Source organism: Helicobacter sp. MIT 99-5507 (assembly GCF_003364295.1).
In the GTDB taxonomy this organism is placed as follows: Bacteria; Campylobacterota; Campylobacteria; order Campylobacterales; family Helicobacteraceae; genus NHYM01.
In genome coordinates this window covers 115,344-173,014 of record NZ_NXLO01000003.1, presented here as the reverse complement: position 1 = coordinate 173,014, position 57,671 = coordinate 115,344, and the positions used below count along the sequence as shown (strand labels likewise).

50 protein-coding genes (2 of these 50 cut by a window edge) are annotated in these 57,671 nt (G+C 29.8%); 39 read left to right on the top strand and 11 right to left on the bottom strand.

Annotated elements, in window-relative coordinates:
• From CQA42_RS05590 to polA, 6 genes are all read left to right on the top strand, one after another.
• A protein-coding gene (locus tag CQA42_RS05590) for a DNA-directed RNA polymerase subunit beta/beta' (RefSeq protein WP_115583704.1) crosses the window boundary here: on the top strand, positions 1-7,264 show its 3' portion. It extends 1,397 nt beyond the left edge of the window; 7,264 of the gene's 8,661 nt are visible here — the last part of the coding sequence; its start codon lies beyond the left edge, outside the window; the stop codon is at positions 7,262-7,264.
• A gap of 87 nt (positions 7,265-7,351) precedes the next feature.
• On the top strand, positions 7,352-7,738 hold the full coding sequence (gene rpsL / locus CQA42_RS05585; RefSeq protein ID WP_115583703.1) for a 30S ribosomal protein S12: 387 nt from the start codon (positions 7,352-7,354) through the stop codon (positions 7,736-7,738).
• 20 nt (positions 7,739-7,758) lie between these two features.
• A complete protein-coding gene (rpsG, locus tag CQA42_RS05580) occupies positions 7,759-8,226 on the top strand; it encodes a 30S ribosomal protein S7 (protein WP_115583702.1) in 468 nt (155 codons plus the stop codon).
• Between the two features lie 12 nt (positions 8,227-8,238).
• Positions 8,239-10,317 carry an elongation factor G gene (gene fusA / locus CQA42_RS05575; protein WP_115583701.1) on the top strand — a complete coding sequence of 693 codons (2,079 nt, stop codon included), beginning with the start codon at positions 8,239-8,241 and terminating at the stop codon, positions 10,315-10,317.
• Between the two features lie 3 nt (positions 10,318-10,320).
• Complete coding sequence (locus CQA42_RS05570; RefSeq protein WP_115583700.1) at positions 10,321-11,070, top strand: exodeoxyribonuclease III; 750 nt, start codon at positions 10,321-10,323, stop codon at positions 11,068-11,070.
• 176 nt (positions 11,071-11,246) lie between these two features.
• The gene (gene polA, locus CQA42_RS05565; RefSeq protein ID WP_115583699.1) at positions 11,247-13,880 is read left to right on the top strand and encodes a DNA polymerase I; all 2,634 of its coding nucleotides are present in this window, start codon (positions 11,247-11,249) and stop codon (positions 13,878-13,880) included.
• Here the strand turns inward: polA and CQA42_RS05560 are convergent, their stop codons facing one another.
• The 6 genes from CQA42_RS05560 to CQA42_RS05535 form a co-directional block, all read right to left on the bottom strand.
• Positions 13,881-14,411: a hypothetical protein gene (locus tag CQA42_RS05560; protein WP_115583698.1), complete on the bottom strand. Its 531-nt coding sequence runs from the start codon at positions 14,409-14,411 to the stop codon at positions 13,881-13,883.
• Complete coding sequence (locus CQA42_RS05555; protein ID WP_115583697.1) at positions 14,408-14,926, bottom strand: hypothetical protein; 519 nt, start codon at positions 14,924-14,926, stop codon at positions 14,408-14,410. Before CQA42_RS05555 ends, CQA42_RS05560 begins: the two co-directional genes overlap by 4 nt.
• Positions 14,927-14,935: 9 nt before the next feature.
• On the bottom strand, positions 14,936-15,847 hold the full coding sequence (locus tag CQA42_RS05550; protein WP_115583696.1) for a hypothetical protein: 912 nt from the start codon (positions 15,845-15,847) through the stop codon (positions 14,936-14,938).
• Between the two features lie 76 nt (positions 15,848-15,923).
• Positions 15,924-16,592 carry a lysophospholipid acyltransferase family protein gene (locus CQA42_RS05545; RefSeq protein WP_115583695.1) on the bottom strand — a complete coding sequence of 223 codons (669 nt, stop codon included), beginning with the start codon at positions 16,590-16,592 and terminating at the stop codon, positions 15,924-15,926.
• Positions 16,592-17,884: a tRNA (N6-isopentenyl adenosine(37)-C2)-methylthiotransferase MiaB gene (miaB, locus tag CQA42_RS05540; protein WP_115583694.1), complete on the bottom strand. Its 1,293-nt coding sequence runs from the start codon at positions 17,882-17,884 to the stop codon at positions 16,592-16,594. Before miaB ends, CQA42_RS05545 begins: the two co-directional genes overlap by 1 nt.
• 15 nt (positions 17,885-17,899) lie before the next feature.
• A complete protein-coding gene (locus CQA42_RS05535) occupies positions 17,900-18,148 on the bottom strand; it encodes an HP0268 family nuclease (RefSeq protein WP_115583693.1) in 249 nt (82 codons plus the stop codon).
• Between the two features lie 129 nt (positions 18,149-18,277).
• Between CQA42_RS05535 and nusA the strand changes: the two genes are divergently transcribed.
• Positions 18,278-19,426 carry a transcription termination factor NusA gene (gene nusA / locus CQA42_RS05530; RefSeq protein ID WP_115583692.1) on the top strand — a complete coding sequence of 383 codons (1,149 nt, stop codon included), beginning with the start codon at positions 18,278-18,280 and terminating at the stop codon, positions 19,424-19,426.
• On the opposite strand, the gene CQA42_RS05525 is transcribed toward nusA, so the two are convergent.
• A complete protein-coding gene (locus CQA42_RS05525) occupies positions 19,421-19,978 on the bottom strand; it encodes a DJ-1 family glyoxalase III (RefSeq protein WP_115583691.1) in 558 nt (185 codons plus the stop codon). The genes nusA and CQA42_RS05525 overlap by 6 nt on opposite strands.
• Positions 19,975-20,637, bottom strand: a complete 663-nt coding sequence (locus CQA42_RS05520) for a metallophosphoesterase family protein (RefSeq protein WP_115583690.1) — start codon at positions 20,635-20,637, stop codon at positions 19,975-19,977. Before CQA42_RS05520 ends, CQA42_RS05525 begins: the two co-directional genes overlap by 4 nt.
• Before the next feature lie 264 nt (positions 20,638-20,901).
• On the opposite strand from CQA42_RS05520, the gene CQA42_RS05515 reads away from it, so the two are divergent.
• On the top strand, positions 20,902-22,470 hold the full coding sequence (locus CQA42_RS05515; RefSeq protein ID WP_115583689.1) for an inorganic phosphate transporter: 1,569 nt from the start codon (positions 20,902-20,904) through the stop codon (positions 22,468-22,470).
• A 27-nt stretch (positions 22,471-22,497) separates the two neighbouring features.
• Here CQA42_RS05515 and CQA42_RS05510 read toward each other — a convergent pair whose 3' ends face one another.
• Positions 22,498-23,274, bottom strand: a complete 777-nt coding sequence (locus tag CQA42_RS05510) for an ABC transporter substrate-binding protein (protein ID WP_115583688.1) — start codon at positions 23,272-23,274, stop codon at positions 22,498-22,500.
• 118 nt (positions 23,275-23,392) lie between these two features.
• Between CQA42_RS05510 and ftnA the strand changes: the two genes are divergently transcribed.
• The 19 genes from ftnA (at position 23,393) to CQA42_RS05415 (ending at position 42,799) form a co-directional block, all read left to right on the top strand.
• Complete coding sequence (gene ftnA / locus CQA42_RS05505; protein WP_115583687.1) at positions 23,393-23,887, top strand: non-heme ferritin; 495 nt, start codon at positions 23,393-23,395, stop codon at positions 23,885-23,887.
• 131 nt (positions 23,888-24,018) lie between these two features.
• Positions 24,019-24,720 (top strand): amino acid ABC transporter permease, encoded by a 702-nt coding sequence (locus CQA42_RS05500; protein WP_115583686.1) that lies wholly within the window; start codon positions 24,019-24,021, stop codon positions 24,718-24,720.
• The gene (locus CQA42_RS05495) at positions 24,707-25,513 is read left to right on the top strand and encodes an amino acid ABC transporter ATP-binding protein (RefSeq protein ID WP_115583913.1); all 807 of its coding nucleotides are present in this window, start codon (positions 24,707-24,709) and stop codon (positions 25,511-25,513) included. Before CQA42_RS05500 ends, CQA42_RS05495 begins: the two co-directional genes overlap by 14 nt.
• 25 nt (positions 25,514-25,538) lie before the next feature.
• Positions 25,539-26,819 carry a DUF2130 domain-containing protein gene (locus CQA42_RS05490; RefSeq protein ID WP_115583685.1) on the top strand — a complete coding sequence of 427 codons (1,281 nt, stop codon included), beginning with the start codon at positions 25,539-25,541 and terminating at the stop codon, positions 26,817-26,819.
• A 115-nt stretch (positions 26,820-26,934) separates the two neighbouring features.
• Positions 26,935-27,324, top strand: coding sequence for an NAD(P)H-quinone oxidoreductase subunit 3 (locus tag CQA42_RS05485; protein ID WP_115583684.1), 390 nt, complete (start codon positions 26,935-26,937; stop codon positions 27,322-27,324).
• Positions 27,306-27,815 carry an NADH-quinone oxidoreductase subunit B family protein gene (locus CQA42_RS05480; protein ID WP_115583683.1) on the top strand — a complete coding sequence of 170 codons (510 nt, stop codon included), beginning with the start codon at positions 27,306-27,308 and terminating at the stop codon, positions 27,813-27,815. The genes CQA42_RS05485 and CQA42_RS05480 overlap by 19 nt, the downstream gene beginning before the upstream one ends.
• A gap of 10 nt (positions 27,816-27,825) precedes the next feature.
• On the top strand, positions 27,826-28,581 hold the full coding sequence (locus CQA42_RS05475; protein ID WP_115583682.1) for an NADH-quinone oxidoreductase subunit C: 756 nt from the start codon (positions 27,826-27,828) through the stop codon (positions 28,579-28,581).
• A gap of 9 nt (positions 28,582-28,590) precedes the next feature.
• Positions 28,591-29,820, top strand: a complete 1,230-nt coding sequence (gene nuoD / locus CQA42_RS05470) for an NADH dehydrogenase (quinone) subunit D (RefSeq protein WP_115583681.1) — start codon at positions 28,591-28,593, stop codon at positions 29,818-29,820.
• Positions 29,821-29,833: 13 nt separating this feature from the next.
• The gene (locus CQA42_RS05465; protein WP_115583680.1) at positions 29,834-30,103 is read left to right on the top strand and encodes an NADH-ubiquinone oxidoreductase subunit E family protein; all 270 of its coding nucleotides are present in this window, start codon (positions 29,834-29,836) and stop codon (positions 30,101-30,103) included.
• Complete coding sequence (locus tag CQA42_RS05460; protein WP_115583679.1) at positions 30,100-30,855, top strand: hypothetical protein; 756 nt, start codon at positions 30,100-30,102, stop codon at positions 30,853-30,855. Before CQA42_RS05465 ends, CQA42_RS05460 begins: the two co-directional genes overlap by 4 nt.
• Before the next feature lie 8 nt (positions 30,856-30,863).
• Positions 30,864-33,122: an NADH-quinone oxidoreductase subunit G gene (locus tag CQA42_RS05455; RefSeq protein WP_115583678.1), complete on the top strand. Its 2,259-nt coding sequence runs from the start codon at positions 30,864-30,866 to the stop codon at positions 33,120-33,122.
• Positions 33,119-34,099, top strand: a complete 981-nt coding sequence (gene nuoH, locus CQA42_RS05450) for an NADH-quinone oxidoreductase subunit NuoH (RefSeq protein WP_408941438.1) — start codon at positions 33,119-33,121, stop codon at positions 34,097-34,099. Before CQA42_RS05455 ends, nuoH begins: the two co-directional genes overlap by 4 nt.
• A 7-nt stretch (positions 34,100-34,106) precedes the next feature.
• Complete coding sequence (gene nuoI / locus CQA42_RS05445; RefSeq protein ID WP_408941441.1) at positions 34,107-34,721, top strand: NADH-quinone oxidoreductase subunit NuoI; 615 nt, start codon at positions 34,107-34,109, stop codon at positions 34,719-34,721.
• A 3-nt stretch (positions 34,722-34,724) separates the two neighbouring features.
• Complete coding sequence (locus CQA42_RS05440; RefSeq protein ID WP_115583675.1) at positions 34,725-35,300, top strand: NADH-quinone oxidoreductase subunit J; 576 nt, start codon at positions 34,725-34,727, stop codon at positions 35,298-35,300.
• Positions 35,300-35,602 carry an NADH-quinone oxidoreductase subunit NuoK gene (nuoK, locus tag CQA42_RS05435; protein WP_115583912.1) on the top strand — a complete coding sequence of 101 codons (303 nt, stop codon included), beginning with the start codon at positions 35,300-35,302 and terminating at the stop codon, positions 35,600-35,602. The genes CQA42_RS05440 and nuoK overlap by 1 nt, the downstream gene beginning before the upstream one ends.
• 12 nt (positions 35,603-35,614) lie before the next feature.
• Positions 35,615-37,444, top strand: coding sequence for an NADH-quinone oxidoreductase subunit L (gene nuoL, locus CQA42_RS05430; RefSeq protein WP_115583674.1), 1,830 nt, complete (start codon positions 35,615-35,617; stop codon positions 37,442-37,444).
• A gap of 10 nt (positions 37,445-37,454) precedes the next feature.
• Positions 37,455-38,987 carry an NADH-quinone oxidoreductase subunit M gene (locus CQA42_RS05425; protein ID WP_115583673.1) on the top strand — a complete coding sequence of 511 codons (1,533 nt, stop codon included), beginning with the start codon at positions 37,455-37,457 and terminating at the stop codon, positions 38,985-38,987.
• Between the two features lies 1 nt (position 38,988).
• Positions 38,989-40,488 (top strand): NADH-quinone oxidoreductase subunit NuoN, encoded by a 1,500-nt coding sequence (nuoN, locus tag CQA42_RS05420; RefSeq protein WP_115583672.1) that lies wholly within the window; start codon positions 38,989-38,991, stop codon positions 40,486-40,488.
• Positions 40,475-42,799, top strand: a complete 2,325-nt coding sequence (locus CQA42_RS05415; RefSeq protein WP_115583671.1) for a tetratricopeptide repeat protein — start codon at positions 40,475-40,477, stop codon at positions 42,797-42,799. Before nuoN ends, CQA42_RS05415 begins: the two co-directional genes overlap by 14 nt.
• Positions 42,800-42,811: 12 nt before the next feature.
• Here CQA42_RS05415 and uvrA read toward each other — a convergent pair whose 3' ends face one another.
• Both uvrA and CQA42_RS05405 read right to left on the bottom strand, forming a co-directional pair.
• A complete protein-coding gene (uvrA, locus tag CQA42_RS05410; RefSeq protein ID WP_115583670.1) occupies positions 42,812-45,625 on the bottom strand; it encodes an excinuclease ABC subunit UvrA in 2,814 nt (937 codons plus the stop codon).
• A gap of 36 nt (positions 45,626-45,661) precedes the next feature.
• Positions 45,662-46,405 (bottom strand): sulfite exporter TauE/SafE family protein, encoded by a 744-nt coding sequence (locus tag CQA42_RS05405; protein ID WP_115583669.1) that lies wholly within the window; start codon positions 46,403-46,405, stop codon positions 45,662-45,664.
• A 152-nt stretch (positions 46,406-46,557) separates the two neighbouring features.
• Between CQA42_RS05405 and CQA42_RS05400 the strand changes: the two genes are divergently transcribed.
• The 12 genes from CQA42_RS05400 to asnB all read left to right on the top strand — a co-directional run.
• The gene (locus tag CQA42_RS05400) at positions 46,558-47,856 is read left to right on the top strand and encodes an O-acetylhomoserine aminocarboxypropyltransferase/cysteine synthase family protein (RefSeq protein WP_115583668.1); all 1,299 of its coding nucleotides are present in this window, start codon (positions 46,558-46,560) and stop codon (positions 47,854-47,856) included.
• Between the two features lie 101 nt (positions 47,857-47,957).
• The gene (gene metA / locus CQA42_RS05395) at positions 47,958-48,845 is read left to right on the top strand and encodes a homoserine O-succinyltransferase (RefSeq protein ID WP_115583667.1); all 888 of its coding nucleotides are present in this window, start codon (positions 47,958-47,960) and stop codon (positions 48,843-48,845) included.
• Between the two features lie 105 nt (positions 48,846-48,950).
• Complete coding sequence (locus CQA42_RS05390) at positions 48,951-49,754, top strand: DnaJ family molecular chaperone (protein WP_115583666.1); 804 nt, start codon at positions 48,951-48,953, stop codon at positions 49,752-49,754.
• 43 nt (positions 49,755-49,797) lie between these two features.
• Entirely contained in the window at positions 49,798-50,511 is a 714-nt protein-coding gene (locus tag CQA42_RS05385) for a hypothetical protein (protein ID WP_115583665.1), read from the top strand.
• Positions 50,512-50,533: 22 nt separating this feature from the next.
• Entirely contained in the window at positions 50,534-51,370 is an 837-nt protein-coding gene (locus tag CQA42_RS05380) for an NAD(+)/NADH kinase (protein WP_115583664.1), read from the top strand.
• Position 51,371: 1 nt separating this feature from the next.
• Positions 51,372-52,895 carry an AAA family ATPase gene (locus tag CQA42_RS05375; protein WP_181881506.1) on the top strand — a complete coding sequence of 508 codons (1,524 nt, stop codon included), beginning with the start codon at positions 51,372-51,374 and terminating at the stop codon, positions 52,893-52,895.
• A gap of 29 nt (positions 52,896-52,924) precedes the next feature.
• On the top strand, positions 52,925-54,214 hold the full coding sequence (locus CQA42_RS05370; protein ID WP_181881505.1) for an NFACT family protein: 1,290 nt from the start codon (positions 52,925-52,927) through the stop codon (positions 54,212-54,214).
• 14 nt (positions 54,215-54,228) lie between these two features.
• Positions 54,229-54,534 (top strand): hypothetical protein, encoded by a 306-nt coding sequence (locus CQA42_RS05365; protein WP_115583661.1) that lies wholly within the window; start codon positions 54,229-54,231, stop codon positions 54,532-54,534.
• Positions 54,535-54,580: 46 nt separating this feature from the next.
• On the top strand, positions 54,581-54,826 hold the full coding sequence (locus tag CQA42_RS05360; RefSeq protein WP_115583660.1) for a NifU family protein: 246 nt from the start codon (positions 54,581-54,583) through the stop codon (positions 54,824-54,826).
• 8 nt (positions 54,827-54,834) lie between these two features.
• On the top strand, positions 54,835-55,413 hold the full coding sequence (locus CQA42_RS05355; RefSeq protein WP_115583659.1) for a tetratricopeptide repeat protein: 579 nt from the start codon (positions 54,835-54,837) through the stop codon (positions 55,411-55,413).
• Positions 55,403-56,710: a UDP-N-acetylmuramoyl-L-alanyl-D-glutamate--2,6-diaminopimelate ligase gene (locus CQA42_RS05350; RefSeq protein ID WP_115583658.1), complete on the top strand. Its 1,308-nt coding sequence runs from the start codon at positions 55,403-55,405 to the stop codon at positions 56,708-56,710. The genes CQA42_RS05355 and CQA42_RS05350 overlap by 11 nt, the downstream gene beginning before the upstream one ends.
• Positions 56,711-56,872: 162 nt before the next feature.
• Positions 56,873-57,671, top strand: the 5' end (the start) of a protein-coding gene (asnB, locus tag CQA42_RS05345; protein ID WP_115583657.1) for an asparagine synthase (glutamine-hydrolyzing). It continues 1,136 nt past the right edge of the window; 799 of the gene's 1,935 nt are visible here — the first part of the coding sequence; the start codon lies at positions 56,873-56,875; its stop codon lies beyond the right edge, outside the window.

Sequence of the window (57,671 nt, the reverse complement as noted above, 5' to 3'; positions counted from 1 at the left end):
AAGGATTAGGGCTATTGGTGAGTTGTTAGCAAATGAATTGCATACAGGTTTATTGAAAATGCAAAAAGTTATTAGAGATAAGCTTGCTAGCACAAATACAGATATAGAAACTATTATGCCACATGAATTAATCAATTCAAAGACCATAACAAGCACTATTTTAGAATTTTTTACAGGTGGGCAATTATCTCAATTTATGGATCAGACAAATCCATTATCAGAAATAACACACAAAAGAAGGCTGTCAGCCCTTGGTGAAGGTGGATTGGTAAAAGAAAGAGTTGGTTTTGAAGCTCGTGATGTTCATCCAACTCATTATGGTAGAATCTGCCCTATCGAAACACCGGAAGGTCAAAATATTGGTCTTATAAATACATTATCTACATTTACTAAAGTTAATGATTTAGGATTTATTGAAGCACCTTATAAAAAAGTAGTTAATGGAAAAGTAACAAATGAAGTCTTGTATATTACAGCATCTCAAGAGGAAGGTTTAGTTATTGCCCCAGCAAGCACTAAATTAAATAAAGATGGTGTTATTGAAGAAGATTTGATTGAAGTCAGAAAAGATGGAGAGATATTATTAAGTGAAAAAGGTAAAGTAGATTTAATAGATCTTAATCCAAGAATGCTTGTTGGTGTTGCTGCTTCTCTTATTCCATTTTTAGAGCATGATGATGCAAATAGAGCACTTATGGGTTCAAATATGCAACGTCAATCTGTGCCATTACTAAAACCTGATGCTCCTGTTGTTGGCACTGGAATTGAAAGTATTGTAGCAAGAGATTCTTATGAGGCTATAAAGGCTACAAGAGATGGTATAGTAGAGCTTGTAGATAGTAGAAATATATATATTATGGGTGAAGATGACAATGGTGCTTATATAAATCATTATTCATTACAAAAAAATCTTCGCACAAATCAAAATACATCTTTTTCACAAGTGCCAATCGTAAAAAAAGGTGATATGGTAAAAGCTGGTCAAGTTATCGCTGATGGTGCTAGTATGGATAGTGGCGAGCTTGCACTTGGAAAAAATATCAAAGTGGCATTTATGCCTTGGAATGGATATAACTTCGAAGATGCTATTGTTGTTAGTGATAAATTGATTAGAGAAGATGCTTTTACGTCTATACATATTTATGAAAAAGAAATTGAAGCAAGGGAATTAAAGCATGGCACTGAAGAAATTACTGCTGATATTCCACAAGTAAAAGAAGAAGAAATAGAACATCTTGATATTAGCGGTATTGTAAAAATTGGGACATATGTAAAAGGTGGGATGATATTAGTTGGAAAAGTTTCACCAAAAAGTGAAGCAAAGCCAACCCCAGAAGAAAGATTGCTTAGAGCTATTTTTGGTGAAAAAGCAGGACATGTTGTAAATAAGTCTTTATATTGTCCGCCATCATTAGAAGGTGTCGTTGTTGATGTAAAAATATTTACAAAAAAAGGATATGCAAAAGATAGTAGAGCAATCAAGTCTTATGAAGATGACAAAAATCGACTTGAGAGTGAGCATAGAGATAAAATGGCTATGCTTGATAAAGAAGAGACACTAAGAGTTGTATCATTGTTAGGCAAAGAAAAGCTTTCATCTGCTGCAAATGTAAATGATAAAAAATACAAAAAAGGTGATATTGTAGATAAAGATAATATCGCTATTGTTGGTAGATTTGGACTAAATACTCTTATAAAAAGTTATTCAAAAGAAGTAAGGGATAAATATGAGCAAATCAAGAACAACTTTGCAGAACAAAAGAGAATCTTAGGTGAAGAGTATCAAGAAAAAATATCTATTTTAGAAAAAGATGATATTTTACCAAGCGGTGTTGTAAAAAAAGTAAAAGTATATATTGCTACTAAACGAAAGCTGAAAGTCGGCGATAAGATGGCAGGGCGACACGGAAATAAAGGTATTGTATCTACAATAGTTCCTGAAGTTGATATGCCTTATACTTCTGATGGTCAAAGTGTTGAGATTGTATTAAACCCTCTTGGTGTTCCTTCTCGTATGAATATAGGACAGATTTTAGAGACACATTTAGGGCTTGTAGGTAAAAAGTTAGGAAATGATATACAAGAGATATTTAATGCAAATAAAGCTACATTTATAGCTGATTTGAGATCTAAAATGCTTCAAATTGTAGATGTTGTAAATAAGCCAGAAATTAGTAGTTTTATTAAATCATTAAGTGATGATGAACTTACTAATTATGCTAGAGATTGGAGCAAGGGTGTTAGATTTGCAACTCCTGTATTTGATGGTGTAGATGAAAATACATTTAAAAAATTATTTGAATTAGCAAAAATCGATATGGATGGCAAAACTGAGCTTTACGATGGAAAAACTGGTGAGAAGATGAAAGAACGTGTAAATGTTGGATATATGTATATCTTAAAACTTCATCACCTTGTTGATGAAAAGGTTCATGCAAGAAGCACAGGACCTTATAGCCTTGTTACACAGCAACCAGTTGGTGGTAAAGCACTATTTGGAGGACAAAGATTTGGTGAGATGGAAGTATGGGCATTAGAAGCATATGGCGCATCTCATACATTAAAAGAAATGCTAACTATCAAATCAGATGATATTGATGGTAGATACAATGCATATAAAGCTATTACTAGTAATAAACCAGTTGGAGAATCTGAGATTCCGCAAACTTTTTATGTTCTTACAAAAGAGCTTCAATCGCTTGCTCTTGATGTAGTGGTGTATGATAAAGAGAATAATCAGATTCCATTACTAGAAGAAAATTTAAATAAAGATTCTAAAACAAGAAAGGATTTTTCATCTCTTCAGTTAGTTTTAGCAAGTCCAGAGACAATAAGAAGCTGGAGTTATGGTGAGGTTAAAAAACCAGAAACAATTAATTATAGGACTCTAAAACCAGAGCGAGATGGCTTATTTTGTGCAAAAATCTTTGGACCAGTTAGAGATTATGAATGTATTTGTGGAAAATACAAAAAGAAAAGATTCAAAGATACAGTTATGGTGTGTGAGAAATGTGGTGTTGAAATCACTAGCTCAAAAGTTCGAAGAAGTCGTATGGGGCATATTGAACTAGTTACACCAGTTGCACATATTTGGTATGTAAATTCACTTCCAAGTAGAATCGGGACATTACTTGGTGTTAAAATGAAAGACTTAGAGCGAGTTCTTTATTATGAAGCATATATTGTTAAGAATCCAGGTGATGCTTACTACGATAATGAGGGGACAAAACCTGTATTAAAATATGATATTTTAAATCAAGAGCAATATGATAGCTTGTATAAGAGATTTGAATACACTAATTTTATTGCAGAAATGGGCGGTAGTGCTGTAAAAGAATTGTTAGAAGAACTTGATATTGTTGATCTTAGAGTGGCATTAAAAGAAGAATATGAAAATACAAAATCTGAAGCAAAAAGAAAGAGTATTGCTAAGAGGTTAAAAGTAGTTGAAAGCTTTATTAATTCCAAATCAAAACCAGAGCATATGATGCTTACAATGCTACCTGTATTACCACCTGATTTGCGACCGCTTGTTACTTTAGATGGTGGAAAATTTGCAGTTAGTGATGTAAATGATTTGTATAGAAGAGTTATAAATAGAAATCAAAGATTAAAAAGACTTATGGAGTTAGATTCTCCAGAGATTATTGTTAGAAATGAAAAAAGAATGTTACAAGAAGCAGTAGATGCTCTATTTGATAATGGTAGAAATGCAAATGCTGTAAAAGGTGTAAATAAACGACCTCTAAAATCTCTATCTGAAATAATAAAAGGTAAGCAAGGTAGATTTAGACAGAATCTTCTTGGCAAGAGAGTGGATTTCTCTGGAAGAAGTGTTATTGTTGTAGGTCCAAATCTAAGGATGGATCAATGTGGATTGCCAAAAAATATGGCTTTAGAGTTGTTTAAACCACACTTATTGGCAAAACTTGAAGAAAAAGGCTATGCAACAACTCTAAAACAAGCAAATCAAATGATAGAGCATAAAAAAGATGAAGTTTGGGAATGTTTATCGGATATTGTAAAAGGCTATCCTGTTCTTTTAAATAGAGCACCAACGCTTCACAAGCAAAGTATTCAGGCTTTTCATCCTAAATTAATCGAAGGAAAAGCAATACAATTGCATCCACTTGTTTGTTCGGCATTTAATGCTGACTTTGATGGTGACCAAATGGCTGTTCATGTTCCATTGTCTCAAGAAGCAATCACAGAATGTAAGATTTTAATGCTAAGCTCAATTAATATTTTACTTCCTGCAAGCGGTAAAGCAATCGTTGCACCAAGTCAAGATATGGTTTTGGGTCTTTATTATATATCATTAATGAAAAATGATGTTAAAGGGCAGCATAAATTATTTGGCAATATTAATGAAATAATGATTGCAATTGATAGTGATGAATTAGATATTAATGCAAAAATTAGAACATATTTAGATGGAAGAATGATTTATACAACAGCAGGTAGAATGATACTTCACTCTATACTTCCTGATGGAGTTCCAATTGATTTGTGGAATAGAATCATGAAGAAAAAAGATATAGGTAATCTAATAGATTATGTAAATAAAGAGAGTGGATTATCTACAATGGCAAGATTCTTAGATGATTTAAAAGATTTAGGTTTTAGATATGCTACAAAAGCTGGTATTTCTATTTCTGCTTATGATGTTTTAGTGCCTAGTGATAAGCAAAATATTATTGATGAAGCTAAGAAAAAAGTAAAAAATATTCAATCACAATTTGATAGTGGTTTATTGACAGAGCAAGAAAGATACAATAAAATCATTGATATTTGGACTGATACAAGTAATTCTATGAGTAAAGATATGATGAAGCTTATAGAATCTAATAAAGATGGATTTAATTCAATTTATATGATGGCAGATTCTGGTGCTAGAGGCAGTGTTGCGCAAATTAGACAGCTTTCTGCTATGAGAGGCTTGATGGCAAAACCGGATGGAACTATTATTGAAACGCCAATTATTTCAAACTTTAAAGAAGGATTGAATGTTTTAGAGTATTTCACATCAACTCATGGAGCTAGAAAAGGGCTAGCAGATACTGCGCTTAAAACTGCAAATGCTGGTTATCTAACAAGAAAGTTAATCGATGTTAGCCAAAATGTTAAGATTGTAATGGAAGATTGTGGAACACATGAGGGTGTAGAGATATCAGATATTACCGTTGGAAGCGAGTTAATCGAACCATTAGAAGAGAGAATTATAGGTAGAGTATTGGCTGAAAATGTTGTAGATTCTATTACAAATGAGATTCTGCTTATTGAGGGCACTTTAATTGATGAAAATATGGCAAAAAAGATCAAAGAAGCAGAGGTAAAATCTGTAATCATTAGAACTCCTGTTACTTGTAAGGCAGAAAAAGGTGTTTGTGCTAAATGTTATGGATTAAATCTTGGTAGCGGTAAAATGGTAAATATTGGTGAGGCTGTTGGTGTTATCGCAGCCCAATCAATTGGTGAGCCAGGGACACAGCTTACACTTAGGACATTCCATGTCGGTGGAACAGCATCAAGATCACAAGAAGAAAGACAGGTTGTTGCAGAGAAAGAAGGATTTATTAGATTCCACAATATACAAACTTACACCAATAAGCAAGGCAAAACAATTGTTGTAAATAGAAGAAATGCAGCAATTCTTGTTGTTGAGCCAAAAGTAAAAGCTCCATTTGATGGTGTAGTAAAAGTGGAAAATATTCACGATGAAACTGTAGTAAGCATTATTGGCAAAAAAGAGACTGCAAGATTCATGGTTAGAAAAAATGATGTTGCAAAACAAAATGAATTAGCAGGTGTTAGCGGTAATATAGAAGGTAAGTTATTTATTGCTCATGGTGATGGTTATAATATCAAAAAAGATGGAAGTATTATTGAGGTTATTAAAGATGGTTGGAATATACCACATAGAATCCCGTATGCAAGTGAATTAAATGTTGAAGATAATGCCCCAATTTCACAAAATATTTTTGCAAAAGAAAAAGGTATATTAAAGATATACAAGCTAGTTGGAGATAGCCTAGAGAGAATAAGAAATATCAAAAAAGGTCATAAAATCAAAGAAAAAGGTATTTTTGCAATCATTGCTGATGAAAATGATAGAGAAGCAGCAAGACATTATTTAGCTCGTGGTTCAATGATGGAGGTTGATGATAATACAGAAATTGATTTTCAAACACTTATTGCATCTCCTGAATCTAGCGAACAAAAAATAATTGCACAATGGGATCCTTATATTGTGCCTGTTATATCAGAATTTGAAGGTGTTGTGAGTTTTGAAAATATTATATCTGGACTTACAGCAACAGAGCAAGTTGATGATATTACAGGGCAAAGAAATCTTGTGATTAATGAATATATACCTAGTGGATATAAGCCAGCTATCATTGTTACAACAGCAGATGGAGAATCTCATAGATATCCAGTAGATCCAAAAACTGCTATTGCTGTTGATGATGGAAGCAATGTTTATGTTGCTGATATTTTAGCCAAGGCTCCAAAAGCTATTGCTAAATCAAAAGATATTACTGGAGGTCTTCCAAGAGTTTCAGAATTATTTGAAGCAAGAAAGCCAAAAGATCCAGCGATATTAGCAGAGATTGATGGATATATTAGCTTTGGTAAGCAACAAAGAGGAAAAGAAACATTGATAATTACTGCAACTGATGGTAGATTTAATGAGTATTTGATAGATAAAAATAAGCAGATTCTAGTGCATGAAGGTGAATTTGTCCATGCAGGAGAATCTATCACTGATGGAGTTGTATCAAGCCATGATATTCTTAGAATCTTAGGTGAAAAAGAACTTCATAAATATATAGTTAGTGAAGTCCAACAAGTATATAGAAGACAGGGTGTTGCTATTGCAGATAAACATATTGAGATAATAGTTTCACAAATGTTAAGACAGGTAAAAATAGTAGATAGTGGTGATACTAGATTTATAAAAGATGATATAGTATCACGAAGGGTATTTAAAGAGGAAAATGAACAATATATAAAATTAGGTGGAGAGCCTGCTATTGCTGAACCTATATTATTAGGTATCACAAGGGCTGCTATTGGAAGTGATAGTATTATTTCTGCTGCTTCATTCCAAGAAACTACAAAAGTATTGACAGAGGCATCTATTGCAGCCAAAGTGGATACTTTAAAGGATCTAAAAGAGAATGTTGTATTGGGTCGCATGATACCAGTTGGAACTGGAATCTATAAAGATAAGATATTTAGGGTTAAGAGCGTAGAAAGTTAAACTTATAGTCTGCTTATTTTATTAAGATAAGTCAAAGATTCTATTATATAAAATAAGCGTTTTTAAATTTTTTGATAAGGAGAAGTAGTGCCAACTATAAATCAGTTAATAAGAAATGAAAGAAAAAAGATTTCTAAACAATCAAAGTCGCCAGCTTTGATGGAATGTCCGCAAAGAAGAGGTGTTTGTACCCGTGTTTATACAACTTCACCTAAAAAACCTAACTCAGCTTTAAGAAAAGTTGCAAAAGTAAAACTTACAAGCAAAATAGAAGTTATTAGCTATATTCCTGGTGAGGGACATAATTTGCAAGAGCACTCTATTGTTTTAGTTAGAGGTGGGAGAGTTAAAGACTTGCCAGGTGTTAAGTATCATATAGTTAGAGGTGCTCTTGATACAGCTGGTGTTGCTAAAAGAACGGTATCTAGAAGTAAGTATGGTGCTAAAAGGGCAAAGGCAGAATCTAAGAAATAAAATTTAAATAAAGGAGAATTATGAGAAGGAGAAGAGCCGCTAAGAGAGAAGTTTTAGGCGATCCTGTTTATCACAACAAAGTTGTAACAAAATTTATCAATAAAATGATGTATGATGGCAAGAAAAGTATAGCTGAGAAGATAATTTATAGTTCATTTAATAAGATTGAAGAAAAAACTAACGAAAAAGGTATAGATGTATTTCAAAAGGCTTTAGAAAATGTTAAGCCTTTAGTTGAAGTGCGAAGTAGAAGAGTTGGCGGTGCTACTTATCAAGTTCCTGTTGAAGTTAGAAGTGAGAGACAACAATCATTATCTATTAGATGGATTCTAGAATCTACTAGAAAAAGAAACGAAAGAACTATGATAGATAGACTTGCAAATGAGCTTATAGATGCTGCTAATGAAAAAGGTAATGCATTTAAGAAAAAAGAAGAAGTTCATAAAATGGCTGAAGCAAATAAAGCTTTTGCACATTATAGATGGTAATTGGAGCATAAAATGGCAAGAAAAACTCCTTTACATATGTTAAGAAATATAGGAATTGCTGCTCATATTGATGCTGGTAAAACAACTACATCCGAGAGAATCCTTTTTTATACAGGCGTAAGCCATAAAATTGGTGAAGTTCATGATGGTGCTGCTACAATGGATTGGATGGAGCAAGAAAAAGAAAGAGGTATTACTATTACTTCTGCTGCTACAACTTGTTTTTGGAAAAATTACCAAATCAATCTAATAGATACTCCAGGGCATGTTGATTTTACAATAGAAGTTGAAAGATCTATGAGAGTTTTAGATGGTGCTGTAGCTGTATTTTGTTCTGTTGGTGGTGTGCAGCCACAAAGTGAAACAGTTTGGAGACAGGCAAATAAATATGGCGTGCCAAGATTAGTATTTGTAAATAAGATGGATAGAATCGGTGCTAATTTTTATAATGTTGAAAATCAAATTTCTCAAAGATTAAAATCAAGACCAGTGCCAATTGCACTTCCAATTGGTGCTGAAGATAGTTTTAAAGGCTTAGTTGATTTAGTCGAGATGAAAAGCTATATTTGGAATGATGAAACAATGGGCGCTAAATATGATATTTTAGAGATTCCAGATGATATGCAAGAGATTGTTAGCACATATAGAGAAAAGATGATTGAAGCAGCCGCAGAACAAGATGAAGTTTTAATGGAAAAATATCTAAATGGCGAGGAATTGAGCAAAGATGAGATTAAAAAAGGACTAAAAGCTGGCTGTCTTAGCATGTCAATTGTTCCTATGCTTTGTGGTTCATCATTTAAAAATAAAGGTGTTCAAACACTTTTAGATGCAGTTATTGATTATCTCCCATCTCCTACAGAAGTTGCAGATATTAGAGGTATAGATTCAAAAACTGATAAAGAAATACAAGTAAAATCTGGTGATGATGGTGAATTTGCTGGACTTGCATTTAAAATCATGACAGACCCATTTGTAGGGCAGCTTACTTTCGTTAGAGTTTATAGAGGCTCTATTGAGAGCGGTAGTTATGTTTATAATTCTACAAAGAAAACTAAAGAAAGAGTTGGAAGACTTTTAAAAATGCACTCTAATAAAAGAGAAGATATTAAAGAAGTGTATTCTGGTGAAATATGTGCATTTGTTGGCTTAAAAGATACGCTAACAGGAGATACTTTATGCTCTGAAAAAGATCCTGTGATTTTAGAGAGAATGGAATTCCCAGATCCTGTTATTTCGATTGCAGTTGAGCCTAAAACTAAAGCAGACCAAGAAAAAATGTCTTTAGCATTAGCAAAATTAGCTGAAGAAGATCCAAGCTTTAGAGTAAAAACTGATGAAGAAACAGGACAGACAATCATTTCTGGTATGGGTGAGCTTCATTTAGAAATTATTGTTGATAGAATGAAAAGAGAATTTAAAGTTGAAGCAGAAGTTGGACAACCACAAGTTGCATTTAGAGAAACTATAAGATCTACTATCCAAAAAGAATACAAATATGCTAAACAATCTGGTGGTAGAGGTCAATATGGTCATGTATTTATCAAAATGGAGCCAACAGAGCCAGGTAGTGGATATAAATTTATTAATGAAATTAGTGGCGGTGTTATTCCAAAAGAATATATTCCGGCAGTTGATAAAGGTATCCAAGAAGCAATGCAAACTGGTGTATTGGCTGGATATCCAGTTGTTGATTTTCAAGTAACTTTATATGATGGTAGTTATCATGATGTTGATAGTTCTGAAATGGCATTCAAAATCGCAGCATCAATGGCATTTAAAGAAGCATCAAAAGGTGCAAATCCTGTATTGTTAGAGCCTATTACAAAGGTTGAAGTTGAAGTTCCTGAAGAATATATGGGTGATGTTATAGGTGATTTAAATAGAAGAAGAGGGCAAATTAATTCTATGGATGATAGAATGGGCATTAAAATAGTTAATGCTTTTGTTCCATTAGCTGAAATGTTTGGATATTCTACTGATTTAAGATCTGCTACTCAAGGTCGTGGAAGCTATAGCATGGAATTTGATCACTATGGTGAAGTGCCTGCAAATATCGCAAAAGGTATTATAGAAAAAAGGCAATCATAATTTATGAAATTAATATCTTGGAATGTTAATGGACTTCGTGCTTGTATGAATAAAGGATTCCAAGATTTTTTTGATAGCGTAGATTCTGATTTATTTTGCATTCAAGAAACAAAAATGCAACAAGAGCAATCTAGCTTTGATTTTCCTAATTATTATAGTTTTTGGAATAGCGCCATCAAAAAGGGCTATTCTGGGACTTTAATACTCTCTAAGATAAAACCAATCTCACAATCTTATGGTATTAATATTGATAAACATGACAATGAAGGTCGTGTAATCACACTTGAATTTGATAAATTTTATTTGGTAAATGTATATACTCCAAATTCTCAAAGAGAACTTACTAGATTAGATTATAGAATGGAGTGGGAAGATGATTTTAGAACTTATCTTTTATCGCTTAAAAAACCTGTTGTTATATGTGGTGATTTAAATGTTGCACATAAAGAGATTGATTTAAAAAATCCAAAGCAAAATACAAAAAATGCAGGTTTTACAAAAGAAGAGAGAGAAAAATTCAGTATTTTATTAGATTCTGGATTTATTGATAGTTATAGATATTTATATCCAGATAAAAGCGATGCTTACACTTGGTGGTCTTATATGGCAAATTCTCGTGCTAAAAATATTGGCTGGCGGATTGATTATTTTTTATTGTCCAATTCTTTAAAAGATAATCTAAAAGAAGCTAATATTTATAGTGAGATTTATGGAAGCGATCATTGCCCTGTAGAGATTATCCTAGATATTTAAGTAATTATCATTTGTAAATAAATAAGCTATCTTCTTAATAAAATATTTAAAATCCTATAAAAACCTAAAAATAAAAGTTTAAACTAGAATCTAGTGTTATTTATGTCCTGTATTATTTAATTATATAGATTCTAATTTGTGCTAGAATCTTTGCCAAAAAATGGAGAAATAGCAAAATGAAAACTCTATCTATTATCGATACTTTTGGATATTTTTTTCGAAATTTTTATGCGATGCCAAAATTAAAAAGCAAAGATGGTAAGCCAAGCGGTGTTTTGCTTGGCTTTGCAAATCTCATCAATCAGCTATATAATGATGATTCTAACTATATCATTTTTGCATTAGAAGGTGAGGGCGATAAAAAAAGAAAAGATATTGCAAGTGATTATAAAGCAAATCGTAAAGAAATAGATATAGATTTATCTTTGCAGATTCAAATCGCAATTGAATGGATAAAAAAAATGAATTTGCCTTATATATCTATTAATGGATATGAGGCTGATGATGCCATAGCTTCTATTAAATCTATTGTAAAAGATGTAAATATTAGAATTGTTAGTGTTGATAAGGATTTATATCAATTAATAGATTCTAATACTTATATATATGATCCAATAAAAAAGAAAAGCATATACAAAGAAGAATGTTTTGAGAAATTTGGTGTATATCCAGAGCAATTTGTTGATTATCAAAGTTTGGTTGGAGATTCAAGTGATAATGTATCTGGCATAAAAGGCATTGGTACAAAAACTGCACAAAAATTAATTAGCAATTTTAACTCACTTGATGGAGTGTATAATAATATCCATTCACTAAAAAATTTTCTAACGCCAAAATTGATTAGTAGGATTATTGAAGGCAAAGATTCTGCTTATCAAAGTAAAGAGCTTGTAAGATTAAGAGATGATTTATTGGATTCTTTTGATTTAGAATCTACTTTAAAACCAGCAACTAATCCACTATTTTTGATAGAAGATGAGCTAAAAAGCTATGATATAAATATCCTATCAAAAATAAAAAAAGATTTGCATATCACAAAAAATAAATCTTTATTAAATTTTGAATGTATAAAAATTGTAGATACCAAAGAATTGCATAAGATTATAGATTCAATTGATAAAAATAGTATTGTTGCTTTTGATACAGAGACTAATTCTCTTGATGTAAAGAGTAGTGATATTGTCGGATTTTCTTTTGCTTATTCTTTAGATGTTGGTTATTATGTGCCGCTTAATCATTTTTATCTTGGTGTAGAAGAGCAAATATCTATTAGTGATGCAAAAAAAGCATTAGAAAAATTATTTAAACATCATATAATAGGACATAATCTAAAATTTGATATAGCTGTAATAAAAAGAAATTTTGATTTAGAGATCACTGATTATAGCGATACATTGATACTTGCATGGCTAGAGAATCCATCAGGTATGTTAAACCTTGATTATCAAACAAAGAAAAATTTTGATTATGTTACTACTAAGTTTGAAGATATTGTAAATAAAGGTGATACATTTGCTAGTGTCCAAATTGATATAGCGACAAAATATGGAGCACAAGATTCTATATGCAGTTTGGCTTTGTATCATCATTTTATGAATACATTAAATAAGAATCTCCTAGATATTGCAAGAAATGTAGAGTTTCCATTTATCAAAGTTTTGATAGAAATGGAAGGCAATGGAATAGGTATAGATTTAGATTTTTTTCATCAATTAAAATTAGAGCTAGAATCTAAGATTAAAGATATAAGCAGCAAGATTTATAGTATCGCAGGCAATGAATTTAATATCAATTCTACAAGGCAATTAGGCGATGTGCTATTTAATAAATTTAATCTAAAAAAAGGCAGAATCTTAAAAAGCGGATATAGCACTGATGAAAAAACATTAGAATCTTTAATAGATTCTCATCCTATTATCCCTTGCATATTAGAGCATCGTGAATTAAATAAACTTTTAAACACTTATGTAATACCAATAATAAATCTAAACATAAATCGCAGAATCTACACTTCATTTATGCAAACAGGAACTAGCACAGGTCGTCTTAGCTCAAGAAATCCAAATTTGCAAAATATCCCTGTTAAAACTTCTATTGGAAGAAGAATACGATATGGTTTTATTGCAAGGGAAGGATATAGTCTCATTTCCGCAGATTATTCACAGATTGAACTGCGATTATTAGCCCATTTTTCACAGGATCCAAATCTATTAGAATCTTTTATAAATGATAAAGATATACATTTAGAAACTGCAATAAAAATATTTGGGCAAGATGAAGCTAAAGAAAAAAGAAATATTGCAAAAAGTATTAATTTTGGTTTGATTTATGGAATGGGTGCAAAAAAACTTGCTCAAACTCTCAAAATATCACAATCTAAAAGTAAGGAATACATAGATAGCTATTTTGAGAGTTTTCCAACAGTGCGGGATTATCTCCAAAAAGAGGAAAATTTTATTTTTAACAATGGATATGCCCTTACCTTGCTTGGTAGAACTAGAAATTTTGATTTTCATAATATTGCAGAATATGAAAAATTGGCATTTCTTAGAGAAGGTGTAAATTCAATTTTTCAAGGTAGTGCAGCTGACTTGATAAAATTATCTATGAATAAATGTTTTGATAGATTCAAAAATAGAGATATAAAATTATTATTACAAGTGCATGATGAATTGATATTTGAAGTAAAAGATAGCGAAGTAGATAGTGCAAGCAAAGAAATACTAGAGATTATGAATAATATTTATACGCTTAGAGTTCCACTTAAATGTGGCATAAGTATAGGCAAACGTTGGTCTGAACTAAAATAATCATAATTTATAATCGCTATAATAGATATTTATATAGAGATTTACTTTTAGATTATCTCCTTGTTTTGCTATATCAATTGGGAATCCTATTCTTATATTATTATTTAGATTCTCTAGATTATTAATAAAATCCACAATCTCTTTTGTATGCTTTGTATATCCTTGTATTGAAATATTTTGTATTTTTATATTATTAGCAGAATCTTGTATTCCATTATCAAGAATGACTGCATTATTTATATATGTTTTTATATATTTTTCTAATTTCTGCATATCAATCTTGTTTCTTATATTGTGATGATCATTTTTGCTTAATATAGAATCCAAATCTTGTTGTAGAGCATTTTCATTGTTAGTGATTGCAGTATCAAGGCTTTGTATTCGTTTGTAATCTAGAGTTTTAATCTTATGATTTTGCATAATTGGTATAAAATAAAATGCTAGGCAAAATAATATAATCAATATATATACTATAAATAATATTATATTTTTGCTCCAATCAATATCATTTAAAAAATTAAAAAATTTCATTTTGTCTCTTTATTTAATACGCTAATTGATGTGAAATTAAACCACCCATTTGGTAGTGAAAAAAAATCAACTCTACTTGTTGTAAAGATTGATCTTAGTGGTGCTTGCAACAAGAAAGAATACAGCTCTCTAGTCGGTGTTATACCCTTTAGTGTTAGCTTTTCTTCTTCAAGTTTTATTTGTGTTATTGTTATTTGATCAGGTATTAGTGCAAATAAATTTAATAATGATTTTTGCACCTCACTATTGTAGTTTTTATTTATATTATTTAGATTTGCCTCGTATTTTAGACGCTCTATGTTTTTATTTATAAGGGCTATTTTTTTATCTTGCATATTCATATTGTTTTCTATAACTTGTGTATTATTATGCAATATATCAACTTCTATTTTTAGATAGATTCCACCAAAATATATAATAACAACACTAAGCACTATATAAAATATCCATATTTTTGTTAGCTTTGATACTATATATTTTGGCCTTGGAGTTGTAAAGCTATATCTTAGAGCCATTATTGTCCTTTATTGTAATTCCATCTTTGTTAGCTTTTCTATTTCCTTGCATACATCTATTCGTATAAATTGAGTTTCAAGCATGGTATTATTTTTTAGATGAGATTTTGCATTATCACTTATTCCATATCCATCAAATATCAAAAGTTCATCTATAAAATCACTTGCATATCTGCTATCTTGATAAAAGCTATTTAAAGTTTTTGTGATAAGTTCTATCATGTGGTTTGCAATAGATAATTCACTAAGATTATTTTGTGATTGTTCATAGCCATTTTTATCAAAATCTTTTATAATTATATTTTCATCAATTTCATCAATGACATCAAATTCTATTTCTTTATCATTCTTGTCATCATCTTCTTTATTTTCATCTAAGAATCTATCTTGTTCAAATACTATATATTCTCCAAAATATATATTATCTCTGTCTGCAATAAGCAAACTACTAGAGCCTTTTTCTTGTAATATATATAGCTTTTTTGCGCTATCTAGACTATCTTTTATTTTTTCAAAGATTATAATAAATGGTGAAAAAACAAAGTCCAATCCATTTATTTTGCTAAATTTATTTTTATAATCTTGTAGATTTTTTTTGCTTACATAAACAAACCATTGATTATTTACTAGCATTATTCTTAAAGAATTTATATCAAGTCCAAATTTATCAAATATATCTATTTTATTACCATTTAATAGCCCTTGTTGTTGTCCCCTAATCATAGTAGATACATATGTATATGGGTGTTTATTTTGTATCCTTTGTATGTATTTTGCTGCTTCTATGGGAAAATCTGCATTAATAGTTTTATATGTTTTTTCTTCTTGTTGTGAATTATTAGATACTATAACTCTACAAGTTTTTTCATCTAAGTCAATTGATATAATAACTTTTTGATATATTCTGCTAAATAATGACAATAAATAGCCTTTAAAATAAATATTTAATTCATTAGATTCTACAATCTTAAACTTATAAAATAACTAAACTATATTCTTAAAAACCCTCATATTTAAAAACTATATTTGGGTCTTTTGTCATTTGTTTATATACTAATTCTTTTGCGTCTTCTAAGTTTAAATCTTTTGATATATGAAAACTTGGCATTGAGATATATATTATTTTAGAAAATAATTTTGGGATTCTAAATTTATCCCAAGTTTTTAGCTCATAAAATCTATTTGGTATAGTTCTAACAGGCACTATTGCAATGCCGGTTTTTTGACTCATAGCTACAACACCATCTGCTATACTATGATAAGGTCCTTTTGGACCATCAGGTGTTATTGCAACATCATATCCATCTTCTAGCTTTTTAAATGATTGTATCAAAACCCTTCTTCCACCTCTTGTATTAGAGCCTCGAATAGTTTTAAATCCAAAATATCCATATAGTTTTACCATCAATTCACCATCAAAATGCTCGCTTGAAATTACAAATATTTTTGGTTTATCTCGCATTTTTTTATACAAAAATGGAAGCATTAAAAATTCACCATGCCAAAAAGCAAGTATAGCATTGCCCTTTTTTATATCATCATGAATATAAAATCTATTTTTGCAGCTTAAATACAAAATCCAAAGAAATATCCAAACAAGCCGTGGAGCAAATAAAAGTATTATTTTACGTTTAAATGCTCTTCTAGAATCTTTATTAAATATCATTAAATTATTTTGCCAAATAGGCTTCCATTTTCATTATTTGTGATGATTACATCATAGAAATTGCCAATAGCAATATTGGTATCATTTATTTTTATTAGCCTACCATTATCGCTTCTACCTTCACTTCCTTTATCATTAATATTTTCAATCATAACTTTATGGATTTTATTTATTTCATTTTTTGCTTTTTTATTTAAGATTTGCTTGTGAAGATTCTGCAATATTTCTAATCTCATAGCAGCAACACTAGAATCTATCTCTTTCATATTAAATGCTGTTGTATCTTTTCTTGGAGAATAAATAAAACTATACATAGTATCAAATTCTATATTTTTTACCATATCTAATGTATCATAGAAATCTTCTTCTTTTTCACTTGGAAATGCCACTATTATATCTGTGCCTATACCTACATCAGGACAGAGAGATTTTATCTTATTTACTCTATTTAAAAACCACTCTCTTGTATATCCTCTTTTCATATCTTTTAAAACAGTATTTGAGCCACTTTGCATAGGCATATGTATATATTTTGATATTTTTTTATTACTTGCAAACTCTTCTATAAATTCATCATCCATATGCAATGGATGCGGTGATACGAATTTGATTCGTTCAACCCCATCAATTTTGCTTATTTCCTGCAATAATTTTGTAAAGTTTATTTTTTCATGTGGAATTGAGAATCTAGCGCCATAATTATTTACATTTTGTCCAAGCAAGATTATTTCTTTTGCACCATTTTCTACTCTTGCTCTTGTTTCTTTTAAGATAAGATTAAGCGGGATAGAAATTTCTTTTCCTCTTGTAAATGGCACTATACAATAAGAACACTTTTTATCACAGCCAATAGAAATATTTATCAAGGCTCTTATATTAGATTCTATATTGTTGCAAAATTCATAATTTGATTCATCATGATTTATCTCGATTTCTACAGCTTTTTCTTTGTGGATAATGCTTGATATTTTTGATACATTTCTTGCACCTAATACAAAATTAACACTTGGAGCTTTTTTGATTATTTCTTCACCAAGAGCACTTGCGGTGCAACCACAGATTCCAATTTTTGCATCTCTTTTTTTTATGGCAGCATAACTTCCAATTTCACTAAATAGCTTTTTTTCTGGTTTTTCTCGAACACTGCAAGTATTTAGTATAATCAAATCAGCTTCTCTTGCATCTTGTGTTATATTGTAGTTTTCTTTTTCTTTCAATTCAGCGATAATATGATCACTATCACGCGTATTCATAGCACAGCCAAATGTTTTTATAAATAATTTTTTAGTCAATTTTGCTATCTTTTATTAATAATCTATAATGTGTAATTCATAAAGAATGCAATCTTTATCAAGTCCAAATCTTAGCTCGTGAAAATGAGTTGATTTTGCACTTTTTTCAAAATGAGCACATATTTTTTCTAAATCTTTTAATGAATTTTCTCTATCAAGGTAGAATGTGGTGTTTCCTTTTTCTTTTACTTGTTTTTCTATTTCTTCTAGTGTTATTGTTTTTGGCTTGTCATTTAGATTCATTCTAGCTAGTTTTAAATTCATTTACTATTCCTTAATTGGCATTTTGCAAAGATTTGATTCTATCAAATTTATCTTAAAACTTTAAGTCTAGTTTGATATAATCAGCACATTTTTTAAATGTTTTATACTTAATTTTTAAGGATTCAAATCTTGGATAAAATTTTAGATATTATCGAAATCATCGCATATGAAAAAGGATTACAAATTGATGTTATTCAAAATATAGTAAAAAATAAAATTTTAAAACTTGCAAAAAATAGCATTGATAATGATATGAATTTTGTTGTTGATTTTGACAAAAAAGACAAAACAATAAAATTATTCAATAAATTAAAAGTTGTCGATGATGATTTTGAGATTTTAGAAGAGGATTCTAAAAAATTGATAAAAATATCTCAAGCTCGTAAAAATGGCAATGTATCTATTGGTGATGAGATTTTATTTGAGTTAAGTATTGATAATTTGGAATTAAATAGAAATACAATTAGCAATCTTTTAAGAGATTTGGAAAGTAGCATTGAAAAAAATATAGAAGATCAGATATTTGATAATCTAAAAAATAGTGTAGATAAAATCATAAATGGAATGGTTGTATATATCGATTCAAAGAGTGAAGATACTATTGTTGAAATAGATTCTATTAGAGCTAGACTCCCTAGAAAAAATAGAATAAAAGGTGAAGTATTTAAAGTAGGGCAAAGTATCTCTTGTATATTAAAGCGAATTTATATTGATAATAGATATGGAATCCAAATAGAGTTAAGCAGGACAACACCAAAGTTTTTGGAGGAATTATTAAAATTAGAAGTGCCAGAAATAGCAGATGGTGAAGTAAATATTATGAAATGTTCTAGGATTCCAGGGGTTCGCTCAAAAGTAGCAGTATCATCAAATACAGCACGAATTGATCCAGTTGGTGCAACCGTTGGAGTAAAAGGTATAAGGATAAATGCTGTTAGTAAAAAAATATGCGGAGAGAGTATAGATTGTGTAGAATATTCTAGTGTGCCAGAAGTATTTATTACAAATGCACTCTCACCTGCAAAAATTGTAAGTGTAAAAATATTAGACAATAAGGCTATTATATCTCTTTATAGCGATCAAAAATCAAAAGCAATAGGCAAAGATGGTGTAAATATAAGGCTAACATCTATGCTACTTGGAATGGAGCTAGAGATCGAGGATTTGGGCGCAAATCCTAATACTTTAAGTATGCAAAATATCAAAGAAGTAGAAAAACAGCAAAATGATATAAAAGAAAGCGGAAAACAGCTACTAGAATCTTTATTTAAATCATGATTCTACAATAAGCATTTCACTTTTTATTTTATTGTATTTTTCTTTGCCTTGTAGTTTTTTAATGATTTCAAGGGCAAATAAGATTCCGCTTGCTGGACCATTTGCAGTGATTATATTTTCATCTATGCAAGTAGCTTGTTGTGTATATTTTGTTGCTACTTGTATTTCACTCTCACATCCTGGATAGCATGTAAAATGATTTTTTAGCACTCCTGCTTGGGCTAGCACGATAGGTGAAGCACAAATCGCAGATATAAGCTTATTTTGTTTATCTAGTTTTTGTAATATTTCTATTATTTCTTTGCTATTTTTTAGGTTTAACATCCCCTCAAATCCACCTGCAAGAGCAATGCCATCTAGGCTATCTATATCGACTTGTGAGATTTTGCACATTGATTTTATGATAATATTATGCGCTCCTATTACCATTTCGTCATCATTATTAGAATCTCTAGCAATAATGATATTTATATCAGCTCTTCTTAGTGTATCTATTATACTTACTAATTCTATTTCTTCAAATCCTTGCATTATTGGGACTAAAATATTCATAATCTACTCCTATAATCTTTTAGTATTTTTTTTAATTTTATTGGTGCGAGCATCGTTTGCTCTATTGATACATTGATACAAAATTTATTATTTGTTTCTTTTGAATGCGTATGTCCATGTATATTTAGCGAACAATCACTAAATCTAAAATAATCATCTAACACATCTCTAATAGCATCAAATCTATCATTTGGTTTTCTATTAAAAACTGGAAAATGACTAAACAAGATTCTCTCTCCATCAATATCCATGATGATTCCATTTAGATATATTTTTTCTTGTATTGTTCCATATTTTTGTTTTATTTTCTCTCTTATTTTTTCTTTTTGTGGTATCTTTAAAATGACTTTATTTTTCATTTCAAAATTAAATTTTTCTAGTTTATGTAGCTTTTTTATATCATTATTTCCAATTATTAGCATTTTTTTGCCATTTAATTTTTTTAGATATGAGAATCCATCTTTAAAATAAACATCACCTAAATGCAAGATTCTATCTTTTTGGCTTACTTTTTTATTCCAATTATCAACAATTAAATCAAAATGATTTTTATACCCTAGATTATTTGCTATGAGATTGCGTATTCTTTCTTTTTTGATTATAGAATTTTGCCCAAAATGTGTATCAGAAATGATATATGTATCAAGAGTGATATTCATACTATCCTACTTATCTATGTTGTTTTGTCTTTTTTTTGAAAAATAGTTGATTCTATTAATTTTTTTATATTTATACAAGATTTATGGCTATTGTGGTATAGAGATTTACATTAATATTCTTTATCTAGAAATATAATTATTATATTTTATTTAGGTGCAAAATTGGTATCTATTCTTAATTCTTTCACATTAAATTCATATTATAAATTAACTATTTTCACTATAATATAAAACTTCATAAACATCGCAAAAAGGGTTTTAATTATGGATATGAAAAGTTTTAATAAAATAGAGCAAGGTATGCAAGTAGGCATAAGTGATGCTAGAAAAATCACTATAGCATTGGTATTTATGTGCATTACTTGTATCGCCTCCACTATTTTTAGTGATAGTGGTAATAATATGCTAATAATGATTAGCACCATTTTTGGAATGTATATGGCTATGAATATTGGCGCTAATGATGTAGCTAACAATGTTGGTCCTGCAGTAGGATCAAATACCATGAGTTTAGGCTTTGCCATATTTATTGCAGCGATATTTGAGGCAGCTGGAGCTATTATTGCAGGTGGTGATGTTGTAGATACTATTCGTTCTGGTATCGTATCACAAGATACTTTTAGTGATATAAATACTTTTATTGCTGTGATGTTAGCTGCACTTATTGCTGGTGCTTTATGGTTAAATCTCGCTACTTTTATTGGAGCACCTGTTTCTACTACGCATTCTATTGTAGGTGGATTGATAGGCTCATCAATTGCTGCAGGTGGTCTTGGGGTTATTCATTGGGGCGTGATGTTAGAAATAATCATAAGTTGGATTGTATCTCCTATGGTAGGAGGGATTGTATCTGTTATGTTTTTGTATATTGTGAAGCGGACTATCACATATCAAAATGATAAAAGATTAGCAGCAAAAAAAGTGATACCAATTTTAATATTTATAATGTCTTGGTCTTTTTGTCTTTATCTCTTACAAAAAGGACTCTCAAAGATTATTTATTTAAATTCACTCTCGCAGATTCTAATATCTACCATAATTGCTATATTGATTTTTATACTAACAAAACCTATCATCTCAAAAAAAGCAGATACACTTCAAAATACAAAAGATGCAGTAGGTGATTTATTTACAATTCCACTTATTTTTTCTGCTGCATTACTTAGTTTTGCACATGGTGCAAATGATGTTGCAAATGCAATAGGTCCTCTTGCTGCTATAAATCAAGCTATAAGTGGAGTAATAGATGCAAAATCAAATGCTCCTATTTGGATCATGATACTTGGCGGACTTGGAATCTCAGTTGGTCTTGCATTGTATGGACCAAAATTAATAAAAACGGTTGGTAGCGAAATAACAGAGCTAGATAGAATAAGAGCATTTTGTATAGCTTTATCTGCTTCTATTACAGTTTTGATTGCTTCTGCTTTGGGACTTCCTGTGAGCTCTACTCATATTGCTATTGGTGCTATCTTTGGTATAGGATTTTTAAGAGAATACCTAAAGAGTAATTACAATAAAATGGAGCAAGAAATCATACAAGCACACAAAGGCAAAGATGCAGCAATTGTAGAAAGCTTTTTAAATGATTTTAGAAAATCATCTATAAAAAGAAAACAAGAGATTCTAAAGAATCTAAAAGTTGAAGATAAGCATAACTCAATATTAAATAAAAAAGCAAAGAAAGCTTTGAAAAAGAGTGTAAAAGATGAGCTTGTAAAAAGAAGTGCTTTGACAAAAATTGTCATGGCGTGGCTTATTACCGTCCCAGTATCTGCTATATTTGCAGCTGTTTGCTTTTTTGTTGTTAATAATTTTGCAGATAGTTTTTGATCGTTTTATGGTTGTAAAACCATAAAACTATTGATTTTGTGTATAGTATTTATTGATTATTTCTTGCATTCTTCCATCTTGTTTTATTGCTCTTAGAATCTCATTTATTTTATTTAATAACTCATTATTTCCTTTACTTACTGCAATAGCATATTTTTCATCAGTTAGTGCTATATCTATTAGCTCAATGCCACTATTTGTTTTTGTCAATACTCTTGCTGGCATTTCATCTATGATTACTACATCTAATTGATTATTTAGCATAGCAGTTATTGCCATAGCACCATTTGTAAAACTAATAGTTGTCGTATTTTTAAAACCATCAAATCCCCAATCTTTATCACCTTTTGAATAAAATTCTCCTGTTGTTCCTGCTTGGACACCAATTTTTAAGCCTTTTATTTTATTGATTGCTTTTATTACATCTTCTTTTGTTTTTAGATTCTCAAATCTTTTATCATTTTCTTTTATTATTAGCATTTGTGCTGCATTAAAATATGTATCACTAAAATCTATTACTTGTTTTCTAGCTTCATTCATAGTTAGACCAGATAGCCCTATATCTGCATTTTTTGAAGCAACAGATTGCACAACTGAGTCAAATTCCATATCTGAAATCACTAATTCCTTTCCCAATTCACTTGCAATAATTTTTGCTACATCAATATCAATTCCTTGAAATTCACCACCACTAATATATTCAAATGGAGCAAAATTTGCAGCTGTTGCCATCGTCAATTTATCACTTTTGCAACCACTAAATATAATTCCAATTATTGATAGAAAAAATAAAACTATCTTCATAAATCAACCTTAGAGTATAAATTTTAAATAATTGTAGATTCTACAAATTTTTTACTTTTTTTGGTAGTTTAAGCTTGTTGTTGGTATAAATCGAAAAAATAAACAAAAGGAGATGGAAATGCTTTCAAATGAAGTCATAAAAAAGCTAAACGAACAAGTAGCAAAGGAAACATATGCATCTAACTTGTATTTTAATATGAGTTCTTGGTGCTATACACATAGATATGATGGAGCAGGATTGTTTTTATTTGAGCATGCAAAAGAGGAAAGCACTCATGCAACAAAACTTATTTCTTATTTAAACGAAACAGATTCTCTTCTCACAATAGAATCTATTGAAAAGCCAGAATCTAATTTTAAATCATTGTTAGATGTATTTGAAAAAACTTACGAGCATGAATTAAAAATTACAAAATCTATAAATGAATTAGTTGAACTTGCATTAAATGTAAAAGATTATTCTACATTTAATTTTTTACAATGGTATGTAGCAGAACAACATGAAGAAGAAACATTATTTAGAGGCATCAAAGATAAGATCAGCTTAGCAGGCAATAGTGATACTAGCTTGTATCTAATTGATGAATACATAAAAGGTCTTACAGGAAAATAACACTTCAATCTATTGAGTTTAACTCAATAGATTCTACTTACAAAAAAATCTGCATCATTTTATATTTTCAAAGATAATTTTTATACAATATATATTTGCTTTATGGTTATTCTTATAATTAAGGTTGTTATTTGGTTGATAAAATAGAGATTTTTTATAATCAATTTATACTAAAAGATGGTTATAAATTGGTATTAGAAGGGCTTGGTGTTACGATAGTTTTAAGTATTTGCGCACTTTTTATTGGGCTTATTGTAGGGACTTTGGTCGCAATTTTGATGACAAAAAAAGATAAATCAATTTCTTATAAGATTCTAGTTTGTATAGCAAAATGTTATGTTGGATTCTTTAGAGGGACACCAATTGTCGTGCAATTATTATTTATTTATTTTGTTATTTTGCCTTTATTTGGTTTAGGTGGTGGCAGTGCCTTGCTTGTAGCGGTATTTATATTTGGATTAAATAGTGGAGCATATGTAAGCGAAATCGTACGTAGCGGAATCTTGAGTATTGATATAGGGCAAAATGAAGCAGCTAGGGCTCTAGGGCTAAAAGAAAAACAAGCTATGCGGTTTATTGTATTTCCACAAGCATTAAAAAATTCACTACCTCCACTTTGCAATGAATTTATTGCATTATTAAAAGAAACATCAGTTGCAAATTATATAACCGTGCATGATTTGACATACGCATTTAGGTCTATTGGAAGTTCTAGTTATGAATTTATGATACCTTATTTATTTTTGGCACTTAGTTATTTAATTCTTGTTTTGATCGCTACATATTTTGTAAGAATCTTTGAAAGGAAATTGCGTGCAAGTGATAAGTATTAGGAGTTTAAGTAAAGTTTTTAATAATAAATTAGTGCTTGATAATATAAATCTAGATATTTTTGCTAAAGAAAGAGTTGTCATCATTGGTCCAAGTGGAAGCGGTAAATCAACTTTACTTCGTTGCATGAATCTTCTTGAGATTCCAAGTAGCGGTGAAGTGTGGTTTGAAAATAAGCGAATTTCAAATATTGATATAACTTTATATGATGAATTGCAAGGGCTTAGCAAAAGTGCATTAAAAAGCAAAATAAAAGAGATTGATAGTAAATACAAGTGGAATCTAGATTCTGCTAGAGTAAAAATGGGCATGGTTTTTCAACATTTTAATCTTTTTAATAATCTAAATGTCTTAGATAATCTTATCCTAGCTCCTACAAAATTAAAAAGAATGACAAAAGAAGAAGCCATAAATGAAGCTTTAATCTTACTAAACAAGATTGGATTAAGTAGCAAAAAAGATGAATTTCCATCATATTTATCTGGCGGACAAAAGCAAAGAGTTGCAATTGCAAGGGCTTTGATGAATAAGCCTGATGTATTACTTTTTGATGAGCCTACAAGCGCACTTGATCCAGAGATGGTAGGTGAAGTATTAGAGCTTATTACAGAGCTTGCAAATGATGGAATGACTATGGTTTGCGTTACGCATGAGATGAGGTTTGCAAAAAATATAGCTACAAAAGCAATATTTATGGAAGATGGAAAAATAGTAGAAATTGGCAATGGAAATGACTTTTTTAATAACCCAAAAAGCAAGAGATTATTAGATTTTTTACATAAAGTTGAGCATTGATTTGCCCCTAAAAGGAGAATCTTAAATGAATACAAAAGAGATAAAATGTCCAAAATGTGGTGAAGTTTTTAAGGTAGATGAATCTGGCTATGCTGCTATTTTAAAACAAATTAAAGATAAAGAATTTCAAAATGAATTAAAAACATTTAGTGATCAATTAGAGAAAGAAAAAGAAAATGCAATTATGCTAGCAAAGCTAGATTCTAAAAATCAATTTAGTGAGGAATTAAACAAAAAAGATCATGAAATAGCAAGATTAGAATCTTTAATCACAAAAGAGCAACTATCAAAACAAAATGCTATGATAGAGATTACCTCACAAAAAGATAAAGAAATCCTAGAACTTAAAAATAAATTAGAATCTTTTAGCAAAGATAAAGAACTAGAAATTACTAAAATTATTAGCAAAAAAGATTCAGAGATTCTAGAGAAAGAAAATCATATCCAAAAATTAAATGGGCAATATCAGTTAAAAGAACAAGCTCTAAGAGAAAAATATGAAGAGAATCTTAGATTTAAAGATGAGGAAATATCAAAGATTAAAGATTTTAAAGCAAGATTATCTACAAAAATGATAGGCGAGAGTTTAGAGCAACATTGTGAAATAGAGTTTAATAAACTTCGTGCAATAGGATTTCAAGATGCTTATTTTGAAAAAGATAATGATGCTAGTTCTGGTAGCAAGGGAGATTATATTTTTCGCTGTTATGATAAAGATGGCAGTGAGTTTATATCAATCATGTTTGAGATGAAAAATGAATCTAATTTTACTGCTACAAAAAAGAAAAATGAAGATTTTTTAAAAGAACTAGATAAAGATAGAAGAGATAAAAATTGTGAATACGCTGTCTTAGTAACCATGCTAGAGCCTGAAAATGAACTATATAATTCTGGCATAGTAGATGTCTCGCATCGTTATGAAAAGATGTATGTTATTCGTCCGCAATTTTTTATCCCAATAATAACACTTTTAAGAAATGCAGCACTAAATGCTTTGCAAGTCAAAAAAGAATTGATACTTATTAAAAATCAAAATATCGATATTGCTAATTTTGAAAATAAGATAAATGATTTCAAAGATCAATTTTCTAGAAATTATCGCATTGCAAGTGAAAAGTTTTGTAAAGCAATTGAGGAAATAGACAAAACAATCAACCATTTGCAAAAAACAAAAGAAGCATTATTATCATCGCAAAATAATTTACGATTAGCAAATAATAAAGCAGAAGATTTAAGCATAAAACGACTAACAAAGGACAATCCAACAATGAAGGCAAAATTTGATGAAGTCCATCAACAAAAATGACTTTTAGAAATAGTAAAAATTAAAAAAGAAACATTATTTCTTGAAAAATAGTTTTTATTAAGTTTTTTATCTTAAAATTTGAAACATCTTTTAAAATTTTTGTGGAGTTATTTAAATGTCGCATTCTGTATTTGCATACCCTTATTTTGGTGTCTTTATGCTATTTGTTATTACATTTATAGCTTTTGGTTTGACACTTTTTATACAAAGAAAGCTAAGCACAAGATTTGCAAGCAAGAACAGGGAAAAACTAAAACTTGCACAATATGAATGTGGCGTTATCCCAAATAAACAACAAAATAGAATCTCATCTAGGTATTATATAATGGCATTGTTATTTATTTTGTTTGATGTTGAGATTATTTTTATGTTTCCTTGGGCTGTGGATTTTAAGATTCTAGAAATGTTTGGATTTGCAGAAATGCTTATATTTATATTTTTATTATCTATTGGTTTTATTTATGCATGGAGAAAAGGGGCATTACAATGGCAAAGTTTGAAGTAGATTATTTAAAAAACAATAATATACCTGTAACTTTAACAAGTATTGATAAGCTTATTAATTGGGGTAGAAGCAATTCACTTTGGGCTATGACCTATGGACTTGCTTGCTGTGCGATTGAGATGATGGCAAGTGGTGGCTCAAGATATGATTTTGATAGATTTGGCACGATTTTTAGGGCAAGTCCAAGACAAAGTGATGTTATGATTGTAGCAGGTACGGTTACAAAAAAACATGCTGAATTTGTTAGAAGATTATATGATCAAATGCCAGAACCAAAGTGGGTGATTTCTATGGGCAGCTGTGCAAATACAGGCGGAATGTTTAATACTTATGCAACGGTTCAAGGGGTTGATAGAATCATACCTGTTGATATATATCTTCCAGGTTGTGCTCCTAGACCAGAAACATTGCAATATGCAGTTATGGTTTTACAACAATACATAAGAAGCAAAAAAGCTTTGCAACACCAAACAAAAAAACGTTTGATTTAAGAGGAAATATATGCAAGATATACAAAAAAAGGTTTATCATAAGAATAGATTCTACCAAGCACCACATACTCTAAAACAAAATCCAAATGAAACAAAATTTAGCGATGTTTTTTCTTTGATAGAATCTAAAGTAAATATAATAAAATCTTATGTTGAGCTTGATAATTTAGTAATTTTTATAAATAAAGATGAAGTTTTAAATACATTTTTGTTTATAAAAGAAATTAGCTTTGATATATTAAGTGAGATGAGTGCCATTCATTTAAGTGATGATAGTTTTGAAGTGTTTTATCAATTATTATCTATGGACAAAAAGTTGCGTTTGCGAGTAAAAACACATACAAAAGATTGTATAGATTCTATATCGCATATTTACAGAAATGCACTTTGGAGCGAGAGAGAAGCTTATGATATGTTTGGTATTAAGTTTAATAATCATAAAGCATTAAAGAGGATATTAATGCCAGATGATTGGAGTGGGCATCCATTGCGAAAAGATTATCCATTACATGGAGATTTAAGCGCACAATGGTATGAAATCGATAAGATTTTTGGAGAAGAATATAGAGATGTAGTAGGTCCTGAAAATAGAGATTCTTCATATATAAATCCAAAAGATACTTTTAATTTTGCTCATATGGGGTTTGAGGTGGCAAAAGGCGAGCAAGTTTCATCTGTTTTACATGATATTACTTATCAAGAAAATAAAGGGGTATTTGTAGTTACAAAGTTTGATAAATCAAAAGAGCTTACAAAAAGACGCTAAGAGGCAAAAATGGCACAAATTTATACTAGATTAAAACCACAATTTGAAAATATCGCATTTGAACGTGATGATGATAAAATGATATTAAATTTTGGACCACAGCATCCATCAGCACACGGACAGCTAAGATTGATATTAGAATTAGATGGTGAGCTAATAACAAAGGCTACACCAGATATTGGTTATCTACATAGAGGTGTAGAAAAGATGGCAGAAAATATGATATATAATGAGTTTTTGCCTACAACTGATAGATTAGATTATATCAATGCTTCATCAAATAATTATGCTTTTGCACTTAGTGTAGAAAAATTAATAGGCCTAGAAGTGCCACGAAGAGCACAAATCATTAGGATGATGCTTTTAGAGCTAAATAGAATCATCTCACATATATTTTTTATTTCTGTGCATGGTATGGATGTAGGTGCTTTATCTGTTATGCTTTATGGATTTAAAGAAAGAGAATATGCACTTGATTTAATAGAGGATTATTGTGGAGCTAGGCTTACACATTCTAGCATTAGAATAGGTGGAGTGCCTCTTGATTTGCCACAAAATTGGTGTGAGAATCTAAGTGCATTTCTTGATAGATTGCCAAAAGAAATAGGCTTGATAGAAAAACTTTTAAGTGAAAATAGAATCTGGCGTGCAAGATTGGAAAATGTTGGAGTTGTTACAAAAGACTTAGCAAAAAAATGGGCTTTAAGTGGTGTAATGCTTCGATGTTGTGGGTATAAATGGGATCTTAGAAAAGAAGAACCTTATGAATTATATAATGAAGTAGAATTTGATGTGCCATATGCTACAGATGGCGATAGCTATGCTAGATATTTGCTTTATATGGAAGAAATAAGACAATCAAGCAGAATCTTGCGTCAATTAATAAAAATGTATAAAGATACCCCACCGCAAATCATGGCAGATTCTCCATCATATATTTCTGCGCCAAAAGAACAGATAATGACTCAAAATTATTCTTTGATGCAGCATTTTGTATTGGTTACACAAGGCATGAGACCACCTATTGGCGAAGTATATGCCCCTACAGAATCTCCAAAAGGTGAGCTAGGATTTTTTATCAATTCCACAGGTGAGCCATATCCATATAGATTAAAAATAAGAACGCCTAGCTTTTTTCATACTGGTTTATTGCAAGATTTGCTTCCAGGACATTATCTAGCTGATGTTGTTACTATAATTGGATCTGCAAATATTATATTTGGTGAGATTGATAGATAGGATTAGGGTTTTTATGAAAAGATATGATTTAAGACAATATAAAAATGATTTTATAAATAGAATGAATGAAATTATAAAAGATGAATTAAGTGATGGCGAAGTTGGTATTTTTATATTTGAAATTGGTGGAGATGGAAGCGATGGGAGCATTGTAAATATGGCAAATGATTCTATAAAATCGCTTGGATTTCAGCTTTTAAATTCTATTAGATTTAATGAAGTAGATTGGAGCATTGTAATCAAAAAAGAAAAAATGCAAGATTCTAAAGAAGAAACATTATGATAAGAGATTATATAGATTCTAGTTTTGATACTAAGTATTTAAATGATTTTGATTTTATAATAGCACTTGGTATTTATGCAAAAAATATTACTAGCGATATTTATATAAATCCACTACTTGATATGCAAGTAAAGCATTATATACGATATGAGGCTGGCACAGAAGAGGGTGTAGCTGCACTATTTTTGCATGATTTTTATAAAGGTTTAAATCTAGAAGATTATATAAAAACACTAGATTATGGGTATTTGACATCTGAGACAAATATCTCTGAAGAAGAAATGCAAGAAATCAAAAAAAGTTTTTACTCACATAAGAAGTCATTATTACTCTTTGGTAGTAATTTTTATTTACACCAAAGAAGCAAAAATATATTAAATATTTTTTCTCATTTAGCACAATCTATAAATATCGCATTTTTAGGAAGTGATACAAATAGAATCTATACAATAAAAAATAGAATCTCAAATATAGAAAAAATCAGCCATCTTCCTGAAAATAATGGTTGTATAGTGTATGTGGATTCTGTATTATCGGCACAAAAACCATTGTTGAGATTTTCACAGGAATTTGCAAGGGCTTGGAAAATAAATAATAATGATTGCATTGAAATTTGTTTTGATGATTTTAAGATAAAAGCTTTGAGTATTCTAGATTCTGCTTTAAGTGGTGTGATTGGTATCCTAAGTATAGATGAAAATATCAATTGTGGATATAGATATAAAAAAGTTATTATAAATAAAGTCAGTTAAGGTGATATATGGCAAAGATAACTATTAATAATATTAATTTAGAAGCAAATGAGGGTGAATACATTCTTGAGGTTGCACGAAAGAATAATATTTTTATTCCAGCAATTTGTTATTTGAGTAAATGTTCTCCTACTCTTGCCTGTAAGCTTTGTATGGTTGATGTTGATGGAAAACGAACATATGCTTGCAATACAAAAATCAAAGATGGTATGAATATCATTACAAGCACAAAAGAAATAGAGAGTGAACGAAAAGATATCATGAAAAGCTATGTAGTAAATCACCCACTAGAGTGTGGTGTATGTGATAAAAGTGGAGAATGTGAATTGCAAGATTACACACTTTTAATGGGTGTAAATTCTCAAAATCTATTTGTCTCACCATCTTTTAACACTTTTGCTTCTTGGTCACATGTAAAATACGATCCTAGCCTTTGTATATTGTGTGAGCGATGTGTAACAACCTGCAAAGATAATCTAGGCGAATCTAATATCAAAGCAGTAAAAGTAGATTCTCCAGCTCTTGATGCAGCATATTGGAAAGAAAGAATGCCAAAAGATGCATTTAGTGTTTGGAATAGAAAACAAAAAAGTATTATAGGCTTTGTAGGTGAGAATCCTTGTATAGATTGTAGTGAGTGCGTTAGTGTATGTCCTGTTGGGGCTCTTGGTGTGAAAAGTTTTCAATATACAAGCAATGCATGGGAATTAAATAAAGTTAGCTCAACTTGCAACCTATGTCCAAGTGGTTGTAAAATCGTCTATGAAGGCAAAAAAGATTCTAAAAACAAATATCACATTTATCGCGTTACAAATGATTTCAATTTCAATCCTATATGCGGGGCGGGTCGTTTTGCATATGACATATCACCAAAATTAGATTTAAATAATTTTGATGTAGCAATAGATGCAATAAAGAGAGCAAAAAATATTATAGTTGGCGGAAATGTAACAAATAATGAGGCAAAATTTTTAGCATTATTAAAAAATAATCTTGGGGTAAAATTAGTAAATAATATTTTAAAACAATACAAAGATTTTATTAGCATCTATTATGGAAGTGGTGCTAAAAATACTATGCTAAAAGATATATCTAATTATAAAGTGATTGTTTCAATTGGCTCTAGTTTAAAAAATGAGAATCCATTGCTTAGATATAAAATCAATAATACATTAAAACTAAAAAAAGATTCTAGTTTTATTTATATTCATCCATTTAGCGATAAGCTTATTTCAAAATTATCAAAAAATGTAACTACAATCAATTTAGCTACAAATAGCGATGATGCAGCAATACTTGCTATTTTAAAGATTCTAGATTGTAATAATCCATTATTAAAAGTATTGGAAGATTCTAAGATAAATATCAATCACAAAATGACACAAGATGATGAAGAAAAAAATATAAATGTAGAATATTATGATTTGTTTATGAATGCAAAATTGGATTATGAAACTTTCTTAAATCTAGAATCTAAGCTTTCTTCAAAGCCACTTATAGTGATTGGAAGTGATTTATATGCTCATCCAAATGCTACTTATTTAGCAAAGATTCTAGCTTCACTTCAAATAGAAGATAAAATAGATGTGATTTTTATTCCTCCTAGTCCAAATGCAAATGGAATCTGCAATACCATCGATTTTGATGATGAGGTAGATGGCTATAGACTTGGCTTTAGAGCAAAAGGTGATTATGTATTTGATAGCGTTAGTTATGATTTTGCATTGCCATATTTTAGTCAATTAGAAGATAGTATCACAAATATAGATTATAAGACTTTGCCACTTTATCCAATAAATAATAAGATTGATTATTTAGAGCAATTAGGAAGATATTTGGGATTTGATTTTGAGAGTGACAAAATCACATTAAATAACAAATATGGAAATGATGGAGCTGATTTGCGAGGTATAACAATAGCCCCAAGAATCTCTTATTATATAGATGATATTAAGTTTGTTAAGATTGATTATGTAGATTCTAATGCTTATATGAGGGATTTTGGTGTGCATTTTTATCCATATACAAAATATAGCAAGAATCTAGATTACAATGTCGGAATCTATGTCTCAAAAGAATATTTAGAAAAATTAAATTGCAATGAAGGCGATATTATCAAGATAGAATCTGAATATGGCAAGATAGAAGCAAATATATATATTGATGTTGATATGGATGGAGAATATTTTGCTATATCTCCACAAATTAACAATGCAGATAAGTTTTTTGGAAAAACAAAATATATTAAAGCAGGGGTTTTATTGTGAGTTTTTTAGAAGTTATTATAAAGATTATTATATTACTTGCTATTTTTTCTGCTTTGGCTGGATTTGGCACTTACCTAGATAGAAAATTTCTAGGACTTATACAAAAACGACTTGGACCTACACATGTTGGACCTTGGGGATTATTGCAAATTGTAGCTGATGGTATTAAACTATTTTTAAAAGAGGATATTATCCCTAAAAATGCAAATAAAATCATTTTTATCCTAGCACCTATTATTGCTGTGGCTACTGCTTTTATTGCAATGGCTCCGATTCCTTTTTTGCCAGAATTTACTTTATTTGGACAGACTATTAAGCCAATTATTTCTGATATTAATGTTGGATTATTATTTGTATTAAGTGTAAGTGCTGTTGGTATGTATGGACCACTTTTAGCAGGTATGAGTTCTAATAATAAATATTCACTTTTAGGGGCTGCAAGAGCCGTATCTCAATTGCTTAGTTTTGAAGTAGTAAGTGGATTATCTATTTTAGCGCCAATTATGATTGTTGGTTCGCTTTCATTAATAGATATTAATAATTATCAAAGCAATTCTATATTTGATTGGCTTATTTTTTCCCAACCTGTAGCATTTTTGTTGTTTTTGATTGCTGGTTTTGCAGAGACGAATAGGACACCATTTGACTTACTTGAACATGAAGCAGAAATCGTATCTGGTTATATCACAGAATATAGTGGCTTAAAATGGGGTATGTTTTTTATTGGTGAATATGCTAATATGTTTAGTATTGCATTTATAATAAGCATCGTATTTTTTGGTGGATTTAATAGTATTGGTTTTATTCCTGGCGGTATAGCGATTTTGCTAAAAGTTGCATTTTTTATATTTTTATTTGTTTGGGTTAGAGCTACATTTCCACATGTTAGGCCAGATCAGCTGATGTCTGTTTGCTGGAAAGTATTAATGCCAATAGCTATTATAAATATATTAGTAACAGGTATTGTTTTAGTATAAAAGGATAATTATGAAAGTAGAATACAAATTAGTAGCACAAACTCCACCACCAAGTTTTAAGCGATTTTTAAAACGTACATTTTCATTGGATTTGCTAAAAGGGCTAAAATTAACTTTATTTGAGTTATTTAAACCAAGCACAATAGTAACGATAAAATACCCACTTGAAAAGATTCCACTATCTCCTAGATATAGGGCTGTGCACAATTTGATGAGATTGTTAGAATCTGGAAATGAAAGATGTATTGGCTGTGGATTGTGTGAGAAAATATGTGTTAGTAATTGTATAAAAATTGATACTAAATATGGTATTGATGGTAGAAAAAATATAGAATCTTATAGTATTAATTTTGGGAGATGTATTTATTGTGGGCTTTGTGCAGAAGTGTGTCCAGAGCTTGCAATAGTGCATGGCAATAGATATGAAAATGCAAGCGAGCAAAGAGCTCATTTTAAATTAAAAGATGATTTATTAGTATCTTTTGCTTTGGCTAAAAAAGGACAGATTGATGAATATAGCGGATATGGTAGTCTAAGCCCTAATGCTGATAATAATATAAAACCAACTCCACTAAGCAATGATGAGACAAGTAAAAAAGTAGATAGTGAGAAAGTAGGTTGATTTATGCTTGAGATTATTTCATTTTATTTATTTAGTGCATTGATTATATTTTGTTTTAGTGTCGTTGTATTTACTACAAACATTCTTTATGCGATGACTGCTCTTGCAAGTGGAATGATTTTTATAGCTGGAATCTTTTTTAATCTTGGGGCTGAATTCTTGGGTGTAGTTCAAATTTCAGTTTATACAGGTGCTATTATGGCTATGTATGCATTTGGTATGATGTTTTTTGATAGTGCAAAAGATATTAAAGAAAAGCATAAGAGTAGGAAAATCGCATGCTTTCTTAGTTTTGGTGTATCATTGATACTTGTAGTTATTGTATCGCTGCCTAGAGTGCTTAGTATCAATAATAATGAAGTTAATAATTTAATAGAATCTATGAATATAGATGGAAATGTAGAGAGTATAGGCATTGGGTTATTTACAAATTATTTAATAGCATTTGAATTAGTAGCACTAATGCTTCTTGTCGCTCTTATTGCAGGTATTGCACTTGTTAGTAAAAATATAGGTGGCAATTGTGATGATATGAAATTTGATGATACAAAGCTTGATAATATAAAGGATAATTTATGATTCTATCTCTAAATCACTATTTGTTATTAAGTGTTATTATTTTTGCAATTGGGCTTGTTGGAATCTTGCGAAGAAAGAATCTTTTAATGATATTTTTTTCAACAGAAATCATCTTAAATGCAGCAAATATTGGACTTGTTAGTGCTGGTAGATATTATAGTGATATTAGTGGCGAAATAATAGCTTTTTTTATCATTGCAATTGCCGCATCTGAAGTTGCTGTTGGGCTTGGACTTCTTATTCTTTGGTATAGAAAGCATAAGAATCTAGATTTAGATGATTTGAATTTGATGCACGGTTAGTGGAGGGTTTTGATGTTAGTTGGTTTAATATTATTTGCTCCATTATTTGGCGCATTGTTTTCTAGTCTTTTTTCTCTTGGCAAAAAAAATATTATTGCAGCACTCATTCCAATAGCCTCACTTTCTCTCTCATTATTATGTGCCATTATTGTTGCACCAAGTGTAGTAAATGGAAATATAGAAACTATAAATATAAGCAGTTGGATAGCTGCTGGAGCATTTTCTTCTAGCTTTGGTTTTATGATAGATGGGGTTACAATGGTGATGATTTTTGTAGTATTGATTGTATCACTTTTTGTTTTTATCTATTCTATCGGCTATATGGAACATGACACAGGATTTAATAAATTTTTTGTATTTCTTAGTGCTTTTGTTTTTTCTATGCTTATACTTGTGATGAGTGATAACTTTTTGGGGTTATTTATAGGCTGGGAAGGGGTTGGGCTTTGCTCTTGGTTACTTATTGGTTTTTGGTATAAAAAAAGTAGTGCTTCATTTGCTGCAAATGAAGCATTTATAATCAATCGCATAGCAGATCTTGCAATGCTTATTGGAATCTTTCTTATTTTTTATTCATTTGGTAGCTTAAAGTATAGCGATGTGTTCTCAAGTGTTGGAGATATTTCACATTCTGCGTTGTATTGGATTTCTATTTTATTATTTATTGGAGCTATGGGAAAATCTGCTCAATTTCCACTACACACTTGGCTTGCTGATGCGATGGAAGGACCTACACCTGTATCTGCTTTAATTCATGCTGCTACAATGGTAACAGCAGGTGTGTATTTGGTAATTAGGGCGAATCCAATTTATGATTATAATATTGATGTTGGAAATTTTATTGCATGTCTTGGGGCGTTTGTTGCATTGTTTGCAGCAAGTATGGCTCTTGTCAATAAAGATTTAAAGAGAATTATTGCATTTTCTACGCTTTCTCAACTTGGATATATGTTTGTTGCTGCTGGGCTTGGATATTATTATATTGCATTATTCCATTTGGCAACGCATGCATTTTTCAAATCTTTACTTTTCCTTGGTGCTGGAAATGTAATGCATGCTATGAATGATAAATTGGATATTACAAAGATGGGTGCTTTGTTTAATCATCTTAAAAAAACAGCAATTTTGATGATTATAGCTTCTATTTCACTATCTGGAATCTACCCATTTGCTGGCTTTTTCTCAAAAGATAAAATACTTGAAGTTGCTTTTGTAAGTAATCATTATTTTATTTGGATTGTTCTTTTGATTGCTGCATTTTGCACAGCATTTTATAGCTTTAGATTATTAATGCTTGTATTTTTTGTGCCAAAAAATCATGATGAACACCCACATGAATCATCAAAAATAATGATTTTGCCTATGATGCCACTTGCAATATTGGCAGTATTTGCTGGATTCTTAGAGCATCCACTAGGAGATTATTTAGAATTTTATTTACCAAAAGGTATTTTAAATGTCTCATCTTTTACTTTGTATATGTTAATTGCTATCGCTTTATTATGTGCTATTTGCGGTGTGCTTTTTGCGATATTTATATACAAAAAAGGGATTAGATTTATAAAAGAAGATTCAAAAATCTATAAACTACTTATAAATCAATATTATATTCCACATTTGTATGATATTGTAATTATTAAGCCATATTATGCATTATCTAAGTTTTTATGGAAAGAAGTTGATATTAGGATTATTGATTTTATGGTAGATTTGGTTGCTAATATAACTCTATGGTATGGAGGCAAGGCTCGTTTTATGCAAAATGGGAATCTCTCATCTTCGCTATTTTTAATCGTGCTTGGATTATTTATTTTACTTTTTGCAGTGTTGTTGTTTTTATAGGGATTTGTAGATGGAGAATTTATTAAATATTGTTTTATTTTTACCATTATTATCAGCTTTATTATTGTGTGGTAATATCATTCATGTAAAATTTGCTAAGATTTATGCTATCGCCGTATCAATTATTGAGCTTATTTTAGCTCTTATGATATGGTATTTATTTGATACTTCAAATGTAGAAAATGGATTTAGATTTGTTAATCAAGTAGATATTATCTCTAGTATTGGATTTAGTTATTTTGTAGGAATTGATGGCATTTCATTATTTTTAGTTTTATTAAGTGTATTTATGACACTTATTTCCATAATATATTTAAATAATGTTGATAAAATTAAGCATTTTTTAGTTTCATTATTGATACTAGAGAGTGTTATGATTGGAGTGTTTATAGCCCTTGATGTTATGTTATTTTATATATTTTGGGAGTTTTCTCTTATTCCAATGTTATATATTATTGGTGCTTGGGGTGGAGAAAAAAAACTCTATGCTGCAATCAAATTTTTCTTATATACATTTAGTGCTTCCCTCCTTATGTTATTTGGAATATTGTGCTGTGCCTATTTGCATTATAGTTTGACTGGTAAATGGAGCTTTAGTATCATTGATTGGTATAGATTCTTAAATATAGGTCTTGATAAACAGCAGATATTATTTATCGCATTTTTTATTGGTATTGCAGTAAAAGTTCCTATGTTCCCATTTCATACTTGGCTTCCATACGCACATGGACAAGCTCCAAGTGTAGGCTCTATCATCCTTGCTTCAATATTGCTTAAAATGGGTTCGTATGCATTTATTAGATTCTCGCTTCCTCTTTTTCCAGATGCAACGATCTCTTTTATATTACCTATTGCAATTTTATGTGTGATTATGGTGATTTATACATCGATGATAGCATATGTGCAAAATGACATGAAGCAGGTAATAGCATATAGCTCTATTGCTCATATGGGTGTTATTGTGCTTGGGACATTTGCTTTAAATGTTGAAGGGATTAGTGGCTCTATATTTTTTATGTTAAGTCATGGGATTATTAGTGGAGCATTATTTTTGATGGTTGGAATCTTATATGATAGAACTCATACAAAATTAATTAAAGATTATGGTGGCATTGCTAGTGTTATGCCTAGATTTACAATAATCTTTGTCATTGCCTTGATGGGGAGCGTAGGGCTTCCGCTTACTATGGGATTTGTTGGCGAGTTTCTTAGTTTGTTAGGATTTTTTAATGTTAATGTAATCATTGCATTACTTGCTGGAAGTAGTATTATAGTTGGTGCTGTATATATGCTAAATTTATTTAGAAATGTATTTTTAGGGAATATTACAAATCCTAAAAATAAAGAATTACAGGATATAAATCTTAGAGAAAAAATAGCATTAATTCCACTTGTATGTATTATTATTTGGCTTGGAATCTATCCAAAAGCAGTTCTTGATAAGATTGATGTAGCAGCAAATGAAGTAGTCGCTCTCACATATAATAGAGCAATATTAAATGAAAGCAAAGATTTCATATTAAAAGTAAATAGGAGAGATTAAGATGGCATTATCTTTTAGTTCGCTAAATATTTTAAGCATATTACCAATGTGCTTAATTGCAGGTGGTGGAATCTTAATTTTGATTATAGATATTATTTTAAATAAATTTAATAAAAGGCTATGCATTGCTATTAGCTCTATTTCTATTTTGCTTAGCTTATTATCTATACTAGATTTAGAAAATATGATTACTGGATTCTATTCACTTATTAGCATTGATGGATTATCTGCACTATCGCAAATAATTATACTTATATCTTCATTACTTTTTATATTTCTAGCTATTTCTAAGGATAAATTTGGTGAATTTGAATGCAGTGAGTTTTATATATTATTTTTATTTATGATTGCTTCTTATCAATTTATGGTATCAAGCAATAATTTGATATTAATATTTTTAGGATTAGAAAGCTCATCACTTGCTTTATATGCTCTTATTGCATTAGCTAAAAATGAAAAATCACTAGAAGCTGGTATCAAATATTTTACACTTGGCGCGCTTGGAAGCGGAATCTTTGCATTTGGATTATTATTTGTATATGTAGGAAGCGGAAGTATAAATATTAGCGATATAATAAAAAGCATATTACTTATAAATGCATATGGCAGCGGAGAATATTTTGTTTTACTTGGTTTTATTTTCTTATTTGTAGCACTTGGATTTAAATTATCTTTTGTTCCATTTCATACTTGGGTGCCAGATGTGTATGAAGGCTCATCATCTCCACTTGCATTTTATATGTCAATTGTTACAAAAATTGCTGCCTTTGTTGTTCTTATTAGAGTTTGCTCTGTATTTATGTTTGTAGATACTCCTATCATTAAATATATATTATTTGCATTTGTAATAATTGGCACAACAATACCAAATATTATTGCATTGCTGCAAAATGATGTTCAAAGGATGTTAGCATATAGCTCTATATCGCAAGCTGCTTTTGTTCTTGCTTGTATATTTATTGGCACTACTCAAAGTTTGGTTGCATTATTTTTGTATTGGGTGTTATTTTTATTTAGTAATCTTGGTGCATTTGGAATGCTTCATTTAAGCCATAATAAAAATAAACAATGGGATAGTAGATATTCTTTTCCTTTTGATAAATTTAGTGGATTGGTTAGATTATCGCCATTACTTGCTGTTAGTTTTGCAATATTTATGCTTTCCCTTGGTGGAATACCACCATTTGGACTATTTTGGGGTAAAATGTATTTGATTAGTTCATCTATTAATGCGGGATATAATATCTTAGCTTTGATACTTCTTTTAAATAGTGCAATTGCTGTTTATTATTATATGAAGCTTATTATTTATATGTTTTTAAAAGAGCCAATTACACAAGATTCCAAGATATATATGCAAAATATGTCTTATCCAATGGTAGGCGTAATTGCAATTGCATTATTTGTAACAATATTTGGAATATTTTTTGTAGAAGGTTTTATTGATATAATTTATAATTATCTTTTTAATTTTAAAGAAGTTATGAGTGGGATTATATAAACTTTTTATCTTTATTTTTATCTTTGATATTGCCTTTGCTCTTAATATAGAGGTAGATTATGGTGTTGAAAATAATAAACGATTTTCAATCATCACTCTAAAACATGACAAAAGATTTCCTTGCAAAGAAAATAAAGATATCAATAATAAAAATATTATGATTGAATGCATAATAGATAGCACGCCTATTTCTAGCAATCCAGTAAGTAAAACAGAATTTTTTGAAATATCTTCAAAAATAAATGGTAATAAATTTCATTTATTTATAAAACCACTAAAAGACCAAAGATTATTTGCAACTTTTCTTGATTTAAAAAGCAATATTCCTATTCCTCTTGAGCGTCCAAAAACTTCAAAGATTTGGCAGATTATTGGATATGATAGTGAAATACCATTTTTATCAAATAAAACATATAGAGGGATAAATTTCCCAATTTCTATAGATTCTACACTTCCTAGCATAAAAGAGCTAAATATTGATGCTTCACCACTAACATACAATGTCGGTCCAGATTTGGCTTTGTTTTTAAATATTCGTTCAACTTATGACAATAAAAAATATCAAGAAGTTATCAAACTTGCTGATGAAATACTAAATGAATACCCAAATAGCTTATTTAAAAGAGATATATTATTGTATAAGATTAAATCAATGCATAATATTAATTATATCCCAGATGATGTATTGCAGCTTGCAAGAGGATGGCTTAGGGCATATCCAGCTGATATTGGTGTCCCAGAAATATTATTTATTATGGCAGATAATTATAGCAAGATGAAAATTTATAATGAAGCTAGATATTATTTTGATAGGATTATAAATGAATATCAATCTTCAAAATATGCTCAATATGCACTTGTTGGTATCGCTAAGAATCTTAGTAAAAATGGTGATAGAAAACGACCAGAATCTTTATATGCACAAGCATACGAAGAAGCAAAAGATTTAGATACTGCATCATATGTTATATATAATTGGGGCAATTTTGAGCTAGAGAGTAATGACTTTGATAATGCTAAAATATTATTTTCTAGGATTATAAATTCAAATCCAAAATATTTTTTAAATGATTTAGATTCTAGTTACAAAGATTTTCATAAATGGGCAGATTTGAAGCTATATGATATAGCTGCAAAAGCAGGAGATGGTATTTTAAATTATTTAAGCAATGATGAATTTAAAGAAAAATTGATGATGGATATTAGCTTATGGTATGAGCTAGATTCTAAGATGCAAGATGCTCATAGAATAAATAGTGAATTTTTAAATCTATTTAAAGATTCTGATAATGTAGCATTGATTAAACAAAGAGATGATAATTTATTATTTCATTTAAATGAAGGTGATTTAGAAAAACAAATAGAGCAATATGATTATATCATCGCTACATATCCAAATACTCCTCAATCAAGTATGGCATATGAGAAAAAAGCAAATGCATTATTTGCTATGGGTTTATACAAAGATGTCTTAGCTCTAAAAGCAAATCTAAATAGCAATAATGAAAACATAAAAAAATCATATATTAAAATTATTGAAGATTCTAAAAACTGCAAAGAGATTGTTGATTATTACTTGCAACAAAATGAGATTTTGCTAACAAATAATTCAAAGCAAGTTTTTAGATGTTTGTTTGAATCTTCATTATTTAATAAGGCATTAGATTTATCAAACCTAATGCTTCAAGGTTCTCTAAACACTCAAGATAAACTTATTTGGCTTTATAATGTATCACAGAGCTTTTTTGCCTTGCAAGATTATAATAATGCAGCACATTCAAGCAGAGATGCTTTTAGTATCGCAAAGGAATTGGGTGAATATCAAGATTCTGGGATTATATTATTTTTATCACTTGCAAAGCTAAATCGCAAAAATGAAGCAATTGCATTATTTGATGAATTATCAAAATTATTTCCTAATTCAAAAGAAATGCTAAATGTTTATTATTATATGTTAAATTGGTCAATAGAATCTAATGATAATATCGCAATACAAAGATATGCAATAGATTTAATAAATCTTCAAGATTCACTAAAAATATATGAATATTCACCATTTGTAGAATTAGCTTATAGCGATGTATTGTTTAGTGATTATAGATATACTCAAATGTTAGATGTATTAAAAAATATAGAATCTATTGAGCTAAGTAATAATGAATCTCAAAAAGTGCATTATCTAAGAGGTGTAGCTTATAGCGAGCTAGGCGAGAGTGCGAATTCAAAAATAGAGCTTGATAAATGTTTGGCTATAGATTCTAATTCTTCTTTTGGTAGATTATGTAGCGATGCTCTAGATTTGCTAAATTAGGCAATAAATTTATCATTTAGCGCCTAACTCAAGAGCAAGGAATTTTGCTGTATAGCTTTTTGATTTTTTTACATTTTTGATTAAATCTTCTGGCGAGCCACAATCAACTATTTTTCCACCCTTACTTCCACCTTCTGGACCAATATCTATAATATAATCAGCATTTTTTATTACATCAAGATTATGTTCTATTACAACTACACTATTTCCAAGGCTAGTTAGATGATGAAGCACTTTCATTAATTTATTAATATCATCAAAATGCAGTCCAGTAGTCGGCTCATCTAGTATATATAGAGTTTTTCCTGTGTCTTTTTTGCATAATTCTTTTGCTATTTTTATTCTTTGTGCCTCACCTCCACTTAGTGAGAGTGCATTTTGTCCTAGTTTGATATATCCAAGTCCTATCTCTTGAAGTCTTGTTAGCTTTTGGGCGATTTTTGGAATCTTTTTGAAAAAAATAAGTGCCTCATCTACGCTTAAATCTAGCACATCAGCGATATTTTTTCCATTGTATGTTATTTCTAGTGTTTGTTTATTGTATTTTTTTCCACCACATGCATCACATTTCACAAGAATATCTGGCAAAAAGTGCATTTCAATTTTTATTTCACCTTCACCAAAACATCTCTCACACCTGCCACCTTTTACATTAAAGCTAAATCGCCCTATATTGTAACCTCGTATTTTTGCTTCTTTTGTTTGTGCAAACAAATCTCTTATATCATCCATTACACAAGTATAAGTTGCTGGGTTGCTTCGTGGGGTTCTTCCAATTGGACTTTGATCTATATATATAACTTTATCTAAATGTTCTAATCCCTCTATGGTTACATTATCTACTTTATTTATTTTTTTAGCATTATTTAGAATCTCTTTTGCATTTGGAAGCAATGTTTGCAATACAATAGAGCTTTTGCCACTTCCACTTACGCCGCTAAAACATACAAAATTAAATAGTGGAATTTTTACATCAAGATTTTTTATATTATTGATATTGATATTTTTGATAGTAAGCCATTTTTCTTGTTTTCGTCTATAAAAATATTCAATCTTTTTTTTGCCACTTATATACTCCGCGGTTAATGTTTTTGCTTTCATCATATCTTTTAGATTCCCGCTAAATATCACATTTCCACCATTTTTCCCTGCTCCAGGACCTATATCTACTATATAATCAGCATTTTTAATTGTTTCTTTATCATGTTCTACTACAACTAGCGTATTTCCCTTTTTTTGCAAATTTTGCAATGTTTTTATAAGCTTTAGAGTGTCCCTTTCATGAAGTCCGATACTTGGCTCATCAAGGACATACAAAACGCCTGTTAGTCCGCTACCAATTTGACTTGCAATTCTTATTCGCTGATTTTCACCACCACTTATTGTTCTACTATCTCGTCCTAGTGTTAAATATCCAAGTCCAACATCATATAAGAAATAAAGTCTCTCTTTAATCTCTTTTAAAATACTTTTTGCAATAAATTTTTGCTGCTCACTTAAATATGCAAAATTATCATCATTGCTAAATATTTTATATACATCTTCAATTGGCATATTTATTATTTCACCAATTCCATAATTTGCCACTTTTACGCTTAGAGATTCTACTCTCAATCTATTGCCATTGCAGGTATCACATATTTTTTCACTCATATAGTCATTAAGCCCATCTCTTTCATCTTTAAACATATCATATGCGATTTTTAATATACCTTCCCATATGCGAGTAATAGAGCTATTTTTCCATTTAATTTTAAATTCTTTTGTGCTTCCATATAGAATCTGTTTTTGTTGTTCTTTGCTTAGATTTTCAAAACATTCATTTATATCGATATCTGCGCTCTCTGCAAATCCTCTAAATAATTCGCTGTAATAGCCTTTATTAAATCCATAGATTATTTTTATACCACCTTTGCATAGTGGCAAGTGAGGATTTATTATTTTTTTTGTATCAATTCTATAATTTAGTCCAAGTCCATTACAGCTAGGGCAAGCACCTTTTGGTGAATTAAAAGAAAAGCTTAGCGGTTCTAATTCTTCAAAGCTTACTTTACAATCAAAACAAGCAAAATGCTCACTATAATGAAGAGGCTTTTTTTCGTCATTTTGTAGAATCTCGACCTCGCCATAAGATTCTTTTAGTGCTAATTCTGTTGCATGTGCAATTCTTGCTTTGTTTTCTTCATTTACTACAACTCTATCTACTACGATTTTTAATGTATGTTTTTTATTTTTTGATAATTCTATTTGTTCATCAAGGCGACTTAATACCCCATCAATTATTACTCTAAGATAGCCTTTTTGACGCAAACTATCTAATACATCACTAAAAGTTCCCTTTTTTTCTTTAAATATTGGAGCAAGGATTAAGATTTTTGTGCCTTCTTTTAATGATAATACTTGATTTATAATATCACTACTAGTCATATGAGATATTGGTTTATCGCATTTATGGCAGTGTTGCACACCAACTCTTGTATATAACAATCTAAGATAATCATATATCTCTGTTATCGTGCCAACGGTTGAGCGGGGATTTTTTGATGTTGTTTTTTGATCAATTGCAATAGCAGGCATAAGTCCTTCTATCTTTTCTACATTTGGTTTGCCAATTTGATCTAGGAATTGCCTTGCATAGCTAGATAAAGATTCTAAATATCTTCTTTGTCCTTCAGCATATAGTGTGTCAAATGCAAGAGTGCTTTTTCCGCTTCCACTAAGCCCTGTAAAAACTACTAATTTATTTTTTGGAATACTAAGATTAATATTATTTAAATTATTTTCTTTTGCTCCAATTATTTTAATATGTTCCAAAATATTCTCCATATTTTTATAAGAGGTAAAATAAATTAGGAATTGTATCTAACTTATGATATTTTTTATCATTACGGCAAGCACTATTAGATATAGTATTGTTACTGCATTTTTATGGAATCTATTTGATATTTTTTTATTGATTTTTGTTCCTATATATACGCCAATAAGAGAAAATATCCCAACAATAAGCCCTTCTTTATAATTAGCATAACCATTTATTGCAAGGCTTATAGTCCCAGATAATGATGAAAATATTACAAAAAATAGCGATACTGGCACTATTTGTTTTGTTGGAATATTTAGATAATACGCAATTGCTGGCACTATTATCAATCCTCCGCCAATTCCAAGAGATATAGCAAAGATTCCAGTAACAAAACCCACGATAAATAATACGAACTCTTTGGGGATATTATTTTTTTGGGATTTTATTTCACTTTTTTGCTTTAGATTTTTAAATAGCGAATAAATACAAATCAAAATAAATGCCACTTCAAGATATATAGGTTGCAATGCATCAACTACAAAGCCACTAAATGCAGCCCCAAGCAATCCCCCAGCTGCCACAAATTTCGCTATTTCAAAATTTAGCATTTTTGCTTTTATGTTTAGATATGTTCCATATACTGATGAAAAAATCATTTGCATTGCAGAGATTCCAATAGCATTTTTTATATCAAATCCAAAAAATATCATTGCAGGAACGATCAATGTCCCTCCGCCAATACCAAAGATTCCAGCTAGAATCCCAGCTGCAATGCCATAAATAGCAAGTATTGCAATATCCATCTAAAGCCTTAAAATATCAAAATTTAGATTCTAATTTTATCTTAAAAAGTATTTTGTAACTTAAAATATTTATTATAAATTTTAAAATTACATATTGTATTTTAAAAAATATATGTTATAATTCCATCAATTTTTTTTACAAAGGATACAAAATGGCAAATTTAACACATAATAATTTTACACAAGAAACACTAGCACTTCATGCTGGTTATACATATGATACACAACGCACTTTAAGTGTGCCGGTATATCAAAACACCGCTTATAGCTTTGAGAATTTAGAGCAGGCAGCGGCTAGATTTGGTTTGCAAGAGCTTGGCAACATTTATACTCGTCTTACAAATCCTACTTATAAGATTCTAGGTGACCGCCTTGCAGCTGTAGAAGGAGGGGCGTTTGGTGTGGCTACTGCTAGCGGTAGCTCAGCGATTTTTTATGCACTTGCAAATCTAGCACAAAATGGCGATAACATAGTGTATTCTAATAAAATCTATGGTGGTTCGCAGACTTTAATCGCACATACATTTAAACGTTTTGGCGTAACTTCGCGTGTGTTTGATATTGATGATATTGATGGCACGCTTGAAAAGGTGATTGATAGTAATACAAAGGCAATTTTCTTTGAAAGTCTTAGTAATCCACAAATTGCAATTGCTGATGTTGAAAAAATCGTAAAAATTGCTAAAAATCATGGAATCGTAACAATCTGTGATAATACTGTGGCTACAGCATTTTTACATAAACCATTTGATTATGGTGTGGATGTTAGTGTTTATAGTCTTAGTAAATATGTAAATGGACAAGGAAGCGCACTTGGAGGAGCTATTATCGAGCGAAATGGCTTAAATGAATTGCTTGTAGATAATCCTCGCTATCCTGCATTTAATACACCAGATGAAAGCTATCATGGGCTTGTGTATGCAAGTCTTGCAGGTGTGCTACCTATCTTTGGCATTCGCCTTATTACTGAGTGGCTTAGAAATATAGGGGCTACTATATCTCCGCAAAATGCATGGATAATTATTCAAGGTTTAGAAACATTAGAGCTCCGCATTAAGCGGCATTCGGCAAATGCACTAGAAGTGGCAAAATTCCTAGAATCTCACCCAAAAGTAAAAAAAGTATTTTATCCTGGGCTTCCTAATAATCAATACCACTTACTGCTTAAAAAATACTTTAAAGATTCTGCAAGTAGTGGGCTTATAGCATTTGAGGTAGGAAGTCATGAGGAAGCAAAAAAGCTATGCAATAACTTAGAGATTTTTTCAATTGTTGCAAATATAGGAGATTCTAAATCACTTGTGATTCATCCAGCTTCTACCACTCATTCACAACTTAGCAAAGCAGAGTTAGAAAGTGCTGGAATCACGCCTAGCACGGTGCGTTTAAGTATAGGACTAGAAAATCCTAGCGATTTAATTGCAGATTTGAAAAGGGCATTGGAGAAATAATTTTATATTCCATATTTGTGGAATCTCATTTTTTAGATTCCACATTTAGTATTTAAAAATAAAATTATTATTTTTTTTGGATTTTTAAATAAAGGAAATTTATGCCATTAGTCATTCCAGAGGATATTCCGGCATTTTCTCTACTTAAGCAAAGTGCGTTTATAATGGGTAGTCATAAAGCAAAGCATCAAGATATTCGTCCCTTAGAAGTATTAATTTGCAATCTAATGCCAACAAAGATTGAAACAGAAAATCAAATTTTATCATTACTTGCAAATTCACCATTGCAGGTAAATATCACGCTTTTATCAACAGAAAGCTATGTGGGACAAAATACCCCATACTCGCACCTAGAGCGATTTTATGTAAATTTTAGCGAGATTGGTAATCGTAAATTTGATGGTGCTATAATCACTGGTGCGCCCATAGAACATTTGGATTTTTACGAGGTAAAATATTGGGGTGAATTGTGTAAGATTATGGATTTTTTAAAAACACATTGCACAAGCTCACTATATATATGCTGGGGTGCGATGGCAGGACTAAACTATTTCCATAAAATTAAGAAAATCCCTCTTAAATCTAAACTTTTTGGGGTCTTTAAACACACAATTATAGAGCAAGATTTGATACTAAATGGCTTAGATGATATCGTGCAGATTCCTCATTCACGACACTCTCACATTGATGAGGCGCAAGTAAGGGGCAATCCAACACTTAAGGTGCTTTTAAATGGGGATATAAGCGGAATCTCAGTGCTTCGAGATGAAAAGGATTATTTTATCTTAGGACACCCAGAATATGCAAGAGAAACGTTAGATATTGAGTATAAACGTGATTTAAAAAAGGGACTTCCTATTTTAAAACCGCAAAATTACTATAATGATGTTTGTGTGCCAAATTTCTCATGGCGAAGTAATGCTAGTGTGATTTTTGCAAATTGGCTAAATTTTAAGGTTTATCAAGATACACCATTTATTTTGCACTAAGAAAATATTTTGGATTCTAGTTTTATCTTTAAAAAATATCTTGTAATTTAAAATATTTGATATAGTATAATCATTGATAGAATCTATGTTTAAAGAGATATAAATTTGAGAGTTGAGATATTTAGTAAGTTTGTGCAAATTAGCATTGAAAAGCAAAATGAAGCTTTGCCTAAAATATTGAAATATGCCACTAAATATTTTCAAAACCAATATCACTTATCAAGCTCAATCTTGATTTTAGATGATGGTGAGAGATTTAAAAAAGATTATTTGATTAATTGGACTTATCATTTAGCTATGCAAGAGCATTTAATAGATGATAGCAATATGACATTAGAATCTATACTTAAAGTCAGCTATTTGCCAATTAGAATAAAGATTCTAGCACCAAATTCATTACTTGAATGTGTGAATATATCATTTAGAATGCTTGGAGTAAATAGGGCAGTTTTGATTTTGGATAGACCAAATCATGTTGCTAAAAGATATGTAAGTGCTTTGCTTTCGCAAATTGTTATAAGTAGCGATTTGACACATATTTATTTAGATTCTAGTAAATCAGATTTTTGGTATTTTTTAATGCAAATTATTGGCAATAAGATCATTCACAATGTTAGACTTGAATTTGATTATGATAGTTTTAAGATGAATGGATTTGGAAGCAAAGGCTTTAAATCTTCATATCTTACACAAAGTGAAATAAGGCTTAAAAATGCCTATATTACGCTTGATTGTAAAACTACAGATAGTTTTTTTGACATAAAATCAAAATATCTTGAGCTTATAAAAGAATATCACCCAGATAAAGTTTATGGAAAAGAAGAGAGTATTGTGCAATTTTACAATCTAAAATTTATCGAGATTAAAGAGGCATTTGATATTATTAAGCTTAGTTTTGAAAATACATAATAATGTAGTATAATGCTCCAATTTCGATTTTAAGGGAAAATATATGAGCGCAATTGAAGCAATGAAAGATGCAATGCAAGGTAATAGTAAAAAAACAATCTTTGCTTTTGGGGTTGTTATCATTGTAATAGCTATTTTAGTCGCTGTTACTTACTTTTTTTATTATACGGATTCTAATAATTATGATAACAATATTGATGCTGTGATTCCAGAAGTAGTGCAAGAATCTCAACAAGAAACTCAAAATAATACTCAAGCAAACCAAGTAGAATCTACAGCCCCTATCGCAGAGACAAATCAGATAAATAATGAAAATGCTGCAAATAATCAAGCAAATAGCTCTAATGAACCTAGTTTGAAAACAATAGCTCAAAATATTGAAACTCCGCCAGCTATTAGTCAGTTAAAATATGCAATTAAGCCTCTTGATAAAAATATAGCATCTTGCAATACGATGAAAAATGGAAAATGGGATATGCCTAGTGCTTGCAAAGATGATGTATTAAATGCTATCAAAGTATTGATTAATACAAATAGTGAGATTATTGCTCTTGAAGTAAGTGGTATAGTTGATAATAGTCCATATTCAGGACCAAGTGCGGAATTGAAACAAGAAGGTTTAGCATCATTTAGAGCAAGAGAAGCAATAGGTGTTATTACTAGAGGATTCTCCAATGTCGCTGTATTTGAAGGTTTAAGTATTCAAGCACCAAATAAAAGAGGTTTTGAAGTAAAGGCATATTATTTGCAAAATTAATATGCTTAAACCTTGATACGCTATGATTAAAGTAAGCAATATTGGAATCTGCCTTCGCCCTTCCACTCCACAATTAAGTAGTTTATATTTTTCTTTAAAAGAAATTGCACGGAAAAATAATATAGAAATCCGCATTGATAGCATTAGTGCGCAAATGATTAATGTAGTTGGAGTTGATTTTAGTGATTTGTGTAAATGGTGTGATATATTAATTACACTTGGCGGTGATGGAACTTTGATTTCTACTATTAGAAAAGCATTTTTGTATGATAAGCCTATACTTGGGATTAACACAGGGAGACTTGGTTTTTTAACTGCAATTGGTATAAATGAGATAGAAGATTTTATATTAAAATTAAAAAATGGCGATTACATCATAAAATCACAGATTCTGCTTGAAGGTGAATTAAATGATAAAAAACTTTATTGTGCAAATGAATTTTTAATATCAAAAAGAGACATATCAGGCATGATAAAGATTGTTGCAAAAATCAATGGAAAGCATTTTAATACCTATTTTAGCGATGGACTTATTATTGGCACACCTGCTGGTTCAACTGCACATAATGTATCTGCTGGTGGCGCAATAATCTATCCATATAATAAAAATATTTTATTAACACCAATTTGTGCTCATTCTTTGACGCAACGACCACTTGTTTTAAATGATGAATTTATCCTAGATTTTGAATTACAAGATTCAAAGGGAAATATTGTTATTGATGGACAAGAGATATTGCCATTTTGTCAAAATGATAGATTTAGAGTTTTTGTATCTTCATATAGTGCTAGTTTGATTTATGATAGCAATAGGGATTATTTTGGAATCTTAAGAGATAAATTTAATTGGGGTGTATGATTTGAGATTAAATCGTATTTTAATTAAAGATTCTCCATCTTTTAAAGAAGCTATATTGTATCCACATAAAGGTTTTAATGTCATTAGTGGTGCAAGTGGCAGTGGAAAATCTGTGCTTATGGAATCTATCCTTGCTTTGTTTGGTTTTAAAGATAGCAATGCGGCATTAATTGAGTGTGAAATAAGTGGTATATCTTTGGAAGATTATGGAATCTTAAGTGATGAATACATAACTATTAGCATAATAAAAAAAGATAAAACAAAATATTTTATAAACAATCAATCATCTTCTAAAAAAAGAATAAAAGAGATTTTTAGCTCGTATTTGCACTATATTCATTCAAGTTCTACAGCAGTATTAGATGATATGTTGCATTTATTTGATTTGCTCATAATAAAAAAAGATTCTAGTTTTGCAAACTTGCTTTCATCTTATAAAGATTCTTATCGTGATTTTGTGAGATTTAAAAATGAATTAAGCAAATTGATAGATGATGAAAAAAGAGTAAATGAGCTAAAAGAATTAATATCTTTTGAAATCAATCAAATCCAGTCAATAAACCCAAAAATAGGCGAGTATGAGAATCTAATAGAACTAAAAAAGGATTTATCAAAAAAAGAAAAAATGCTAGAAAAAATTTCTTTAGCAAAAAGCACGATTGATGGATTTGCCAACCTTATATCTTTGCTTGAAAACATACCAAATACATCGCATTGCAGCGAAGCATTAAGAGAAATTGATATGATTATAAGAGATGAGGAAGATAGATTGCTGCTTCTTGAAGTAGATGATATTGAGGGCATTTTAAATAGAATAGAAGTTTTAAGTAAGCTTATATATAAATATGGTGGAATAAGTGAGAGTTTGGATTATTTAGAAAAAAAGAAGCAAGAATTAGAATATTATGAAAATATTAGTTTTAATAAGCAGAAGTTGGAATCTAAGCTAGAAAAATTATCTATTTTATTAAATGAGCAGGCAAAAGAGATTTCAAATATCCGCTTAAAACATTTGGATTTTTTTAAAGAAAGAGTGAATTATTATTGTGAATGCTTAATGCTAAATAAAGCAAATATATCTTTATCTATAAAAGATTTAAGTAGCGATGGGATAGATTTTTTGGAATTAAAGCTAGGAGATTCTGCTATTTCTACTCTTAGTTCTGGGGAATTTAATAGATTAAAATTAGTATTGCAATGTGTTGGTGTTGAATATAGCAATAAAAGCGGAGTTATTATTCTTGATGAAATTGATGCAAATCTAAGTGGTGGTGAGAGTGATGGTGTAGCTAAAGTGCTTTCTATTTTATCGAGTTCATATCAAATATTTTCAATTAGCCATCAAGCACATATGCCAAGCTTTGCAAATTATCATTATTTAGTCAAAAAAGGTGATGAAAAAAGTAGTATCAATTTGCTTGATAAAGAAGGCAGAATCCAAGAAATAGCAAGAATGATAAGTGGCAAAACAATCACAAATGAAGCGATATTATTTGCAAAAGAAAAATTACAACACATAAAATGAATCTGTATATTTTAAAACAAGTTGCACATTTGTTTAAATCTTATAAAAAAGTAAATTATATTGGTAGAATTGATGATAATCTAATAAAATTATGCCTTGATAATAAGACTTTTTTTGTAAATTTAGAAAAATCAAAAAGCTCTATTTTTTGTTTTGATGATGGATTTGTAGGAAGCAAAAATTATAAAGCGCCATTTGATTTTGCATTGCAAAAATATTGCCTTAAGGCAAATATTGTTGATTGTGATATTGATGGAAATAATAGAATCTTGCTTTTAAAATTGCATAAAAAGCTTGATTATAAAGAGATTTTTTGTATTTTACAATTAGAATTTACAGGAAAATATACAAATGCAATTATTCTAGATTTTAATAATATTATTTTAGAATCTTTACGAAAAATTTCTTGCAACACTAGGATAATAAAAAATGGCATAAAGCTCTCTGCGCTCCCACAGCAAGAAAATTTTACTATAAAAGAAATTGATTTTGGAGGAGATGTTTTAAAATATCTTTATTCTTCATACAAAAAGATTCTAGATGAGAACTTGCAATCTTATAAAATTAGTACCATCTCATCTTTGCAAAATAAAAGAGATAAATTAATAAATTTATTAGACAATCTACCAAGTAAAGATGAATTAATAGAAAAGTCAAAATATTATTCAAATATCGGCTATATTATGCAAAATAATATGAATCTTGATTTTAATAAAAAGCCTGTTTTAATTCGTGATTACAATGGTGATGAGATTGTATTAAATCTTGATGATTTTACTTCAAAAAATGCTTCATTACTTATTAATGAATGTTTTGCAAAGTCAAAAAAACTAAATCTAAAATCAAAAAATATTGCCTTGCAAGAGGAGAATTTAAAAGAAAATATAGAGTTTTTAGATTCTAAGATTGAGTTTATTAGAAATGCAAAAAATATCAGTGATATTAAAATCATTAATCCAAAAAATATACAAAATAATCATAATGTTACAAAATTACAATATGAAAGTTTTTTTGTAGAAGGCATCAAAATTTCAATTGGAAAAAATAAAAACCAAAATATCGCATTGCTAAAAGATGCAAAAGCAAATGATATATGGATGCATATAAGAAATATTCCATCATCGCATTTAATAATTCATTGTTCTAAAAATAACATAAGAGAGGAAATTATAAATAAAGCTTGTGAGATTCTAGTTTCATTTTGTCCTATTAAAATCGGCACTTTTGATGTCGATTATACTAGAAGGAGATTTGTAAAAATCAAGGAAGGTGCAAATGTATTGTATTCAAACTACTCTACAATAACTATAAAAAAATAAAAAAAGGATTTATTATGGCTATATCTCAAGTTGGCAATATCGCACATATAAATCAAAATACACAATTAGGCGCACAATTTCAGGCAAATATCCAAAGCCAAATAAATTTACAAGCCGCAATTAATATCGAAGAATTTATACAACAAAGCGATGAAAATAAAGAAGTGCGTAAAACTGAAGGAGTAGAAAAAGTTGATAAAGATTCATCAAATTCAAATAAAAATGCACAAAATTATCAACAAGAAGAAGAAAATCAACAAGAACACAAAACAAGAAAAAATATTTATTCAGATTCTAAACTACTTGACATAGAAGTATAGAATCTTGTATTTATGCTAAAATCTTTAAGAAAAAAAAGGAGTGATTATGTTGCCATTTAGCGATGATGAATTAAATGAACCAGTAGAAGTGGTATTAGATAAGCTTAGACCTTCTATTATGCTTGATGGTGGAAATGTCACATTAATAAAAATTGAAAATGGCAAGGTTTATGTGAGATTAGAGGGTGCTTGCAAAGGCTGCCCAAGTAGTAATTTGACTCTTAAACATGGAGTAGAGAGGCAGCTTAGATTAGATATACACCCAGATTTAGAAGTAATTAGTATTAATTAGGAAAATATTTGAAACCACGATTTGTATTACAAAAGGCAAAGAAAGCATTTTTATCAAAAAAATATGATATTGCTATGAAATTATTTAATGAAATTGTTATTATAAATCCAGATAATAAAGAAGCAAAACTTGGGATTTTATTGTGTGATATGGCAAATGACAATGAAGAACAAGCACAAAAAATATTTGATTATTATCAGCTTACAAAAATCCAAAAAGTTGCTAATGCAGAAGATGGAATCTTAAATTTGATAAATATTTTGGATAAAAATACAAATTATTTTGTTTCACTTTTAAATAAATATGAAGAAGCACAGATTAATGATATTGATGGGATTTTATACTCGGATTTTAAAAAATTATTAGACGATAAAAATGATTTTAAGAAAATTTTTGAATACGCTATGTTTAGCACAAAGATTATTTTTACAAAGAAAAGTGATTTTTATGAATTTTTAAATCTACTAATTGATAATGGTCTTAGTAATATTTCTATGCAATATATCGAGAATCTAAGCAGTGACATAACAAGTGATAATGAAATGCAAAAAATCATAAAAAAGGCTCTAAAAGCAAATGAGAATTGAGATTGATAATATTATTTTTAGCGATGATAGCAGGGAAGTTTTAGAGAATCCAAATTCATTTATATTCGTTGCAACAAAGCTAAATGAGAGATTTGTAGATGAGGTAGAAAAAAGCGGTGTAAAAATCATTACTCCACTTGAATTAAAATCATATTTTAAAAAAATGCCAAAAATTATAGGTATTACAGGCACAAATGGCAAAACTACTACTGCGTGTTGTATTTATTCAATCCTGCTTTCACTTGGATTTAAGAGTGCATTGCTTGGCACTAGAGGCTTTTTTATAAATGATAAACAAATCCTGCCAAAAGGGCTTACAACACCAACTTTGCTAGAACTATATAATGATATTAAAATCGCACTAGATTATGATTGTGATTATTTTGTAATGGAGGTAAGCTCTCATGCAATAGCACAAAATAGAATCGAGGGTTTAGATTTTGCTCTAAAGATTCTTACAAATATCACTGCTGACCACCTAGATTTTCATAAAAATATAGAAGAATATGAAAGAGTAAAAAATTCATTTTTTAGCGATGAAAGCGTAAAACTTATCAATAAAGATTCTACAAATGCAAGATTTAATGTCATTAATACTTGGACTTATGGTATTGAAAATAGTGCAAATCTCACCCCTAGTGCATATAGCCTAAAAGATTCTATAAGCGGACATATTATCTGGAATGATTTTAAAAATAAAATAAGAGAGGAGGGTATATTTTCTTCTACTTTGGTTGGCAAATACAATCTTTATAATATTTTAGCCTCTATTGCTGCAGTAAAAATACTAAATCCAAATATAGAGATTCAATCTATAGCAGCTGCATTAGATGATTTTGGTGGTGTAGAAGGCAGGATGCAAGTTGTTTGGAGTAATCCGCTTGTGATTGTAGATTTTGCACATACTGCAGATAGTATGAAAAATATATTTGAAGCATTTCTTGGACAAAAGACAAAAGTCCTTTTTGGAGCAGGTGGAGATAGAGATAAGACAAAGCGTCCAAAAATGGGTGAGATAGCTAATATTTTTACAAATAAAATTTATCTAACAAGTGATAATCCGCGAAGTGAGAAAAAAGAACAAATCATAGATGATATTTTAGTTGGTATAAAAAATAAAGATAAAGTTGTAGTAGAAGCAGATAGAGCAAAAGCAATTGCTCTAGCACTAAGTGAGTTAAAAAATGATGAAATCTTGCTTATACTTGGCAAAGGCGATGAAACCTATCAAATCATAGGAGAAGAGAAGATTCCATTTAGTGATAAAATCGAAGTAGAAAATTTTTATAAAAGTTAATATTTTAATCATTTTACAAAACTTGATAGTATGTAGAATCTGCATTTATATAGGCGAGATAACGCTATAAAATTTAAGCTATACAAACTATTATGCAAGCTATAATTTTAGATTTAGAATCTACCTTAAATGCAATCTAATAAAATATTTAAAGGAGCCGGTATGTGTGGAATCTTAGGCACTATTCCAAATACAAATCCCAATCATTTCAATCAAGCACTTGATACACTAACTCACAGAGGACCTGATGATTTTGGTGTATATCATGATAAATATATCTCTTTGGGGCATAGAAGACTTTCTATCATTGATTTAAGCAATAATGCCAAGCAACCAATGGCTTATAAATCTCACTCTGGGGGGGGGGAATATCATATTGTATTTAATGGAGAGATTTATAATTTCTTAGAATTACGTCAAGAGCTAGTTGCTAAGGGTTATATATTTTATACAGATTCTGATACTGAAGTAATTCTTGCTAGCTTTGATGCATGGGGTGAGCAATGCCTTAATCGTTTTAATGGTATGTGGGCGTTGGCAATTTGGGATTGTAAGAAAAGACGACTTTTTCTTTCTCGCGATAGATTTGGCAAAAAGCCGCTTTTTTATGCTTTCATTAAAGATAAAAATAATCAAGATTTATTTGTATTTGCTTCTGAAATGAAAGCAATTTATCCATATCTTAGTGAAGTAAGCCCTGCTAGTGATTTTACTACAATGACAAAAATGCAGAATATATTTGATTATGAAGGAAGTGAGAAAACTCTAATCAAAGGCATTAAACGTTTCCCTCATTCACATTTTGCCTATTATGAGCCATATACTAATTCACATAATTCTTGCAATACACAAAAAACTCTAAAAATAGAGCGATATTACTCAATTTTAGACAATCTTATCACCCCACTTCCAGACTATACAAAAGCAGTGGAGAGATTTAGAGAGTTGTTTTTAGATTCTG

Coding starts and splice junctions, on each gene's coding strand:
- rpsG (WP_115583702.1), top strand. CDS start 7,759: ATGAGAAGGAGAAGAGCCGCTAAGAGAGAAGTTTTAGGCGATCCTGTT.
- fusA (WP_115583701.1), top strand. CDS start 8,239: ATGGCAAGAAAAACTCCTTTACATATGTTAAGAAATATAGGAATTGCT.
- CQA42_RS05570 (WP_115583700.1), top strand. CDS start 10,321: ATGAAATTAATATCTTGGAATGTTAATGGACTTCGTGCTTGTATGAAT.
- polA (WP_115583699.1), top strand. CDS start 11,247: ATGAAAACTCTATCTATTATCGATACTTTTGGATATTTTTTTCGAAAT.
- CQA42_RS05560 (WP_115583698.1), bottom strand. CDS start 14,411: ATGAAATTTTTTAATTTTTTAAATGATATTGATTGGAGCAAAAATATA.
- CQA42_RS05555 (WP_115583697.1), bottom strand. CDS start 14,926: ATGGCTCTAAGATATAGCTTTACAACTCCAAGGCCAAAATATATAGTA.
- CQA42_RS05545 (WP_115583695.1), bottom strand. CDS start 16,592: ATGATATTTAATAAAGATTCTAGAAGAGCATTTAAACGTAAAATAATA.
- CQA42_RS05535 (WP_115583693.1), bottom strand. CDS start 18,148: ATGAATTTAAAACTAGCTAGAATGAATCTAAATGACAAGCCAAAAACA.
- CQA42_RS05525 (WP_115583691.1), bottom strand. CDS start 19,978: ATGAATATTTTAGTCCCAATAATGCAAGGATTTGAAGAAATAGAATTA.
- CQA42_RS05520 (WP_115583690.1), bottom strand. CDS start 20,637: ATGAATATCACTCTTGATACATATATCATTTCTGATACACATTTTGGG.
- CQA42_RS05515 (WP_115583689.1), top strand. CDS start 20,902: ATGGATATGAAAAGTTTTAATAAAATAGAGCAAGGTATGCAAGTAGGC.
- CQA42_RS05510 (WP_115583688.1), bottom strand. CDS start 23,274: ATGAAGATAGTTTTATTTTTTCTATCAATAATTGGAATTATATTTAGT.
- ftnA (WP_115583687.1), top strand. CDS start 23,393: ATGCTTTCAAATGAAGTCATAAAAAAGCTAAACGAACAAGTAGCAAAG.
- CQA42_RS05490 (WP_115583685.1), top strand. CDS start 25,539: ATGAATACAAAAGAGATAAAATGTCCAAAATGTGGTGAAGTTTTTAAG.
- CQA42_RS05485 (WP_115583684.1), top strand. CDS start 26,935: ATGTCGCATTCTGTATTTGCATACCCTTATTTTGGTGTCTTTATGCTA.
- CQA42_RS05480 (WP_115583683.1), top strand. CDS start 27,306: ATGGCAAAGTTTGAAGTAGATTATTTAAAAAACAATAATATACCTGTA.
- CQA42_RS05475 (WP_115583682.1), top strand. CDS start 27,826: ATGCAAGATATACAAAAAAAGGTTTATCATAAGAATAGATTCTACCAA.
- nuoD (WP_115583681.1), top strand. CDS start 28,591: ATGGCACAAATTTATACTAGATTAAAACCACAATTTGAAAATATCGCA.
- CQA42_RS05465 (WP_115583680.1), top strand. CDS start 29,834: ATGAAAAGATATGATTTAAGACAATATAAAAATGATTTTATAAATAGA.
- CQA42_RS05460 (WP_115583679.1), top strand. CDS start 30,100: ATGATAAGAGATTATATAGATTCTAGTTTTGATACTAAGTATTTAAAT.
- CQA42_RS05455 (WP_115583678.1), top strand. CDS start 30,864: ATGGCAAAGATAACTATTAATAATATTAATTTAGAAGCAAATGAGGGT.
- CQA42_RS05440 (WP_115583675.1), top strand. CDS start 34,725: ATGCTTGAGATTATTTCATTTTATTTATTTAGTGCATTGATTATATTT.
- nuoL (WP_115583674.1), top strand. CDS start 35,615: ATGTTAGTTGGTTTAATATTATTTGCTCCATTATTTGGCGCATTGTTT.
- CQA42_RS05425 (WP_115583673.1), top strand. CDS start 37,455: ATGGAGAATTTATTAAATATTGTTTTATTTTTACCATTATTATCAGCT.
- nuoN (WP_115583672.1), top strand. CDS start 38,989: ATGGCATTATCTTTTAGTTCGCTAAATATTTTAAGCATATTACCAATG.
- uvrA (WP_115583670.1), bottom strand. CDS start 45,625: ATGGAGAATATTTTGGAACATATTAAAATAATTGGAGCAAAAGAAAAT.
- CQA42_RS05405 (WP_115583669.1), bottom strand. CDS start 46,405: ATGGATATTGCAATACTTGCTATTTATGGCATTGCAGCTGGGATTCTA.
- CQA42_RS05400 (WP_115583668.1), top strand. CDS start 46,558: ATGGCAAATTTAACACATAATAATTTTACACAAGAAACACTAGCACTT.
- metA (WP_115583667.1), top strand. CDS start 47,958: ATGCCATTAGTCATTCCAGAGGATATTCCGGCATTTTCTCTACTTAAG.
- CQA42_RS05385 (WP_115583665.1), top strand. CDS start 49,798: ATGAGCGCAATTGAAGCAATGAAAGATGCAATGCAAGGTAATAGTAAA.
- CQA42_RS05380 (WP_115583664.1), top strand. CDS start 50,534: ATGATTAAAGTAAGCAATATTGGAATCTGCCTTCGCCCTTCCACTCCA.
- CQA42_RS05365 (WP_115583661.1), top strand. CDS start 54,229: ATGGCTATATCTCAAGTTGGCAATATCGCACATATAAATCAAAATACA.
- CQA42_RS05360 (WP_115583660.1), top strand. CDS start 54,581: ATGTTGCCATTTAGCGATGATGAATTAAATGAACCAGTAGAAGTGGTA.
- CQA42_RS05350 (WP_115583658.1), top strand. CDS start 55,403: ATGAGAATTGAGATTGATAATATTATTTTTAGCGATGATAGCAGGGAA.